The sequence below is a fragment of the Luteimonas fraxinea genome (assembly GCF_021233355.1).
GTDB classification, from domain to species: domain Bacteria; phylum Pseudomonadota; class Gammaproteobacteria; order Xanthomonadales; family Xanthomonadaceae; genus Luteimonas; species Luteimonas fraxinea.
The window spans coordinates 3,715,449-3,771,050 of sequence record NZ_CP089507.1 but is presented as its reverse complement, the minus strand read 5'-3'; the positions used below and the strand labels follow the sequence as shown (position 1 = coordinate 3,771,050).

55 protein-coding genes, 2 tRNA genes, 1 other RNA gene and 1 riboswitch (1 of these 59 cut by a window edge) are annotated in these 55,602 nt (G+C 67.5%); of the genes, 26 read left to right on the top strand and 32 right to left on the bottom strand.

Going from position 1 to position 55,602, the window contains the following annotated elements; genetic code table 11:
* Positions 1-910: the end of a tetratricopeptide repeat-containing diguanylate cyclase gene (locus LU699_RS17200; protein WP_232580307.1), read on the top strand. Its footprint begins 1,049 nt before the window's first position; only the last 910 of its 1,959 coding nucleotides appear in the window; its start codon lies off the left edge, out of view; its stop codon occupies positions 908-910.
* A gap of 20 nt (positions 911-930) precedes the next feature.
* Here the strand turns inward: LU699_RS17200 and LU699_RS17195 are convergent, their stop codons facing one another.
* The 7 genes from LU699_RS17195 to dapB form a co-directional block, all read right to left on the bottom strand.
* Positions 931-2,271: a hypothetical protein gene (locus tag LU699_RS17195; RefSeq protein ID WP_232580306.1), complete on the bottom strand. Its 1,341-nt coding sequence runs from the start codon at positions 2,269-2,271 to the stop codon at positions 931-933.
* 120 nt (positions 2,272-2,391) lie between these two features.
* Positions 2,392-4,122, bottom strand: a complete 1,731-nt coding sequence (gene recJ / locus LU699_RS17190; protein ID WP_232135425.1) for a single-stranded-DNA-specific exonuclease RecJ — start codon at positions 4,120-4,122, stop codon at positions 2,392-2,394.
* Positions 4,119-5,072, bottom strand: coding sequence for a phosphoglycerate mutase (locus LU699_RS17185; RefSeq protein ID WP_232135427.1), 954 nt, complete (start codon positions 5,070-5,072; stop codon positions 4,119-4,121). Before LU699_RS17185 ends, recJ begins: the two co-directional genes overlap by 4 nt.
* Positions 5,073-5,076: 4 nt before the next feature.
* Positions 5,077-5,541 (bottom strand): transcription elongation factor GreA, encoded by a 465-nt coding sequence (greA, locus tag LU699_RS17180; protein WP_465074692.1) that lies wholly within the window; start codon positions 5,539-5,541, stop codon positions 5,077-5,079.
* A 25-nt stretch (positions 5,542-5,566) separates the two neighbouring features.
* The gene (gene carB, locus LU699_RS17175) at positions 5,567-8,836 is read right to left on the bottom strand and encodes a carbamoyl-phosphate synthase large subunit (RefSeq protein ID WP_232149578.1); all 3,270 of its coding nucleotides are present in this window, start codon (positions 8,834-8,836) and stop codon (positions 5,567-5,569) included.
* Position 8,837: 1 nt separating this feature from the next.
* Positions 8,838-9,974 (bottom strand): glutamine-hydrolyzing carbamoyl-phosphate synthase small subunit, encoded by a 1,137-nt coding sequence (carA, locus tag LU699_RS17170; protein ID WP_232135432.1) that lies wholly within the window; start codon positions 9,972-9,974, stop codon positions 8,838-8,840.
* Between the two features lie 151 nt (positions 9,975-10,125).
* Entirely contained in the window at positions 10,126-10,851 is a 726-nt protein-coding gene (gene dapB / locus LU699_RS17165) for a 4-hydroxy-tetrahydrodipicolinate reductase (protein WP_232135434.1), read from the bottom strand.
* 179 nt (positions 10,852-11,030) lie between these two features.
* On the opposite strand from dapB, the gene LU699_RS17160 reads away from it, so the two are divergent.
* On the top strand, positions 11,031-11,792 hold the full coding sequence (locus LU699_RS17160; RefSeq protein ID WP_232135436.1) for a 3-oxoacyl-ACP reductase: 762 nt from the start codon (positions 11,031-11,033) through the stop codon (positions 11,790-11,792).
* A gap of 1,125 nt (positions 11,793-12,917) precedes the next feature.
* Here the strand turns inward: LU699_RS17160 and dnaJ are convergent.
* The 5 genes from dnaJ to hrcA all read right to left on the bottom strand — a co-directional run bounded on the left by dnaJ (position 12,918) and on the right by hrcA (position 18,239).
* Positions 12,918-14,054 (bottom strand): molecular chaperone DnaJ, encoded by a 1,137-nt coding sequence (gene dnaJ / locus LU699_RS17155; protein ID WP_232135438.1) that lies wholly within the window; start codon positions 14,052-14,054, stop codon positions 12,918-12,920.
* A 12-nt stretch (positions 14,055-14,066) separates the two neighbouring features.
* The gene (locus LU699_RS17150) at positions 14,067-14,471 is read right to left on the bottom strand and encodes a four helix bundle protein (RefSeq protein WP_232135440.1); all 405 of its coding nucleotides are present in this window, start codon (positions 14,469-14,471) and stop codon (positions 14,067-14,069) included.
* A gap of 80 nt (positions 14,472-14,551) precedes the next feature.
* Complete coding sequence (gene dnaK / locus LU699_RS17145; protein WP_232135442.1) at positions 14,552-16,468, bottom strand: molecular chaperone DnaK; 1,917 nt, start codon at positions 16,466-16,468, stop codon at positions 14,552-14,554.
* A gap of 135 nt (positions 16,469-16,603) precedes the next feature.
* Positions 16,604-17,134: a nucleotide exchange factor GrpE gene (grpE, locus tag LU699_RS17140; protein WP_232135444.1), complete on the bottom strand. Its 531-nt coding sequence runs from the start codon at positions 17,132-17,134 to the stop codon at positions 16,604-16,606.
* Between the two features lie 64 nt (positions 17,135-17,198).
* Positions 17,199-18,239 (bottom strand): heat-inducible transcriptional repressor HrcA, encoded by a 1,041-nt coding sequence (gene hrcA, locus LU699_RS17135; protein WP_232135445.1) that lies wholly within the window; start codon positions 18,237-18,239, stop codon positions 17,199-17,201.
* Between the two features lie 146 nt (positions 18,240-18,385).
* Here hrcA and recN point away from each other — a divergent pair, with 146 nt between their 5' ends.
* A complete protein-coding gene (recN, locus tag LU699_RS17130; RefSeq protein WP_232135447.1) occupies positions 18,386-20,053 on the top strand; it encodes a DNA repair protein RecN in 1,668 nt (555 codons plus the stop codon).
* A 127-nt stretch (positions 20,054-20,180) separates the two neighbouring features.
* On the opposite strand, the gene fur is transcribed toward recN, so the two are convergent.
* Positions 20,181-20,585, bottom strand: a complete 405-nt coding sequence (gene fur / locus LU699_RS17125; protein ID WP_232115395.1) for a ferric iron uptake transcriptional regulator — start codon at positions 20,583-20,585, stop codon at positions 20,181-20,183.
* A gap of 133 nt (positions 20,586-20,718) precedes the next feature.
* Between fur and LU699_RS17120 the strand changes: the two genes are divergently transcribed.
* Positions 20,719-21,105: an outer membrane protein assembly factor BamE gene (locus LU699_RS17120; protein ID WP_232135449.1), complete on the top strand. Its 387-nt coding sequence runs from the start codon at positions 20,719-20,721 to the stop codon at positions 21,103-21,105.
* A gap of 20 nt (positions 21,106-21,125) precedes the next feature.
* Here the strand turns inward: LU699_RS17120 and LU699_RS17115 are convergent, their stop codons facing one another.
* Entirely contained in the window at positions 21,126-21,404 is a 279-nt protein-coding gene (locus LU699_RS17115; RefSeq protein WP_232135451.1) for an RnfH family protein, read from the bottom strand.
* Positions 21,401-21,835, bottom strand: a complete 435-nt coding sequence (locus LU699_RS17110) for a type II toxin-antitoxin system RatA family toxin (RefSeq protein ID WP_232135453.1) — start codon at positions 21,833-21,835, stop codon at positions 21,401-21,403. Before LU699_RS17110 ends, LU699_RS17115 begins: the two co-directional genes overlap by 4 nt.
* A 38-nt stretch (positions 21,836-21,873) precedes the next feature.
* Between LU699_RS17110 and smpB the strand changes: the two genes are divergently transcribed.
* Positions 21,874-22,374 (top strand): SsrA-binding protein SmpB, encoded by a 501-nt coding sequence (gene smpB / locus LU699_RS17105; RefSeq protein WP_232135454.1) that lies wholly within the window; start codon positions 21,874-21,876, stop codon positions 22,372-22,374.
* Positions 22,375-22,414: 40 nt separating this feature from the next.
* On the opposite strand, the gene LU699_RS17100 is transcribed toward smpB, so the two are convergent.
* Together LU699_RS17100 and ssrA are read right to left on the bottom strand one after the other, a co-directional pair.
* Positions 22,415-24,544, bottom strand: a complete 2,130-nt coding sequence (locus tag LU699_RS17100) for a CHASE domain-containing protein (protein WP_232580305.1) — start codon at positions 24,542-24,544, stop codon at positions 22,415-22,417.
* A gap of 146 nt (positions 24,545-24,690) precedes the next feature.
* Positions 24,691-25,044, bottom strand: a transfer-messenger RNA (tmRNA) gene (gene ssrA / locus LU699_RS17095).
* 212 nt (positions 25,045-25,256) lie between these two features.
* A riboswitch (yybP-ykoY riboswitch) is annotated at positions 25,257-25,421 on the top strand.
* 16 nt (positions 25,422-25,437) lie between these two features.
* On the opposite strand from ssrA, the gene mntP reads away from it, so the two are divergent.
* Together mntP and LU699_RS17085 are read left to right on the top strand one after the other, a co-directional pair.
* A complete protein-coding gene (mntP, locus tag LU699_RS17090) occupies positions 25,438-26,031 on the top strand; it encodes a manganese efflux pump MntP (RefSeq protein ID WP_232135458.1) in 594 nt (197 codons plus the stop codon).
* Positions 26,032-26,104: 73 nt separating this feature from the next.
* The gene (locus tag LU699_RS17085) at positions 26,105-26,602 is read left to right on the top strand and encodes an ABC-2 transporter permease (protein ID WP_232135460.1); all 498 of its coding nucleotides are present in this window, start codon (positions 26,105-26,107) and stop codon (positions 26,600-26,602) included.
* A 57-nt stretch (positions 26,603-26,659) separates the two neighbouring features.
* Here LU699_RS17085 and LU699_RS17080 read toward each other — a convergent pair whose 3' ends face one another.
* The 4 genes from LU699_RS17080 to serS form a co-directional block, all read right to left on the bottom strand.
* Positions 26,660-27,169 (bottom strand): hypothetical protein, encoded by a 510-nt coding sequence (locus tag LU699_RS17080; RefSeq protein WP_232135462.1) that lies wholly within the window; start codon positions 27,167-27,169, stop codon positions 26,660-26,662.
* Positions 27,170-27,351: 182 nt separating this feature from the next.
* Positions 27,352-27,441, bottom strand: a tRNA-Ser gene (locus tag LU699_RS17075).
* 75 nt (positions 27,442-27,516) lie between these two features.
* Positions 27,517-28,518: a LysR family transcriptional regulator gene (locus tag LU699_RS17070; RefSeq protein ID WP_232135567.1), complete on the bottom strand. Its 1,002-nt coding sequence runs from the start codon at positions 28,516-28,518 to the stop codon at positions 27,517-27,519.
* A gap of 119 nt (positions 28,519-28,637) precedes the next feature.
* Positions 28,638-29,918, bottom strand: coding sequence for a serine--tRNA ligase (gene serS / locus LU699_RS17065; RefSeq protein WP_232135569.1), 1,281 nt, complete (start codon positions 29,916-29,918; stop codon positions 28,638-28,640).
* A 137-nt stretch (positions 29,919-30,055) separates the two neighbouring features.
* Between serS and LU699_RS17060 the strand changes: the two genes are divergently transcribed.
* Complete coding sequence (locus tag LU699_RS17060) at positions 30,056-30,730, top strand: energy transducer TonB (RefSeq protein ID WP_232135571.1); 675 nt, start codon at positions 30,056-30,058, stop codon at positions 30,728-30,730.
* Between the two features lie 82 nt (positions 30,731-30,812).
* Positions 30,813-31,349 carry an energy transducer TonB gene (locus LU699_RS17055; RefSeq protein ID WP_232135573.1) on the top strand — a complete coding sequence of 179 codons (537 nt, stop codon included), beginning with the start codon at positions 30,813-30,815 and terminating at the stop codon, positions 31,347-31,349.
* Positions 31,350-31,445: 96 nt separating this feature from the next.
* Here LU699_RS17055 and aroA read toward each other — a convergent pair whose 3' ends face one another.
* From aroA to serC, 3 genes are read right to left on the bottom strand one after another with little or no spacing between them, the layout of a single operon-like run.
* The gene (gene aroA, locus LU699_RS17050; protein ID WP_232135575.1) at positions 31,446-32,759 is read right to left on the bottom strand and encodes a 3-phosphoshikimate 1-carboxyvinyltransferase; all 1,314 of its coding nucleotides are present in this window, start codon (positions 32,757-32,759) and stop codon (positions 31,446-31,448) included.
* Positions 32,756-33,934, bottom strand: a complete 1,179-nt coding sequence (gene pheA / locus LU699_RS17045) for a prephenate dehydratase (protein ID WP_232135577.1) — start codon at positions 33,932-33,934, stop codon at positions 32,756-32,758. The genes aroA and pheA overlap by 4 nt, the downstream gene beginning before the upstream one ends.
* The gene (gene serC, locus LU699_RS17040; protein WP_232135579.1) at positions 33,927-35,027 is read right to left on the bottom strand and encodes a phosphoserine transaminase; all 1,101 of its coding nucleotides are present in this window, start codon (positions 35,025-35,027) and stop codon (positions 33,927-33,929) included. The genes pheA and serC overlap by 8 nt, the downstream gene beginning before the upstream one ends.
* A 132-nt stretch (positions 35,028-35,159) precedes the next feature.
* On the opposite strand from serC, the gene msrP reads away from it, so the two are divergent.
* Together msrP and LU699_RS17030 are read left to right on the top strand one after the other, a co-directional pair.
* A complete protein-coding gene (msrP, locus tag LU699_RS17035; protein ID WP_232149691.1) occupies positions 35,160-36,128 on the top strand; it encodes a protein-methionine-sulfoxide reductase catalytic subunit MsrP in 969 nt (322 codons plus the stop codon).
* Entirely contained in the window at positions 36,125-36,814 is a 690-nt protein-coding gene (locus LU699_RS17030; protein ID WP_232136164.1) for a protein-methionine-sulfoxide reductase heme-binding subunit MsrQ, read from the top strand. Before msrP ends, LU699_RS17030 begins: the two co-directional genes overlap by 4 nt.
* 96 nt (positions 36,815-36,910) lie before the next feature.
* On the opposite strand, the gene LU699_RS17025 is transcribed toward LU699_RS17030, so the two are convergent.
* A complete protein-coding gene (locus LU699_RS17025; RefSeq protein ID WP_232135583.1) occupies positions 36,911-37,714 on the bottom strand; it encodes an FHA domain-containing protein in 804 nt (267 codons plus the stop codon).
* A gap of 105 nt (positions 37,715-37,819) precedes the next feature.
* Here LU699_RS17025 and LU699_RS17020 point away from each other — a divergent pair, with 105 nt between their 5' ends.
* The gene (locus LU699_RS17020; RefSeq protein WP_232135586.1) at positions 37,820-38,092 is read left to right on the top strand and encodes a polyhydroxyalkanoic acid system family protein; all 273 of its coding nucleotides are present in this window, start codon (positions 37,820-37,822) and stop codon (positions 38,090-38,092) included.
* Position 38,093: 1 nt separating this feature from the next.
* Here LU699_RS17020 and LU699_RS17015 read toward each other — a convergent pair whose 3' ends face one another.
* Positions 38,094-38,813: a DUF8198 family protein gene (locus LU699_RS17015; RefSeq protein WP_232135588.1), complete on the bottom strand. Its 720-nt coding sequence runs from the start codon at positions 38,811-38,813 to the stop codon at positions 38,094-38,096.
* Positions 38,814-38,900: 87 nt separating this feature from the next.
* Here LU699_RS17015 and LU699_RS17010 point away from each other — a divergent pair, with 87 nt between their 5' ends.
* The 3 genes from LU699_RS17010 (at position 38,901) to LU699_RS17000 (ending at position 41,925) form a co-directional block, all read left to right on the top strand.
* Positions 38,901-40,130, top strand: a complete 1,230-nt coding sequence (locus LU699_RS17010; RefSeq protein WP_232135589.1) for a patatin-like phospholipase family protein — start codon at positions 38,901-38,903, stop codon at positions 40,128-40,130.
* A 71-nt stretch (positions 40,131-40,201) separates the two neighbouring features.
* Positions 40,202-40,804, top strand: coding sequence for a phasin family protein (locus LU699_RS17005; protein WP_232135591.1), 603 nt, complete (start codon positions 40,202-40,204; stop codon positions 40,802-40,804).
* A 203-nt stretch (positions 40,805-41,007) separates the two neighbouring features.
* Positions 41,008-41,925, top strand: coding sequence for a restriction endonuclease (locus LU699_RS17000; protein WP_232135593.1), 918 nt, complete (start codon positions 41,008-41,010; stop codon positions 41,923-41,925).
* A gap of 22 nt (positions 41,926-41,947) precedes the next feature.
* Here the strand turns inward: LU699_RS17000 and LU699_RS16995 are convergent, their stop codons facing one another.
* Entirely contained in the window at positions 41,948-43,936 is a 1,989-nt protein-coding gene (locus tag LU699_RS16995; RefSeq protein ID WP_232135595.1) for an SDR family oxidoreductase, read from the bottom strand.
* Positions 43,937-44,077: 141 nt separating this feature from the next.
* Here LU699_RS16995 and LU699_RS16990 point away from each other — a divergent pair, with 141 nt between their 5' ends.
* The 8 genes from LU699_RS16990 to LU699_RS16955 all read left to right on the top strand — a co-directional run bounded on the left by LU699_RS16990 (position 44,078) and on the right by LU699_RS16955 (position 49,880).
* Entirely contained in the window at positions 44,078-44,335 is a 258-nt protein-coding gene (locus tag LU699_RS16990; protein ID WP_232135597.1) for an acyl-CoA-binding protein, read from the top strand.
* An 11-nt stretch (positions 44,336-44,346) separates the two neighbouring features.
* A complete protein-coding gene (locus tag LU699_RS16985) occupies positions 44,347-44,973 on the top strand; it encodes a TetR/AcrR family transcriptional regulator (protein ID WP_232580304.1) in 627 nt (208 codons plus the stop codon).
* 31 nt (positions 44,974-45,004) lie between these two features.
* Positions 45,005-45,856 (top strand): hypothetical protein, encoded by an 852-nt coding sequence (locus tag LU699_RS16980; RefSeq protein WP_232135601.1) that lies wholly within the window; start codon positions 45,005-45,007, stop codon positions 45,854-45,856.
* Between the two features lie 349 nt (positions 45,857-46,205).
* Positions 46,206-46,280 (top strand) — tRNA-Val (locus LU699_RS16975).
* Between the two features lie 211 nt (positions 46,281-46,491).
* Positions 46,492-47,322 (top strand): transglutaminase family protein, encoded by an 831-nt coding sequence (locus LU699_RS16970; protein ID WP_232135604.1) that lies wholly within the window; start codon positions 46,492-46,494, stop codon positions 47,320-47,322.
* An 18-nt stretch (positions 47,323-47,340) separates the two neighbouring features.
* Positions 47,341-48,438: a zinc-binding metallopeptidase family protein gene (locus LU699_RS16965; RefSeq protein ID WP_232135605.1), complete on the top strand. Its 1,098-nt coding sequence runs from the start codon at positions 47,341-47,343 to the stop codon at positions 48,436-48,438.
* A 123-nt stretch (positions 48,439-48,561) separates the two neighbouring features.
* Complete coding sequence (locus tag LU699_RS16960) at positions 48,562-49,212, top strand: TenA family protein (RefSeq protein ID WP_232135607.1); 651 nt, start codon at positions 48,562-48,564, stop codon at positions 49,210-49,212.
* Positions 49,212-49,880 carry a TenA family protein gene (locus LU699_RS16955; protein ID WP_232135609.1) on the top strand — a complete coding sequence of 223 codons (669 nt, stop codon included), beginning with the start codon at positions 49,212-49,214 and terminating at the stop codon, positions 49,878-49,880. The genes LU699_RS16960 and LU699_RS16955 overlap by 1 nt, the downstream gene beginning before the upstream one ends.
* 29 nt (positions 49,881-49,909) lie before the next feature.
* Here the strand turns inward: LU699_RS16955 and LU699_RS16950 are convergent, their stop codons facing one another.
* From LU699_RS16950 to LU699_RS16940, 3 genes are all read right to left on the bottom strand, one after another.
* Positions 49,910-50,599, bottom strand: a complete 690-nt coding sequence (locus tag LU699_RS16950; RefSeq protein WP_232135611.1) for a glutathione S-transferase family protein — start codon at positions 50,597-50,599, stop codon at positions 49,910-49,912.
* Positions 50,600-50,652: 53 nt separating this feature from the next.
* Entirely contained in the window at positions 50,653-52,023 is a 1,371-nt protein-coding gene (locus LU699_RS16945) for a putative bifunctional diguanylate cyclase/phosphodiesterase (protein WP_232135613.1), read from the bottom strand.
* Between the two features lie 208 nt (positions 52,024-52,231).
* On the bottom strand, positions 52,232-52,705 hold the full coding sequence (locus LU699_RS16940; protein WP_232135615.1) for an FKBP-type peptidyl-prolyl cis-trans isomerase: 474 nt from the start codon (positions 52,703-52,705) through the stop codon (positions 52,232-52,234).
* Between the two features lie 216 nt (positions 52,706-52,921).
* Here LU699_RS16940 and LU699_RS16935 point away from each other — a divergent pair, with 216 nt between their 5' ends.
* The 3 genes from LU699_RS16935 to LU699_RS16925 all read left to right on the top strand — a co-directional run bounded on the left by LU699_RS16935 (position 52,922) and on the right by LU699_RS16925 (position 54,920).
* Positions 52,922-53,410, top strand: a complete 489-nt coding sequence (locus LU699_RS16935; RefSeq protein WP_232136165.1) for a YaiI/YqxD family protein — start codon at positions 52,922-52,924, stop codon at positions 53,408-53,410.
* Positions 53,411-53,468: 58 nt separating this feature from the next.
* The gene (gene rlmF, locus LU699_RS16930; protein WP_232135617.1) at positions 53,469-54,467 is read left to right on the top strand and encodes a 23S rRNA (adenine(1618)-N(6))-methyltransferase RlmF; all 999 of its coding nucleotides are present in this window, start codon (positions 53,469-53,471) and stop codon (positions 54,465-54,467) included.
* 81 nt (positions 54,468-54,548) lie between these two features.
* Entirely contained in the window at positions 54,549-54,920 is a 372-nt protein-coding gene (locus LU699_RS16925) for a hypothetical protein (protein WP_232135620.1), read from the top strand.
* A gap of 38 nt (positions 54,921-54,958) precedes the next feature.
* Here the strand turns inward: LU699_RS16925 and LU699_RS16920 are convergent, their stop codons facing one another.
* On the bottom strand, positions 54,959-55,288 hold the full coding sequence (locus LU699_RS16920; protein ID WP_232580303.1) for a DUF3140 domain-containing protein: 330 nt from the start codon (positions 55,286-55,288) through the stop codon (positions 54,959-54,961).
* Positions 55,285-55,503, bottom strand: a complete 219-nt coding sequence (locus tag LU699_RS16915; RefSeq protein ID WP_232135624.1) for a hypervirulence associated TUDOR domain-containing protein — start codon at positions 55,501-55,503, stop codon at positions 55,285-55,287. Before LU699_RS16915 ends, LU699_RS16920 begins: the two co-directional genes overlap by 4 nt.
* Positions 55,504-55,602: the final 99 nt, after the last annotated feature.

The following is a 55,602-nucleotide window of genomic DNA, read 5'->3' as shown; positions in this document are numbered from 1 at the left end:
GCTGGCCGGGCTTCAGGCGCGGCTCGAAGACCGCCACAGTGCGAGCGAGCTGGCGCGGTTGCACGAACAGCGCCGCGTCGATGCGCTGACCCAGCAGCACGCACGCAAGCTGCGCAGCGCGGCGATCGCCGGGCTCGGGATCCTCGTCGTGCTGATGCTCGCCTTCGCCTGGTACCAGCGCCGCGTGAACCGTCGCCTGTATCGCCTGAGCTCGGTCGACAGCCTCACCCGGCTGCTCAATCGCGGCGCTGCCACCCATGCCCTGCGCAACATGTCGAATGCCGCGGGCGGCACTGCGCGGCAGGTCGTGTTCCTGCTCGATGTCGACTACTTCAAGCACAGCAACGACCAGCACGGCCACAGCACCGGCGATGCGATCCTCGCCGAGATCGCGGCGCGGCTCGGCACCTGCTGTCGACCGGGCGATCTGGTCGCGCGTTGGGGTGGTGAGGAATTTCTGGTCGCCTGCCCGGCCCTCGATCTGCGCGGCGCCAGCGATGTCGCCGAGCGCCTGCGCACGGTCGTCGCGAACACGCCTTTCGCCTTCGACGGCGGCCAGGCCGTGCTGTCGGTGTCGATCGGATTCGCGTGCTGGCCGACGGCGGCCGCGGCCGGCCTTGCCAGAAAGGAACGTTGGCGCGAGGCGGTGGATCTGGCCGACCGCGCGCTCTATGCATCCAAGCGCGGCGGGCGCGACGCGTGGACGGGACTGTGGTGCGATGGCGACGTGCTGGACGTCAAAGCGGTACTGCGCGATCCGGAAGGCGCGATCGCCGCCGGTGACATCACCGCGGTCAGCAGTCGCACACCGGTCCAGTGGCGCAGCAGCGAGCCGGACAGCGCCGCGCCCGGCTGGCAGCCTCGCGGCACTGCCGCGGACGGCGGACGCGAACCACCGGCGCCGCGCTGAGCGGCACCGGTGGCGAGAGATCAGCGACGCTCGAGCGAGATGCGGTAGTTGCCGCCGGTGTCGCCGTCGATCGACGAGGCTTCGACAACATAGGTACCCGACTCGAGCCGCTGCGCGATGCGCGCGTTGAGCGCACCGCCGCCGTCGTCGTCGGTCGCCACTTCCTGACCGTCGCGGCTCAGACGCAGATAGCTGTCGACATCGTCGGAGTTCATCGCAATTGCGTACTCGCCGGCGCTGCGGATGTTGATCGTCCAGCGATCGGTCATGCCGGGCAGCAACGTGGCGTCGGTCGGACGACCCGCCGCCAGCGTTCCGCCGCCGACATTGTCCGGCGCCTCGCTGGCGGCGAACGCCAGCGTATACAGACCGGCACCGGCCGACGCGGCATCGGCGCGCAGCGTGTACGTGCCCGGCTCCAGCAGCATCGAGATGCGCGAGTTGAGCGCGTCGCCGCCATCGTCGTCGGTCTTCTCCACGCCGTTGCCGGCCAGGTGCATCAATGGATCGATCTCGTCGCTGCGCATGTCGATGCGCACGACGCGGCGCGCAGGCAGCGAGAACGTGTAGGCGTGCGCGGTGCCTTCGTACAGACCGGTCACGGTACTGCCGACGGCCAGTTCGCCACCTTCGCGCAGACCGCCTTCCGGCAGCGGACGCGCGGCGACGCGGATCTGGTACATGCCGTTGATGCGCTCGCTGCCGTAGCCCTCGGCCGTCAGCGTGTAGGTACCCGGCGCGAGGCGTGCGCTGATCCGCGCGTTGCTGCCTTCGCCGCCGTCGTCATTGCTCAGCGCCACGCCCGGACCATCGAGCTTGAGCACCGAATCGAAATCGTCGGACATCATGTCGATCGTGTAGAAGCCGGCCTCGTCGATCCGCAGCGGCAGCTGGCGCTTGGCATCGGTCCAGTCGCTGATCGCCGCGCCCACGCGCAGGGTTTCGCCGTTGTAGGCCTCGATCGCCGACGCCTGCAGCGTGAACGGACCATACGCGCTCGCGTCGGCGCCGCTGACGGCGATCGTGTAACTGCCGGCGCGCTTGGCGCGCACGACCAGCGAGGCGGATTCGTTGTTCGGGTTCGAGCTCGCGACCAGATCGCCGCCATGGAACGCGGTGAGCTTGCCGCGCAATGCGCCTTCGAGCTTGAACGACGCCACCTGGCCTTCGCGCAGGTCGACGCGGTAGAGCTGGCTGCGCGAGCCGTCCTGGTGGTTGAGGCTGGACTGGCTGGTGATCTCGCCCCGGCGCTCGGCGCCCAGGGTCACGGATTCGGCGGCATCACCCGGTGCGGCATGCACGACGAGAGTGGGTGCCAGGGCCAGCGCAACGGCGAGGGCCAGCGTATGGACAGTCTTCAAGAACGTCTCCCTGTACAGAAGTGGGCGGCGTTGCGGGGGCAACGGCCGCGGGCATGCCGCGTGCGCGGCAGCCCATTCTGCACCCGCATTCACGATTCCGCACGCGACGCACCGATGGCGTCAGATGGCGCCGAGCGGCTCGCGATGTTCGACGACCAGTTGCACCGCGTCGCCGCCGCGGTAATCGTCGGGTGCGAGACGGTAGACGATGCGCTCGCGCGCGGACGGCGCGATCTCGCGCCAACCGCCGAAGTGGATCGCCGACAGCGGCTTCGGATGTCCGTCGAGGCGCAGCGTCAGCTTCAAATGGCGGGTGCCGACCACGCGCCAGTCGACGACCGCGAACTCGCCGTCGAACTGCGGTTCGGGAAATCCCTGCCCCCACGGCCCGGCATCACGCAGATGCGCGGCATGGACGATGTCGAATTCCTCACCGCGCAAGGCGCCGTCGGTGAGGATCTCGGCGCGCAGCAAGGCGGGATCGAGCATCTGTTCGACCGTCGCGCGGAAGGCTTCGGTGAACGCGTCCAGGTGATCGCGCTGCAGCGTGAGTCCTGCCGCCATCGCGTGACCGCCGAAGCGTTCGATCAAGCCGGGATACGCCACGTCGACCGCCGCGAGCACGTCGCGGATGTGCAGGCCCGGGATCGAACGTGCCGAACCGCGCAGCTGGTCGCTGTCGGGCTCGGCAGGCGCGAACGCGATCACCGGACGGTGCAGCGCATCCTTCATCTTCGATGCGACCAGACCGACGACGCCCGGATGCCACTCGGCATCGAACAGGCACACACCGGCGCTGGCCGGATCGACCGGCGGCTGTCCGGCGACCGCGGCCTCGGCGTCGTCGAGCATCGACTGCTGCACCGCGCGGCGTTCGGCATTGATCTGGTGCAGCGTGTCGGCGAGATCGCGCGCATGCACGCCGTCGTCGCTGAGCAGACATTCGATGCCGATGGCCATGTCTTCGAGCCGGCCGGCGGCATTGATTCTCGGGCCGACCGCAAAGCCGATGTCGGCCGCGGTCAGGCGCGCGGCATCGCGGCCGGCGATCTCGATCAGCGCATTGAGCCCGGCGCAGCCACGACGCGCGCGCAGGCGGCGCAGGCCCGCGGACACGAGCGCGCGGTTGTTCGCGTCCAGCGGCACCAGATCGGCAACAGTGCCGACCGCGACGAGATCGAGCAGGCTGCCCAGATCCGCATCCGCGGCGCGCGCATCGCCCTGCCCGCGCAGCCGCGCGCGCAGCGCCATCAGCACGTAGAAGATCACGCCGACGCCGGCCAGCACCTTGCTCGGGAAGGTATCGCCCGGCAGGTTCGGATTGACGATCGCATCGGCCGGCGGCAGCCCGGCGCCGGGCAGATGGTGGTCGGTCACCAGCACGCGCCAGCCCAAGGCTTTCGCGGCGCGGATGCCGGCATGGCAGGCGATGCCGTGATCGACGGTGACCAGCAGCGACGGCGCCAGTGGCGCCAGCGATTCGACCAGCGCCGGTGACAGGCCGTAGCCGTGGGTGATGCGGTTGGGCACCGCATGCACGATGTCCTGCGCGCCGAGCATGCGCAGCCCACGCACCGCGACCGCGCACGCCGTGGCGCCGTCGCAGTCGAAGTCGCCGACGACGAGAATGCGTTCGCCTTTGCTGATGGCATCGGCGAGTAATTCTGTCGCAGCGTCGATGTTCGACAGCGCATCGGGCGGCAGCAGACCGGCGAGTTTCGGCTGCGCGGCGTCGAGGTCATGCGCGCCGCGCGCCGCATAGATGCGCCGCAGCAGCGACGGCACGGTCGACGGCCAGCCGTCGCCCACTGCGGCCTCGCGTCGGCGGATCGTCGGCGCCTGCGCGCTCAAGACGCCGCCGCCGACACCGCGATGCGCGGACGACGCCAGACGCGCAGACGATGCCAGCGGCGCAGGGTTAGCACATGGCCGTCTTCGTCATCGATCGTCAGCGTGCGCAACTGGCCGCGCGCCAGTGCGGCGATTGCAGGCTGCAGCCAATCCGTCTGCAGGCGGCGCAGATCACGTTCGCCGACCAGATCGAACAGCGCCGCGTCACGCGGCTCCGGAAACGCCCGCGGCAGGGACGCGACCGTGGTCGCGCTCGCGGCGAGTGCGTGCAGCGTGGGATCGTCGGTGTGAACCGGCGCATGCGCGCTGCGCGTGTGCACGCGCGCATCGGGCAACGGCCCGCCTCCCCAGAACCACAAGGCATTGACCGGCGTCCTGCCGGCCGCGACGCGGCGCGCGTTCCAGGGATGGTTGTGCAGGATGATCTGCGCCTCGGTCGCGAGCGCGCGCCAGCGACGCGCCGCGGCGCTGTCGTCGTCGTGATCGGCGAGATCGGTGCCCAGCGCTTCGGACGGATCCAGGAACTCCGGCAAGGGACTCGCGCGCGGCACACGCAGATACCACCGGGCCGGATCGGGTGCGTCGAGCGCGAAGCCAGCATCGCCGAATACCGGCTGCAGCGCCGGCAACAATGCATTGCAGTCTTCGCGGGTCAGGCCCAGCGTGTCGCCATGCGCCATCAGGCGCACGCCGTTGATGTCGGGTCGCAGCCACGCGGGATCGGCGCGCAGCCAGGCGCTGTCGGATGTGTCGGCATCGCCGACATCGACCTGTCGCGACAGGGCCGCGAGCGGCCAGGTGCCGCCCGGCAGTTCGATGTGCCGGGCCAGCTGCGCACGTCGGCCGGACGCCAGCGACGCGACGTCCGCACGTCCGAGCGCGCGCGACACGTCGTGCTGCCAGCGCTGCGCACCGAAGCGTGCGGCCGCGGGCAACAGGAACGTCGTCATCGGCTCAGCCGAGATACTCGACGCTGATGATGTCGTACTCGCGCGAGCCGCCGGGCGCATCGATGCTGACGCTGTCGCCCTCGTGCTTGCCGATCATCGCGCGGGCGACCGGCGAGGAAATCGCGATCAGACCCTTCTTGATGTCCGCTTCGAGGTCGCCGACGATCTGATAACGCTTCTCTTCATCGGTCTCGGTGTCGGCGATGACCACCGTCGCGCCGAACACCACCTTGTCGCCGGCATTGAGCTTGGCGACGTCGATCAGGTCGGCATGCGACAGCTCGCCTTCGAGCTGCTTGATGCGACCTTCGATGAAGCTCTGCTGCTCGCGCGCGGCGTGGTACTCGGCGTTCTCCTTGAGATCGCCGTGGGCACGCGCTTCGGAGATCGCCTCGATCACCGCCGGACGCTTGACCGACTTCAGTTCTTCCAGCTCTTCGCGCAGGCGCTGGGCGCCGCGCAGGGTCATGGGTGCGCGCATGGGCGTGCCTCCGTCAGTTCGTTGAAGTGGCTGCCGCGCTGCCCTTGAGCCGCGCGTGCAGTTCCTGCAGCGCCCAGACCGGGCCGCTGCCGCGGAATTCCAGAGAATGCAGCAGGGCCTTGGCGCCGGCAACGGTGGTCGAATACGTCACCCGGTGCTGCAGGGCCTCGCGACGGATCGAGAACGAGTCGGAGATCGCCTGCTTGCCCTCCGTCGTATTGACGATGTACGCGATCTCGCCGTTCTTGATCAGGTCGACGATGTGCGGACGGCCTTCGACGACCTTGTTGATCTGCTCGCATTCGATGTCGTGCTCGCGCAGCCACTTGGCGGTGCCAGCGGTGGAGACGATCGTGTAGCCACGCGCGATGATGTCGCGGGCGACCGGCAGCACGCGCTTCTTGTCGGGATCGCGCACGGACACGAACACCTTGCCGCTGGTCGGCGGGGTCTTGATGCTCGCCGCTTCCTGCGCGCGTGCGAACGCCGCGCCGAAGCTCTCGCCCACGCCCATGACCTCACCGGTGGAGCGCATCTCCGGGCCGAGAATCGGATCCACGCCCTGGAACTTCGCGAACGGGAAGATCGCTTCCTTGACCGAGAAGTACTCCGGCACGATCTCGGTCGTCGCGCCCTGCTCGGCCAGCGTCTTGCCGGCCATGCAACGCGCAGCGATCTTGGCGAGCGGAATGCCGATCGCCTTGGACACGAACGGCACCGTGCGCGAGGCGCGCGGATTCACTTCCAGCAGGAAGATCGTATCGACGCCGTCGTCGTCGGTCTGCACCGCGAACTGGGTGTTCATCAGGCCGATGACCTTGAGCTTGCGCGCCAGCGCGACGACCTGCTCGCGCAGGCGCGCCTGCACGTCCGCCGACAGCGAGTACGGCGGCAGCGAGCACGAGGAATCGCCCGAATGCACGCCGGCTTCCTCGATGTGTTCCATGACGCCGCCGATCAGCACGTTGCCATCCTTGTCGGCGATGACGTCGATGTCGACCTCGACCGCGTTGTCGAGGAAGCGGTCGAGCAGCACCGGTGAATCGTTCGACACCTTGACCGCGTCGCGCATGTAGCGCGCGAGATCGCTGTCGGCATGCACCACTTCCATCGCGCGACCACCGAGCACGTAGCTCGGGCGCACGACCAGCGGATAGCCGATCTCGCGCGCCAGCACCAGCGCTTCCTCGGGGTTGCGCGCGGTGCGGTTCGGCGGCTGCTTGAGGCCCAGTTCGTCGACCAGCTTCTGGAAACGCTCGCGGTCTTCGGCCAGATCGATCGAGTCAGGCGACGTGCCGATGATCGGCACGCCGTTGGCTTCGAGCGCACGCGCGAGCTTGAGCGGGGTCTGGCCGCCGTACTGCACGATCACGCCCTTGGGCTTCTCGACCTCGACGATCTCCAGCACGTCTTCGAGCGTCAGCGGTTCGAAGTACAGGCGGTCGGAGGTGTCGTAGTCGGTCGACACGGTTTCCGGGTTGCAGTTGACCATGATGGTCTCGTACCCGTCGTCGCGCAGCGCCAGCGCGGCATGCACGCAGCAGTAGTCGAACTCGATGCCCTGGCCGATGCGGTTGGGACCGCCGCCGAGAATCATGATCTTGTCTCGGCTGGTCGGCTGCGCCTCGCACTCGTCCTCGTAGGTCGAGTACAAGTACGCGGTATCGGTGGCGAACTCTGCCGCGCTGGAGTCGACGCGCTTGTAGACCGGGCGCACGCCGAACGCGCGGCGCAACGCACGGATCGCCTGCTCATCGGTGCCCAGCAGCTGCGACAGACGCGCATCGGAGAAGCCCATGCGCTTGAGCGCACGCACGCGCGCTTTGTCGAGCGCATCGATGCCGGCAGCGGCGACTTCGGCTTCGGTCGTGATCAGCTCTTCGATCTGGTCGAGGAACCAGTGATCGACGTAGGACAGCGCGTAGACGTCTTCTACCGACAGGCCGGCACGGAACGCATCGGCCAGATAGAACAGACGCTCGGGGCCCGGCTCGCGCACTTCGCGGCGCAGCGTCGCCATGTCGTCTTCGTCGGTCAGATCCAGACCGGTGGGGTCGAAGCCGACCTTGCCCGTTTCCAGGCCGCGCAGCGCCTTCTGCATCGATTCCTGGAAGGTGCGGCCCATCGCCATGACTTCGCCGACCGACTTCATCTGCGTGGTCAGGCGCGCATCGGCCTGCGGGAACTTTTCGAACGCGAAGCGCGGAATCTTGGTGACCACGTAATCGATCGACGGCTCGAACGAGGCCGGGGTCTTGCCACCAGTGATCTCGTTCTTGAGTTCGTCGAGCGTGTAGCCGACAGCGAGCTTGGCCGCGACCTTGGCGATCGGGAAGCCGGTCGCCTTCGACGCCAGCGCGGACGAACGCGATACGCGCGGATTCATCTCGATGACGACCACGCGGCCGTCCTTCGGGTTGATGCCGAACTGCACGTTCGAGCCGCCGGTGTCGACGCCGATCTTGCGCAGCACCGCGACCGACGCATTGCGCAGGCGCTGGTATTCCTTGTCGGTCAACGTCTGCGCCGGCGCGACGGTGATCGAGTCACCGGTGTGCACGCCCATCGGATCGAGGTTCTCGATCGAGCAGACGATGATGCAGTTGTCCGCGGTATCGCGGACCACCTCCATCTCGAATTCCTTCCAGCCCAGCACCGATTCCTCGACCAGCACTTCGGTCGTCGGCGACAGCTCGAGGCCGCGGGTCACGATGTCGACCAGTTCCTCGCGGTTGTAGGCGATGCCGCCGCCCGAACCGCCGAGGGTGAAGCTCGGACGGATGATCGTCGGGTAGCCGACGCGCGTCTGGATGTCGATCGCTTCCTCGAGCGTGTGCGCCACTTCGGCGCGCGGGCATTCGAGATCGATCTCCCCCATCGCCACGCGGAACAGCTCGCGGTCTTCGGCCATGCGGATCGCTTCGCGCTTGGCGCCGATCAGCTCGACGCCGTACTTCTCGAGCACGCCGTGGTCGGCGAGATCGAGTGCGCAGTTGAGCGCGGTCTGGCCGCCCATCGTGGGCAGCAGCGCGTCGGGCTTTTCCTTGGCGATGATCTTCTCGACCGTCTGCCAGTTGATCGGCTCGATGTAGACCGCGTCGGCCATTTCCGGGTCGGTCATGATCGTCGCGGGATTGCTGTTGACCAGCACCACGCGATAACCCTCGTCGCGCAACGCCTTGCACGCCTGCGCGCCGGAGTAATCGAACTCGCAGGCCTGGCCGATGACGATCGGGCCGGCGCCGATGATGAGGATGGTCTGGATATCAGTGCGCTTTGGCATGTCAGCGGCTCTCGGCGTTCTTGTTGTGCATCGACGCGACGAACCGATCGAACAGCGGCGCGACATCGTGGGGACCGGGCGAAGCTTCCGGGTGACCCTGGAAGCTGAAAGCAGGCGCATCGGTGAGCTCGATGCCCTGGTTGGTGCCGTCGAACAGCGAACGATGCGTCACGCGCACATTGGCCGGCAGCGAGGCCTCGTCGACGGCGAAGCCGTGGTTCTGCGAGGTGATCATCACCTTGCCGGACTCCAGATCCTGCACCGGGTGGTTCGCACCGTGATGCCCGTGCGGCATCTTCAGCGTCTTCGCGCCGGCAGCGAGCGCCAGCAGCTGGTGGCCGAGGCAGATGCCGAAGGTCGGCACTTTGGCGTCGATGAAACTGCGGATCGCGTCGATCGCGTAATCGCAGGGTTCCGGGTCGCCGGGGCCGTTCGACAGGAACACGCCGTCGGGCTTTAGCGCCAGCACATCGGCGGCGGGCGTCTGCGCCGGCACCACCGTCAGCTCGCAGCCGCGCTCGGCCAGCATGCGCAGGATGTTCGTCTTCACGCCGTAGTCGTAGGCCACGACCTTGAACTTCGCAGGCGCGGTGACGAAGGCGTTGCTGTCGAGATCGAGCTGGCCATCGGTCCAGCCGTAGCGCTCGGTGGTGCTGACGACCTTCGCCAGATCCATGCCCTTGAGGCCGGGAAACTTGCGCGCGGCTTCGAGCGCCTGCTCGACATTCACGTCGCCGGCCATCACCGCACCGTTCATCGAACCGCGGTCGCGCAGCAGGCGCGTCAGCTTGCGGGTGTCGATTTCGGAGATGGCGACGATGCCGCGCGCGCGCAGCCACTCGGGCAACGACACCTGGCTGCGCCAGCTGCTCGGACGGCGCGGCACGTTGCGCACGATGAGGCCCGACGCCCAGACCTGCGACGCTTCGTCGTCCTGGTCGGTGCAGCCGGTGTTGCCGATATGCGGATAGGTCAGCGTCACCAGCTGGCGCGCGTACGAGGGATCGCTCAGCACTTCCTGATAGCCGGTCATCGCGGTGTTGAACACCACTTCGCCGACGGAAAGCCCGGGGGCGCCCACGGAAACGCCCTCGAATACGGTGCCGTCTTCAAGGACGAGAATTGCGGAATCTGTCACGAGGTCTTCGCCTACGTCAGGTTGCAGGAAACCGCCAGAGCGGTGGAAACCGGTCCGGAGGTTTGGGGTTCAGGCGAGCGAGAATTGTACCGATGCGCCCCGCCTCGCGCCAGCGATGTGACGGATGCGTTCAGCGATACAGGCGCGCGAATCAGCCGGCGGCGTCGCCCAGCAGGTCCGCGATGGCGTAACGGCGCGGCGGACGGCCGGCCAGACGCGCCGCCACGTGCAACGCGCCACTGGCGAAAATGTCGCGGTTCGTTGCCCGGTGCACCAGCTCGATGCGCTCGCCCTGGCTGGTGAACTGCACCAGATGCTCGCCGACGATGTCACCCGCGCGGATCGACGCGTAATGCGGCGTCGCGCCCTGCCCGGCCGCGGCTTCGCCCAGCGTCAGCGCGGTACCGGACGGCGCATCGAGCTTGCGCGTGTGGTGCGATTCGACGATGTCGCAGTCCCAGCCCGGCAGTACCGCCGCGGCGCGCGCGACCAGATCCTGCAGCACGGCGACGCCAAGACTGAAATTCGATGCCCAGAGCACCGGAATCGTCGCGGCCGCGCCATCCAGCGCCGCACGCTGCGCGTCGTCGAGGCCGGTCGTGCCCGACACCAGCGCCGCGCCGCGCTTGAGGCATAGCGCGAGCAGCGGATCGAAACCGCCAGGCAGGCTGAAATCGATGGCGACGTCGAAGGTCGGCGCGCCGCCGAGCTCGGACGCACCGAAATACGGCACACCATCGATGACCCGCTGCTTCGGTGCGCGGCCCGACACCGCCGCGACGATGTCGAGATCCTCGCGCCCCGCCGCGAGTCGCAACAGCGCCTGGCCCATGCGGCCCGACGCGCCGTGCACGAGAATCCGCGGTCGCGTGCTCATGCCTGCGGCTCCATGGAACGAACGCGTTGCGGGACGATGGACGAGGCGGACTGCGGGCGAAGGATGCTCATGCCCGCATTCTAGCGGCGCGTCCGTCGACAGGAAGCGGTCCCGCGCAAGACTTCTGCCGTCCGCGCAGGCCGGCGTTACGCTGGCAGGCCCCTTGCCGCGAGCCCGTCATGCAGCTGTCCGAACAGATCGTCCTCGTCACCGGCGCCGGTCGCGGCCTCGGGCGCGAGATCGCCCTCGCCTTCGCCCGCGAAGGTGCCCGCGTCGTCGTCAACTACCGACGCAGCCGCGAGGCTGCGGAAGCGCTCACTGCGCAGATCGGGACGCACGCGGTCGCGCTGCAGGCCGACGTCACCGACCGCGCCCAGGTCGATGCGCTGTATGCACAGACGCGCGCGCATTTCGGCACCGACATCACCACCGTCGTCAACAATGCGCTGGTCGATTTCGCATTCGATGGCGATGCGCGCGCGAAAGCCGACACGATCGACTGGCCTGCATTCGCCACGCAGTTCGAAGGCAGCGTGCGCGGCGCTTTGCACACCGTGCAGGCCGCACTGCCAGGCATGCGCGCCCAAGGGTTCGGCCGCGTCATCAACATCGGCACCAACCTGTTCCAGAACCCGGTGGTGGCGTATCACGACTACACGGCCGCGAAGGCTGCGCTGCTCTCGTTGACCCGCACGCTCGCCGGCGATCTCGGCCCGGACGGCATCACCGTCAACATGCTGTCCGGTGGCCTGCTGCGCACCACCGACGCCAGCGCCGCGACACCCGAGCAGGTTTTCGACTACATCGCTGCGAACACGCCGCTGCGCAGCGTGACCACACCGACCGAGTTCGCCGATGCGGTGCTGTTCTTCGCCTCGCCCTGGTCGCGCGCGGTGACCGGACAGAACCTCGTCGTTGACGGCGGGCTCGTACGCGACTGAGTGTTCCATCCGCGCCGAGCTCGAACCCGATCCCGGCGCGCGCCTGATGCGCATGCGGATCGCGCTGCGCGGGTCAAGCGGCATCTCGAAGTAACTTCGCAGCGCTGGTCAATAAACGACCAGCGCTGCGCGCACCGCGTCGCAGGCGGCATCGCATCGCTTACCCACAGACTTGTCATCGAATCATCCACAACCACTGTGGATGACCGGCGGGCTAGCCGGTCGTCGCGGACCGGTCAAGCGCGACCAAGCATCGCGTGCGCCCGGACCATGCAGGTGATCCGATCCCGCGCTCCGCGATGACGAAGCGCGTGCGCAGGTCAAGCGCTGTGTTTGCGCACATGCCGGCAAGTGGCGAACAAATCACCACCCGTTTCGAGGGCCGTCGCAGCGCGGCGCGTAGTGCTTATCCACAACTTCGTCGTCAGGCGATCCACATGCGCTGTGGAAAACAACGTCGCTACGCGACGGATGCACGCGGGTCAATCACTTCAACGGGCCTGCACGCAGCGGCGATTCGCGACCGCCATCGATGTCGCCCGACCCGATTCCAGCGAGCCGTTCCGCCCATGCGCAATGCGCTGGAATCGGTCAGCCAACCGGCAGCGTGCCGACCACACGCGACTGCACCACCGCGTGCGCAGGTCAAGCACGCAAACAGGCCCTCATTGCGCGCTTGACCAGAAAATCACCACCATTTCCGCGCCCGGATACGGCGCCGTTCCACACGCTTATCCACACCTTGACCCACAGTCCATCCACACCGCATGTGGACAGCGCGCCGGCTAGGCGCATACGGGGCCGGCGTCAAGCGTTTTCGGGCGGTACTGCGCCGCGAAGCCCGCCACGGCGGGGATCGTGCAGATCGGCCACCGCGCCCGGCCCGTGTGCGCGGCGTCACAGTGGCGACGCAATGACCAGCGTGCCGACGCCCAATGCAAACGCGCACTTGGACTGCTTATCCACAGCTTTGTCGACAGTTGATCCACACCTTCTGTGGATCACCGCAACCAGTCACGAGTCGTGGCCGACAGCGGCTTGCGCCCGCAAAAAACCACGCTTGGACCCCGCAAACGACGACGCCCGGCACTGGGACGGGCGTGTCGGTGGAACGGTCCCAAAAACTCAGGACGTCATGCGGTCCCAGAAGCCCTTCACCCCGTCGATGAACGTGCTGGACTTCGGCGAATGCCGGTGTGCGTTCTCACCGGTGAAGGTGGTCTCGAACTGTGCGAGCAGCTCACGCTGCTCCTTGGTCAGATTGACCGGCGTCTCGACGACGACCTTGCAGTACAGATCGCCGGGGCTGCGGCTGCGCACCGACTTGACGCCCTTGTCGCGCAGGCGGAACACCTTGCCGGTCTGCGTTTCGGCCGGCACGCGGATTTCCGCTTCGCCGCCGAGCGTGGGCACGCGCACGATGTCGCCCAGCGCAGCCTGCGAGATCCGCACCGGCACTTCGCAATGCAGATCGTCGCCATCGCGCTGGAATATCGAGTGCGGACGTACGCGGACTTCGACATACAGATCGCCCGGGGGTGAACCCGACGGACCGGCTTCGCCTTCGCCAGCAAGACGGATGCGATCGCCGGTGTCGACGCCCGCAGGCACCTTCACCGACAGCACCTTCTCTTCCTCGACGCGACCGGCGCCGTGGCAGGTCTTGCACGGGTTGGCGATGATCTGGCCCTGGCCGCCACAATGCGGACACGCCTGCTGCATCGTGAAGATGCCGCGCTGCATGCGCACCTGGCCGCGGCCGGCGCAGGTCGAACAGGTCTCGCGCTTGCCGTCTTCCGAACCGCTGCCGTCGCAGTCGTCGCAACCGGCGAGCGTCGGCAGTTCGACCCGCTTTTCGACGCCGCCCACCGCGTCTTCGAGGTCGAGCTCCATCACGTAGCCGATGTCGGCACCACGACGCGGCCCCCCGCGGCCACCGCCACCTCCGAAGATGTTGCCGAAGATGTCGCCGAAGATATCGCCCATGTCGGCGCCGCCGCCGAAGCCCGGGCCGGCATTGCCGCCGCCCATGCCGTGCTCGAACGCAGCGTGTCCGTGCTGGTCGTACATGCGCCGCTTGCCGCCGTCCGACAGCACTTCGTAGGCTTCCTTGCACTCCTTGAACGCAGCCTCGGCACTCGCGTCGCCGGGATTGCGGTCAGGGTGGTGCTTCATCGCGCATCGGCGATAGGCCTTCTTCAGTTCGTCTTCGGTCGCGCTGCGGGTGACGCCCAGCACTTCGTAGTAATCGCGTTTGCTCATTGTGTCTTCGGGTCAGTCGGCCGCGTTGCGGCCTGTGAGTCGGCCGCGTTGCGGCCTGTGAGGCGTCAGTGACATACGTCGCGACCGGATGAAGCCAGCCAACAGCGCAAAGACGGTTTCGCATTGTCTCAGCGTTTCAGCCTGAGTACCGAACCCCAGGCGTTCCGAGAGCCTGAGCTGGGTGTCCAACTCCGCCAGCGATCCACGCGCGACATGCAGAAAGTGCAGCAACTCGCGATCGCTCGCACGGGCGCAGCCTTCCGCGATGTTGGACGGTACGCTCACCGCGGCACGCCGCAACTGCGATACCAGGCCAAAACGCTCGTCGTTGGGAAATGAAGCTGTCGCGGCGTAGATCTCGGTCGCGAGCACCATCGCCTCCTGCCAAACCTTCAAATCGTGATGCGGTCGTGCCATGTCAGCCTCCCTGCCGACGGCACGACGGGCGCATGGCGCCCGTCGTGCACTAACGCCTGACGCAGCTTCTGCTGACGCCCTTACTTCTTCTCGTCGTCCTTGACCTCGGTGAACTCGGCATCGACGACATCGTCGGACTTCGGCGCATCGCCCGAAGCCGCACCGGCGTCGCCCTGGCCCGCCGCGCCGGCGGCTGCGAACAGCTGCTGCGCGACTTCCTCGAGGTGCTTGGACTTGGCTTCGATCTGCGCCTTGTCGTCGCCCTTCATCGCGGTCTCGACCTCGGCGATCGCCGACTCCGCATTGCCGATCACGTCGCCCGGCACCTTGTCGCCGTTGTCCCTGATCGCGGTGCGCGTCGCGTGCACCAGCGCATCGGCCTGGTTGCGTGCGCCGACGAGTTCCTGGAACTTCTTGTCGTCTTCGCGATGCGCTTCGGCATCGGCGACCATCCGGGCGATCTCGTCGTCCGACAGACCCGAACCGGCCTTGATCTCGACCTTCTGTTCCTTGTTGGTCTTCTTGTCCTTGGCCGACACATGCAGGATGCCGTTGGCGTCGATGTCGAACGACACCTCGACCTGCGGCATGCCGCGCGGCGCGGCGTCGATGCCGGTGAGGTCGAAGCGGGCCAGCGACTTGTTGAAGCGGGCCTGCTCGCGCTCGCCCTGCAGCACGTGCACGGTCACGGCCGACTGGTTGTCGTCGGCGGTGGAGAACGTCTGCGAGGCCTTGGTCGGGATCGTGGTGTTCTTCTCGATGATCTTGGTGAACACACCGCCCAGGGTCTCGATGCCGAGGCTCAGCGGGGTCACGTCGAGCAGCAGCACGTCCTTGACGTCACCGGCCAGCACGCCGCCCTGCACCGCCGCGCCGATCGCCACGGCTTCGTCAGGGTTCACGTCCTTGCGCGGCTCCTTGCCGAAGAACTCGGCGACCGCCGCCTGCACCTTGGGCATGCGGGTCTGGCCACCGACGAGGATCACCTCGTTGATGTCGGACGCGCGCAGGCCTGCGTCGTTGAGCGCGGTGCGGCACGGCTCGATGGTCTTGCGCACAAGTTCCTCGACCAGCGACTCGAGCTTGGCGCGGGTCAGCTTGATGTTGAGGTGCTTCGGGCCCGATGCGTCGGCAGTGACGTACGGCAGGTTCACTTCGGTCTGCTGCGAGCTGGAGAGCTCGATCTTCGCGCGCTCGGCCGCATCCTTCAGACGCTGCAGCGCCAACGGATCCTTGCGCAGGTCGATGCCCTGGTCCTTGTTGAACTCGTCGACCAGGTAATCGATGACGCGGGCGTCGAAGTCTTCGCCGCCGAGGAAGGTGTCGCCGTTGGTGGCCAGCACTTCGAACTGCTTCTCGCCGTCGACTTCCGCGATCTCGATGATCGACACGTCGAAGGTGCCGCCGCCGAGGTCGTACACGGCGATCTTGCGGTCGCCGCCGGACTTGTCGAGGCCATAGGCCAGCGCGGCCGCGGTCGGCTCGTTGATGATGCGCTTGACGTCGAGACCGGCGATGCGGCCGGCGTCCTTGGTCGCCTGGCGCTGGCTGTCGTTGAAGTACGCCGGCACCGTGATCACGGCTTCGGTGACCTTCTCGCCCAGGTAATCCTCGGCAGTCTTCTTCATCTTCTCGAGGATGCGCGCGGAGACTTCCTGCGCGGACAGGCGCTTGCCGTCACTGGTCGACACCCAGGCGTCACCGTTGTCGTGCTCGAGGATCTTGTACGGCACCAGGCCGATGTCCTTCTGGACTTCGCCGTCCTTGAACTTGCGGCCGATCAGGCGCTTCACCGCGAAGAAGGTGTTGTGCGGATTGGTCACGGCCTGGCGCTTGGCCGACGCGCCCACCAGCACTTCGCCGTCCTTGGTGTAGGCGACGACCGACGGCGTCGTGCGATCGCCTTCGCTGTTCTCGATGACCTTGGCCTTGCCGCCGTCCATGATCGCCACGCACGAGTTCGTCGTGCCGAGGTCGATGCCGATGATCTTTGCCATTGCGCTGCTTCCTCTAAAAGGTATGTGTCTGGGTGACGGCCGGAACCGTCGATGACCGTGATCTGGGGACACGCAACACAGCGTTCAAGCGGTGTGACGCATCGGAATTCGCGATCGGGCCGGGGCCCGGGGCGTTCAGTCAGCCTTGGCGACGACGACCATGGCGGGCCGCAGCAGACGCTCGTTGAGCAGATAGCCCTTCTGGAACACCTGGGCGACTGCGCCCGGCGGCACGCCTGGCACATCGACAATGCTCATCGCCTGGTGCTGCTCAGGATTGAAGGGATCGCCCGGCGCTGGCGCCAGCGTGGCCAGACCGTTCGACTCGGTCGCCTTGGTCAGCTCGCGCAGGGTGAGCTCGACGCCGCTGCGCAGCGGATCGGTATCGGAGGCATTGGCGAGGCCGGCTTCCAGTGCATCGAACACCGGCACGAGCGCGGCCAATAGGCGTTCGTTGGCGAAGCGGCGCGCGCTCTCGACCTCACGGGCCAGACGCTTGCGCTGGTTCTCGAGATCGGCGCGTTCGAGCAGGACCTGCGCGCGGAGCTGCTCGAGCTCGCCGCTGAGGCGCTCGACCTGGTCGGCCAGTTGCTGCTCGACCGAGGCCGCTTCCGGGCCATCGGTCTCGTGGGAATCGGGGGACTGCGAATCGTGCTGCTGGGTCATGTCGGGTTCCGGGGCGGTCGTCTGGCCGCCAACGGCACCAGCTATGGGGCCGCCCGCCGGCGATTCAAGGTTCAGGATGCAGCGCGGCGCCGAGCACGGCGGCGGTCGCCTGCACCACCGGGATGACCCGCTCGTAGGCCATCCGCGTCGGGCCGATCACGCCGAGCACGCCCAGCGTGCGGCCGCCGGCGCCATAGGGCGCGGTCACCAGCGACATGCCTTCCAGCGGCGCCAGCCCGGTTTCCTCACCGATGAAGATGCGCACGCCCGGCGCGCGGATCGTGCGCTCGAGCAGTTGCAGGATCTCGCGCTTGCGCGCGAAGGCCTCGAACAGTTCCCGGAGGCGGTCGAGATCCGACAGATCCTGCACGCCGATCAGCCGGTTCTGCCCGGCCAGCAGCATGTCGTCGTCGCCCGGCACCAGCGCCTGTTCGGCGAGTTCCATGGTCTGCGACAGCAGCGCTTCCATCTCGTCGCGGGCATTGCGCAGTTCGTCGACCAGCGCGGCACGGATGTCGCCCAGCGGGCGTCCGGCGTACTGCTGGTTGAGATAGTTGGCGACGCGTTCCAGCTCCGCAGGCTCGAAGCTGCGCCGCGTCTGGATGATGCGGTTCTGCACTTCGTGGTCGGCGAAGATGATGATCGCCATGACCCGCTGACCATCAAGCGCCACGAAATCGATGTGCCGGAATGCCAGCTGCTCGCGCCGCGGCACCGAGACGACGCCGACGAAATGGGTCATCGCCGAGACCAGTTCCGACGCGCTGCCGAGCAGCGACTGCTGCCCGCCACCGCCCAGTTCCCCGCGCAGCCGCTCCATCTCCTGCGCGCGCAGCGGCTTGACCTGCAGCAACGAGTCGACGAACACGCGGTAGCCCTGCGCGGTCGGTACGCGTCCGGCGGATGTGTGCGGCGAGGCCAGCAGGCCGGCATCTTCCAGATCCGACAGGATGTTGCGGATCGTCGCCGCGCTGACATCAAGGCCCGCATGTCGGGCCAAAGTCTGCGATCCGACCGGCCCGCCGTCCTGGATATGCCGCGAGATCAACGTGCGCAGCAGCTGTCTGGCGCGCGGATCGAGCGGATGGCGGGGATCGGATGACATGCGGGCGGTATACGGTGCACCTGTGGGCGATGCAAGCGCTGCATTCTCCGGCTGTGAGACGGACGCACTGTATTCAGCGCACCGTCGAATGCCGATCCACTCGCCGAACTACTCGTCCGCAACGCGCCAAGGCACAATCCGCACCCATGCTGACTCATCTCGCCATCCGCAATTTCGCCGTCGCCAGCCAGTCGGATCTGGAGTTCGGCGCAGGCCTGACCGTCATCTCCGGCGAAACCGGTGCCGGCAAGTCCTTGCTGGTCGACGCGCTCGGTTTTCTGTCGGGCCAGCGCGCCGACAGCGGCATCGTGCGCCATGGCGCCGAGCGCGCCGAACTGCATGCCGAGTTCGCACTCGACGATGCGGCGCCTGCGCTGCGCTGGCTGCGCGAGCACGAACTCGATGATGGTGAAACCTGCCAGTTGCGCCGCACGCTGCGCGCCGATGGCGGCTCACGCGCCTGGATCAACGGACGGCCGGCGACGATCACCCAGCTCGGCGAACTGGCCGGGCATCTGGTCGAGATTCACGGCCAGCACGAACACCAGGCGCTGCTCGCTCGCGGCAGCCAGCTCGCGCTGCTCGATGCGCAGGCCGGCAATGGTCCGCTGCTCGCCGACGTGCGTGCGACCGCGCAAGCCTGGCGCGCATTGCACGACGAGCGCGACGCGCTGGTCGGCATCGGCGATGTCGCCGAGCGGCGCGACTGGCTGCGTCATCAGCTCGACGAACTCGAAGGCGAATCGCTCGCCGCCGACGCGGTGGCCGACCTGTTCGCGAGCCATCGCCGGCACGCGAACGCGGCTGGCCTGATCCAGACCTGCGACACGGCACTCGAGCGCATGCGCGGCGATGACGATCTCGGCCTGCCACAAGCGCTGCAGACGCTGCGCCACGATCTGGCGCGGATGCGTGCGCACGAGCCGCGGCTGGGCGACGTCGACGCGATGCTCGACGCCGCCGCAATCCAGCTCGACGAGGCGACGCTGCTGCTGGGTCAGGTCCGCGACGATCTCGATATCGATCCCGAACAACTGGAGACGCTGGAACAGCGCCTCGGCCGGCTGCACGAACTCGCGCGCAAGCATCGCGTGACGCCGGAAGAACTCATCGACGTGCAGACGCGCCTCGCAGGCGAGCTCGATCAACTCGACGGGGCTGGCGAACGCCTCAAGCAACTCGACGGCGAGATCGAAGCCGCGATGGGCCGCTGGCGCACCGCCGCCGACCGTCTCGGCGCGGCACGCCGCAAGGCGGCCAAGGCGCTGTCGGGCGCGACCACCGCGCTGATTCACGAACTCGGCATGGGCGGCGGCGTGTTCGAAGTCGTGATCGAACCCGTCGAGGCGACGCGGCCCGATCCGCAGGGCGCCGAGCGCGTGGAATTCATGGTGTCAGCCAATGCCGGCCAGCCGCCGCGCCCGCTACGCAAGGTTGCGTCGGGTGGCGAACTGTCACGCATTTCGCTGGCGATCGAAGTCGCCGCGCTCGGTCACGATGCCGTGCCGACGATGGTCTTCGACGAAGTCGATTCCGGCATCGGCGGCGCGGTCGCCGACATCGTCGGCCGCAAGCTGCGCGCGCTCGGCGAAAGCCGCCAGGTGCTGTGCGTGACCCATCTGCCGCAGGTGGCCTCGAAGGGCCACACGCATTACCGCGTGCACAAATCCAGCGCCGAAGGCGCGACCGAAAGCCGGGTCAGCCTGCTCGATACCGGCGAGCGCACCGAGGAGCTCGCACGCATGCTCGGCGGCGTCGACGTCAGCAAGGAAGCGCGCGCCGCGGCCCGCAAGCTGCTGCAGGGCATGGTGTGAGGGGATGTAAAGCCGCGCGGACGAATGCCGCTGCGGTCATTGACGCCCGGGCCTGATGAGGCGCGGCAACGGCCTGTGACCTGGACGCAGGCGGCCGCGCACATCGCGGCCGCCTGCGAAAAAAACGTCAGCGCTTCTTGCGGACGTAGAGCACCAGCGAGTGCTCTTCGAGGATGTAACCGTACTGGTCGGCGATCTGCCGCTGCAGTTCTTCGATCTCAGCGCTCTCGAACTCGATGATCTTGCCGCTGTCCACGTCCACCATGTGGTCGTGGTGGCCGCCGCGATCGAGTTCATAGACGGCGTGGCCGCCCTCGAAGTTGTGCTTGAGCACGAGGCCGGCGGCCTCGAACTGGGTCAGCACGCGGTAGACGGTGGCCAGGCCGATCTCGTCGCCCTGCTCCAGCAGCTGGCGATAGATGGCTTCGGCGGTCAGGTGCTGGCGCGGCGTGCGCTGCTCGAGCAGCTGCAGGATCCGCATGCGCGGATGGGTGACTTTGAGTCCCGCCTTGCGCAGGTCGAGCGATTCCATGGGTGTCTCCGAACGGGCCAACCAAAAACGGGCCGGCATACCACTGGCGGTTGAACGCCAGCTGCCTGGATCGCGGTTGCGGCGTGGTGCGCAGTGTATCATCGGCCGGTCATTCCAGGCCGTCACCCACGACATGCACAAGCTTCTTCTCGTTCCGGTTCTCGCCCTCGCCACCAGTGGTTGCGGCCTGCTGTACAAGCAGCCGATCTACCAGGGCAACCTGATCGACGGCGCCGCGGTCGAGCAACTGCAGGTCGGCATGGGCAAGGCGCAGGTCGAAGCGCTGCTGGGCACGCCGTCGATCGCCGACCCGTTCCATCACCAGCGTTGGGACTACACCGCCTCGCAGCGTGTGGACCGTCGCGGCCGGACCGAGGTGAAGAACTTCACCCTGTTCTTCGAGAACGACCAGCTCGCACGCTGGGAAGGCGAGTACTTCCCGAAGCGCGACGAAGAGCTGGCCGCGGAGATGCGCAAGTTCGGCAACCTGCCGCGCGAGAAGGGCAACCAGCGCCGCTGAGCGGTCGCTGATCTGCAGGCTCAGCCTTCGCCGCGGCTCGTAGCCGCTCGGCGTCGGCGCGCATCCTTGGGATCGATCTGCAGCGCTTCGAGCAGTTCCAGCCGATCGCCGTCTTGCAGCAGCGTCGCAGGCTGCACCCGCACACCGAACACCGCATAGCCGGCGACCGCATCGAGCGCGGTCGGTGCGGTCTGCCGCATGACCTCGATTGCTCCGGCGACGGTCGCCACGTCATCCAGCTGCAGCGTCCAGTCATCGTGGTACCCGGGCTTGGCCCGGACCACGCGCACCGCTTTCACGCCGCCGGCTCCCGTTCGGCGACCCGCACGAAATCGTCGACCATGCGGTCGGCGAGGCCTTTGAAGCCGAGGGTGAGCGCGGGCAGCATCAACCGGCTCTTGGGTTCGAATTCGAGCAGCAGCGTGACCTTGCAGGCGCCGTCGCCGAGCGTGCGGAAGGTCCAGCGGCCGTGCAGCGACTTGAATGGACCGTCGCGCAGCTGCATGTCGATGGTGTCGGGCGGCGACAACGTATTCTCGGTCGTGAACCAGGTCCGCAGTGCACCGAGGCCCAGATCCAGACGCGCGACCATGCGCGATTCGGTCGCCTCCTGGATCTCCGCGGCATCGCACCAGGCGAAGCGGCGGGGATAGGCGGCGACATCGTTGACCAGCGCGTACATGCGCTCGGCGGGTTGCCCGACGAGGGCACTACGTTCGATCTTGGGCATGACTCGCCTGGGGGACCTGCTTCAGGGACAATGGACGGATGAGCAAGAAGAGCGGCAAGGACAAGGATAAGGCAAACAGCACGGGCACCATCGCGCTGAACAAGCGCGCGCGCCACGAGTACTACTTCGAAGACCGCTTCGAAGCAGGCCTGGCGCTGCAGGGCTGGGAGCTGAAGGCGATCCGCGCGGGCCGCGCGATCATCGGCGAGAGCTACGCGATGGTCCTCAACAACGAGCTGTTCCTGATCGGTGCGCAGATCACGCCGCTCAGCCAGGCCTCGTCGCACGTGATCGCCGATCCGCATCGCACGCGCAAGCTGCTGCTGCACCGGCGCGAGATCGACACGCTGATCGGCCGCGTGCAGCGCGACGGCTACACCGTGGTGCCCACGTCGCTGTACTGGAAGGGCAACAAGGTCAAGGCCGAGGTCGTGCTGGCGAAGGGCAAGCAGAGCCACGACAAGCGCGATGTCGCGCGGGATCGCGACTGGGCGCGCGACAAGCAGCGCGCGATGCGGGCGCACAACAAGAACGCCTGATCGCATTTCCCGCGCGCGTGAAACGACGCGCGGGGTTCGATCAGCGTCGCTGCGCGACCGATGCCAGCGTGAAGCGGAACGTCGCCCCACCATCGGGCCGCCCGGTGGCATCGATCGTGCCGCCGTGGCGCTCGACGATGCGCCGCACCGAGGCCAGCCCCACGCCGTGGCCCTTGAACTCGTCGTCGCGATGCAGACGCTGGAACGGGCGGAACAGCTTGCCGGCGTAGTCGGCGTTGAACCCTGCCCCGTTGTCGGCGACGTAGAACACCCCGCCCGGCTCGACGCCGAACTCGATCGTCGCGCGCGCCGTGTTCGCAGTGAACTTCCAGGCATTGCCCAGCAGGTTCTCGAGCAGATTGCGCACCAGCGCGGGATCGCCCTCGGCCTGCAGACCCGGCGCGATCCGCACCGCGACATCGCGGCCCGGTTCGGTCTGCCGCAGTTCCGACAGCACATCGGTCGCCATGCGCGTGAGATCGAGTGGCGCGCGCTTAAATTCGCCGCGGCTGATCCGCGACATCTTCAGCAGCGCATCGATCAGCTCGTCCATGCGCGAAGCGGCGTTGCGCACGCGCGCCAGATAATCCTGCCCCTGCGCATCGATAACCGCGTCGTAGCGCTCGGCGAGGATACGGCCGAACCCATCGATGCTGCGCAGCGGTGCGCGCAGATCGTGCGAGACGATATAGGCGAAGGATTCGAGCTCGTGATTGGCCTGGGTGAGCTCACGCGTGCGCTGCTCGACGCGTGATTCCAAGGTGCGGTTGAGCGCATGCACCTGCGCTTCCGCGCGCAGCCGTTCGGTCACATCGTCGACCTGCACCAGCCGCGCCACATCGCTGCCGTCGTCGCCGGGCATCAGGGTCGAAGCCAGATGCACCTCGCGGATGTCACCGTCGTGGCGGCGAAGCCGGCGCGTGCTGCGATGCACGCCCTCTCGCAGGGCCTGCATCTCCTGCGTGCGCGTGACATCGTCATGCGAATCCGCGAAGTAGCCCTTGAACAGCGTGCCGCTCAACGTCGCCTGGCTGACGCCGGCGATCTCGGCCATCGCTGGATTGCTTTCGAGAATCGCACCATTGCGATCGAGCAGCACCATGCCGATCGCCGAATACTGCATCGCATTGCGGAAGCGCTGTTCGCTGCGCCGGTAGGAATCGCTGAGCCGGTGGGCGAGCGTCTCGGCGCGCGACTGCGTCTGTGCCAGCGTCATCACCATCGCGAACAGCAATAGCGATGCCACGACGCCGGTGATCAGCGTGGCCTGCAGTTCGCGCATGCCGGCCGAGGTCAGCGGACCGACGTGCTGGAAATCGTAGCGCCAGGTGCGGCCGTAAAGCTGCTGGGTCACGGTGTGCAGCACGCGGGTGTCGTTGGCCGAATCTCCATCGAGCCAGCGATCGGACGCGAGCAAAGGCGCGTCCTGCCCATCGCTGACATCGACGATGCGGAACGCGAGATTCCGGTTGACCGGAATCATCGACCGGTCGATGAACTCCGCGGTGCGGAACGGCGCATAGACCCATCCCACCAGTGCGTTCTCGCGCCCGGCCTGCGACACCGGCAGACGCGCCGTGCGATACACGGCTGCGAAGAGCAGCACACCGGCCTGCCCCTCGCGTCCGTACTGACGCAGATGCAGCGGCGCACTCAGCCGGACTTCGCCGCTGTCGCGCGCGGCATCCATCGCGGCGCGGCGCGTCGGATCGCTGTACTGGTCGTAGCCGATCGTCAGCCGGCTGGAATCGATCTCCGGCTCGAAATAAAGGATCGCGCCGTACTTGGGCCGTACGCCACGCGGCGTCATCGTGAACAGCCCTTCCCCGGCAGCGCGCTGACGCAACTGGAGGTCGGCCAACGACTTCGGATCGAGATACGCGACGTAACCGATGCCCATCATGCCGGGCAGCTGGCGGCGGATATCCAGGCCATCGACATAGCCGCGCCATTGCCGCGCCGTCGGCGTTTCGACCGCCGCGCTGTGCAGAGCCACGCCGCCGCGGATACTGAGCTCGTACTGCAGCAAGCGCTGACGCACCGTCTCGGCCAGCTGATCGGCGTCTGCGATGAAGCTCGCTTCGGCCAACCGGCGCTCGCGCTCGCCGGCGCCCCGCGCGTACAGCGCCACCATCAGCAGCGAACCCAGCAGCACGAGACCGGCGAGCACGTGGCTACGGCGCAGCCGCCAGACGGACTGGACGCGTGTGATCGGAGATCCTTGGTGTGGCGTGGACGCGGCCATCACGACAGCATAACGAGCGCGCGCGAATCGACCAAAAAAAACCGGGCCCGAAGGCCCGGTTTTTCAACAAATGGTGGAGGTGGCGGGAATCGAACCCGCGTCCGAAGGCACTCCATCCCCGGTACTACATGCTTAGCTCACCGTTGGATCTCGTCCTGTGGCAGCACAGTGTGCGAAGCGCACCCCAGGACCAGCCTGCTTTGGTTAAGCCGTGACTGACAGGCAGCCATCACAGCCGGTTCCGTGATAATGACCCTACATCTACGAGCACGGGCACAAGTAGGTTCGGGGCTTACGCCTTAAGCGGCGAGAGCGTAGTTGTCGTCGTTGGCAACTAAAAGTTTGCTACTGGATTAACGAGGAAAGTCGCCCCCTCGGCATGCACCAGGCAATTTCGCAACCCCCGTCGAAGCCTGGGCACCCCCGGGAGTCAGAAGTCGCTCTGACCCGATCAGTATAGGGCCGACGCGGCGTATCTCAAGCAACGCTTTAGTACGGCACGCTCCCGGTTCACCTGCACTCTCAGCAGATGGTCCCGGCATGCGAGAAACACGAACAGCGCGCTTCCGGAGATCGTCACGATCATGTCATCGGCTATACGTGTGCGTTGTTCGGGGCGCGCTGATAGCATGCGCGTCCCCTTGGGGAGTAGCCGGCTTCCGCGTCGCGGAAGCGCCTGTATCAACACACTCGATCCGCATGATCGTGGTGCAGGCAACCAGTCCAGGTAGGCGAGACCAGCGGTGAATCGGCGCTACAGCGGTTGGGCGCGCCGGTCTGCCGTGCATCGTCTCCGCCCGACCCGAAGCAGTCCTCGCATGTCCTTTCTCTCGATCGTCCTGATCGGCTTCGCCATGTCCACCGATGCGTTCGCCGCCGCCGTCGGCAAGGGCGCGGCGATGCAGCAGCCGCGTTTTCCGGAAGCGCTGCGCGCCGGCGCGATCTTCGGCGTCATCGAAGGCGTGACGCCGCTGATCGGCTGGGCGCTGGGCCTCGCCGCGGCGTCCTATGTCACCGCGTGGGATCACTGGATCGCATTCGTGCTGCTCGGCGCACTCGGCATCCGCATGGTGCTCGCCGGCGTCCGCAAAGATGCGCCTGACGAGGCGGAAGGCGACGCGCGCCCGCACGGATTCTGGAATCTCGCTGCGACCGGCTTCGCCACCAGCATCGATGCGATGGCGGTCGGTGTGGGCCTCGCGTTTCTCGACGTCAACATTCTGCTGGTCGCGACCGTCATCGGCGTCTGCACGCTGGTCATGGTGACGACGGGGATCATGCTCGGCCGCGCACTCGGCGCGATCGTCGGCAAACGCGCGGAAATCGTCGGCGGCCTGATCCTGATCGTCATCGGCAGCGTGATCCTCTACGAACATCTGTCCGGCAAGGCCGGCGGTATCGGCATCGGTTGAGCCGCCGACGGTTCACGGTCGCCTGACGAACACGGACGGATGCTCGCCGGGCCAGCCAGGCAAGGAGCCACCCATGAAAGTCCGTCGCGTCTACAGCACGCCGTCCCTGCAAGCGGCCGAAACGGCCGTCCGGGCCGCCCGGGAAGCCGGCATCACCGAAGCCGATATCTCGCTCATCGCTCGTGGCGATGTCGAACTCGACGCGATGCCCGAACACCAGAAGGAAGCGCCGACCGACTTCAAGCACGCCGCCGTGCGCGGTGCAGGTATCGGCGGCGCGACGGGTCTGCTTGCAGGACTGGTCGCCGTCGCAGTGCCGCCGCTGGGTTTGACGCTGGCCGGTGTCGCCTTGACGACACTCGGCGGCGCGGCGGTCGGCACTTGGGCATCGTCGCTGGTCGGCGCCTCCCTGCCCGATCCGATCCGCCAGAAATTCGAAGGCGAAATCGAAGCAGGCCGCGTGCTCGTGGTGATCGATGGCGCGGGTGAAACGCTGGCGAGCGCCGAGGCTGCCTTACGCGATGCGGGCGCAATCCATCTGCCGTATGGCGATCCTGCTGCGATGAGCTGACGCGCGAGTCCTCTGCGCGCGAACCACGCGGGTTGGCGAGTGGGCTACAAGACTCTGTCAGGCCGTTTCGCATGCCGCGCGCGCGACGTTCTGGCGCGCGTCGTCGACCCAGACGACCGGCGCGACGCCGGGCCGCGAAATCACCACGGCCTGCGTGTAGCCGACATCGCCACCGAAACCATCCTTCGAATTGACCTCCATGCACACGATCTCGCCGCCCTGAAGTGCCCGCTCATTGCGGAACTCGGCCGTGGATGGGTCGCGCAGGTGATCGAGCACCAGCGCACGCGCGAGCAGGAATTTCGCGTTCGCGGCAGAGGCGCCCTGCTCTGCTGACACAGTCCGGCTTTGATCGACGCCAGTAACGGGCGGCCGTGAATCCCGGGTGGGTGCCGATGCGATCGTCGACGCGGATGACTCGGCCGGCGGGTTGGATGGCGCCGCGACCGGCGATGCATGCGATGCGCGCGCGGCATCAAATCCAAGACGCATCTCGTTCCACGCAATACCTGCTCCGATCGCACCTATTACGGCGATCGCGATCCACACTGATTTCGTGCGCTTCATGTCGCTCCTCCTGAGCTGCAGATTGTCCTGTGCGCATTCTAGCGGCGGCAGAACACAAGCACCGATTGGCAAAGCAGCAGTCACCGTCACCGCGCGGCGGCAACAGACGGGACAAGAGAAGAGGCCAAACGGGTCACCAGATGCAGCTGCAGCAACGTCGCGTATGCAGTGCGGGACGTAGTTGGCGGAGAGAGTGGGATTCGAACCCACGGAAGGTTTGACCCTTCGGCGGTTTTCAAGACCGCTGCCTTAAACCACTCGGCCATCTCTCCGATGTGTCTCGCTTCATCACCAGCGCCGCTGACCGTCGAAGCAAACGCCACGCGTGATCGCGTGGCGTCGCGCGACTACGCCATTGTCGCACGCACCGCGGCGGTGGAGATACGCGGTGGCGGGATGGCGCCGGGCATCGGCTTCTTCTCGCAGTTGCGGCAGTCGAGGCTGGAGGCTTCGATCAGCGGCGGCAGCTTTTCGGCGAGGAAGTCGATGAAGACGCGCACCGCCGGCAGCAGACCGCGACGCGAGGCGAACACGGCATGAGCGATGCCTTGGGGCAGGTGCCAGTCGGGCAGCACGACTTCGAGTTCGCCGTTGCGCACGGCTTCGGCGCACAGGGTTTCGGGCAGCATCGTGATGCCGAGGCCCTGCTTGGCCAGCGCCATCAGCATCGGGAAATCGAAACCTGCGACGCGCGGCTTGAGTTCCACGCGACGCGTGGTGCCGTCGTTGGCCTGCAGGTCCCAGCGCTGCTTCACTTCGTCCTCGCCCATGCTCATCGTCGTGTGTTGGTCGAGCTCGTCGGGATCCTTAGGCCGGCCCATGCGGTCGAGATAACCGGGGCTGGCGACCAGCAGTTCCTGGATCTGGCCGAAGCTGCGCATCACCAGGCTGCCGTCGTCGTCGAGCTTGGAGCGCACGCGCACCGCGACATCGAAACCCTCGTTGATGACGTCGACGCGGCGGTTGCTGACGTGCAACTGCACGCGCACCTGCGGATAGCGCGCGAGGAACTCGGGCAGCATCTGCGGAATCGACTGCTGGGCAATGCTTACCGGCACGCTGACGCGCACGAGTCCGCGCGGCTCGGCGCTGAGGCGGTCGACGACCTCACGTGCGGCCGTGGCCTCGGCGAGCATCGACTGCGCGTGGCGAAACACGCTCTGGCCGACATCGGTGACCGCGAAGCGACGCGTGGAGCGCTGCAGCAGACGCACGCCCAGCTCGGTTTCGAGCTGACTGATACGGCGGCTCAGGCGCGACTTCGGAATGCCGAGTGCACGCTCAGCGGCCGCGAAGCCACCGTGCTCGACGACCATCGCGAAGTAGTACAGATCATTGAGATCCTGCATGTGGGGGAACCTCGCTATCAGAACAATCCGCGATATTCCATCACCTTTATTCCAATTTCGCAACAGACGGCGCCTATCACTGCCATTCGTTCCAAATAGGACGCAGGTCTTGTTGCCTATCAATCGATGCGCGTGAGCCCGCCCATGTAGCCGCGCAGCGCCTCGGGCACTTCGATCGAACCCTCGGCCTGCTGGTAGTTCTCCATCACCGCGATCAGCGTGCGGCCGACCGCGAGACCGGAACCGTTGAGCGTGTGCACCGGCTCCGGCTTGCCCGACTCGGGATTGCGCCAGCGCGCCTGCATGCGGCGAGCCTGGAAGTCGCCGGTGTTCGAGCACGAGGAAATCTCGCGATAGGTTTCCTGCGACGGCAGCCAGACTTCGAGGTCGTAAGTGCGGCGCGCGGCAAAGCCCATGTCGCCGGTGCACAGCAGCAGTTTGCGGTACGGCAGACCGAGCTTCTCGAGCACGGTCTCGGCGCAACGGGTCATGCGCTCGAGTTCGGCGTCGCTGTCCTCGGGCCGAACGATCGACACCATTTCAACCTTCTCAAACTGGTGCTGGCGGATCATGCCGCGCGTGTCGCGGCCGTGGCTGCCGGCCTCGGAGCGGAAGCACAGCGAGTGCGCGCTCATACGCAGCGGCAGGCGATCGGCCTCGACGATGGTGTCGCGCACGATGTTGGTCAGCGGTACTTCGGCAGTCGGAATCAAATACCGCGTCTCGTCGCCGAACGGTGTCGCGAACAGGTCGTCCTCGAACTTCGGCAGCTGGCCGGTGCCACGCATCGTGTCGGCATTGACGATCAGCGGCACGCTGGTTTCTTCGTAGCCATGCTCGTTGGTGTGCAGATCGAGCATGAACTGCGCGAGCGCGCGATGCAGGCGCGCGAGCTTGCCGCGCAGCACGGTGAAACGCGCGCCGCTGAGCTTGGCCGCGGTCTCGGCGTCGAGCCAGCCGTGGCGTTCGCCGAGCGCGACGTGGTCGCGGACTTCGAAATCGAACGCGCGCGGCGTACCCCAACGCGACTGCTCGACGTTGTCGGATTCGTCGCGGCCCACCGGCACGCCGGCATCGGGCAGGTTCGGCACACCGAGCACGATCGCCTCGATGTCGGCCTGGATCTCGACCAGACGCGATTCGCTGATCTTGAGTTCGTCACCGAAACCGGCGACTTCCGCCAACAGCGGTGCGACATCCTCGCCCTTGGCCTTGGCCTGACCGATCGCCTTGCTGCGCGTGTTGCGCAGATTCTGCAGTTCCTGCGTGCGCACCTGGATCTGCTTGCGTTCGGCTTCCAGCGATTCGATCCGCGACACCGGCAGTTCGAACCCGCGGCTCTCGCGCAGGCGCGCGGCGGTATCGGTGACGTGCTGGCGCAGGAGGCTGGGATCGAGCATGGCGGGGCTTCGGCTTATCGATAACGGAATCCGCATTATCGCCCGGATTCCCGCAGGACGCGCCCGCTGCGTCCGCGTGCCGAACAGTAGGCGCGAAGGCGTGTGCAAGAATGCGGCGCCACGTCGAGGAGCCCGCCATGTCCGCTTCGTCTCCGCCTTTGTCCGTCCGCTTGCGCCGCACCGTGCGCGACGTGATGCCGAGCGGGCGCGCGTGGTGGTTCGTGGTCGGGGGCTGCGTCGCAGGTGTGCTGCTGTTCGCGGTGCTGTGGCTGGCGCGTCCGTCGACAGATGCCGCTGGCGACGGCGAAGACACTTCTGCAGTGGCCGGCGACCGTGCGATGACGCCCCTGCCCGCGCCGTTGCCCGCCGCCGGCAGTACCGACCGGGGCTTCGATTACGCCAGCCCGCAGGACACGCGCACGCCGGTACGTATCGATGCGCACGTGCCGCAGACCGCGCCGGCGCCCGCGCCTGTCGCAGCGCCCGTGGACCAGGCGCCCGCGGCGCCGGTCACGACGGCGGCCACCGATCTGCCGACCAGCGTGCCGCGTCCGGTCTCTACCCAGCAGCCCGAATATCCACGCGCATCGATGCGACGTGGCGAGCGAGGCGATGTGTTGTTGCTGGTCAAGGTCGGCGCGGACGGTCGCGTCGATGGCGTCGATGTCGTCAGCAGCAGCCAGCATCGCCGTCTCGATCGCGCGGCCGTCTCCGCAGTGCGTCGCTGGCGCTTCGAACCGGCGATGCGCGACGGCCAGCCGGTCGCCGGCGAGTTGCGGATTCCGTTCTCGTTCGCGCCCGAAGGCGGCTGACCGCGGCGGTTTTGCACTGCACATCGCGTCCACATCCTGCGTGGGACGCTCGCCGCACCCATTCAGGTAAGGAGGTGCGGCCATGAACGACCCGGTGCAGCGTCCCATCGATCCCCCGCCGCAGGACCCGCCGCGCAAGGGCTCCAGCCCGCTCGTGTGGATCCTGTTGCTCGTCGTCCTCGTCGCACTCGGCTGGTATGCGCTGACCCAGCGCGGTACCACTGACGCGCCAGAGCTGCCGCCGACGCCGGTCATCGACGATCCGGCCGCCCCGCCCGCCGAACGCGAGCCCGCGACCCGCACCACGCCGCGTGCGGATACGACGCCCGCACGTCCCGCCGATCGCGAGGCACGCCCGGTCGCGCAGCCGGAGATTCCATATCCGCCGGCCGCAGCACGCAGCCGCGAGGAAGGGTCGCTGATCCTGCTGGTGCAGGTGGACGCGAACGGCAACGCCACCGACGTGACCGTGGAGAAGCGCAGCGGTTCGCGTGATCTCGATCGCGCCGCGCAGCAGGCGGTGCGCGACTGGAAGTTCGAGCCGGCGATCAAGAGCGGCAAGCCGACCGCGAGCGCGGTCCGCGTGCCGATCGAGTTCACGCTGCAGGATGCGGGCTGATCCAGGCAGTTCGAAATGCGCTGAACGCAGAACGCCCGCATCTTTCGGATGCGGGCGTTCTTCTCTGGACAGTCCGGTATGCGAACACGCGTGCGGTCAACCGTTGCGCAGCGCGAATCCTGCGGTCTCCGCCAGCTCCAGAAACCCCGGAAACGAAGTCGCGACATTCGCGGTGTCGCCGATGACGACCTCTCCGCGCGAGCGCTGACCGGCGATCGCGAACGACATCGCGATGCGGTGGTCGCCATGGCTGTCGACGCAACCACCGCCGACGCCATCCGCGCGTCCGGTGATCGTCGCGCCATCGGGCGCTTCTTCGATCTCGACATCGAGCGCCCGCAGGCCTGCGGCCATCGTCGCGATGCGGTCCGATTCCTTGACCCGCAGTTCGTGCGCGCCGGTCACCCGGGTCACGCCCGATGCACAGGCCGCGGCGATGAACAGCGCCGGGAACTCGTCGATCATGTCCGGCACGTGTTGCTCAGGCACATCGATGCCGTGCAGCGGTGCGGAGCGCACACGGAGGTCGGCCACCGGCTCGCCACCCTCCTCGCCCGAATCGGATTCGACGATGTCCGCGCCCATCAGGCGCAACACATGCAGCAGGCCGGTGCGACGCGGATTCATGCCGACACGGCGCAGCAGCAGATCGGAACCGGGCACGATCGACGCGGCGACGAGGAAGAATGCGGCCGACGAGAAGTCCGCCGGTACGCGCACGTCCGTCGCGCGCAGGCGATGACCGCCGCTGAGACGCGCGATGCCCGGCGCGAATTCGATCGGCCAGCCGAACGCGGCGAGCATGCGTTCGGTGTAATCGCGTGTCGGACGGGTTTCGTGCACAACGGTCTCGCCATCCGCGTACAGACCCGCGAGCAGCAGGCAGGATTTCACCTGCGCGCTGGCGAGCACGTTGTCGAATTCGATGCCGGTCAGCGGGGTGCCACCGTGGATGTGCAGCGGCGGCACGCCACCTTCGCCGGTGTCGATGCGCGCACCCATCTGCGCCAGCGGTTCGGTGACGCGACGCATCGGGCGCTTCGACAGCGACGCATCGCCGACCAGCGTGCTGTCGAACACCTGACCCGCGAGCAGGCCGGCGATCAGACGCATGCCGGTGCCGGCATTGCCGCAGTCGAGCGGGCCGTCGGCGGCGCGCAGGCCATCGATGCCTACGCCGTGCACGACGCGGATACCCGGCGCCGGCGTGTCGATCGCGACGCCGAGGCTGCGGAAGATCGCCTCGGTCGCGCGTGCGTCCTCGCCTTCGAGAAAGCCTTCAATGCGCGAGGTGCCGTCGGCGAGCGCGGCCAGCATGATCGCGCGGTGCGAGACCGACTTGTCGCCCGGCACCCGCACTTCACCGCGCAGCGGCGCACCCGGCGCCGCGATCCACGACGCCTCGCTCACGGCACGGCGACCGGGTAGGACCCGAGCACGCGCACCTCGCCGGCGAACGCGTCGATCTCACCCAGCGCGTCCTTCAGCGGCGACTCGTCGACGTGGCCGTTGACCTCGATGAAGAACGCGTACTGCCACAGCGCACCATGCGCGGGGCGCGACTCGATGCGGTTCATGCTGATGTCGCGACGTGCCAACGGTTCGAGGATGCGGTACAGCGCGCCCGGCTGGTCGCGGATGAAGACCATCAGCGAGGTGCGGTCGTTGCCCGAGGTCGGGAACGCGCCCCGACCGATCACCAGGAAGCGCGTGGTGTTGTCGCTGCGGTCTTCGATCGGACCTGCGAGCACCTGCATGCCGTAGACGTGCGCGGCGTTCTCGCCGGCGATCGCCGCCGCGTCGTCGGACTTCTTGGCACGGCGCACGGCTTCGGCATTGCTGACCACCGCGTGCTTTTCGACGCCCGGCAGGTTCTCGCGCAGCCATTGCTTGCATTGCGCGAGCGACAGGCCATGCGAATACACGCGCTCGATGTCCTCGATGCGACCGGTGCGCGACAGCAGGTACTGGTGCACGCGGAGTTCCACTTCACCGCAGATCTTCAGCGGCGAGGTCAGGAACATGTCGAGCGTCGACTGGATCGTGCCCTGCCCCGAATTCTCCACCGGCACCACGCCGAAATCGGCGTTGCCGGCAGCGACCTCGTCGAACACCTCCTCGATGCTCGCCAGCGGCAGGCCCTTGGCCGAATGGCCGAACTGCTTGTGCACGGCCTGCTGCGAGAACGTGCCTTCCGGCCCGAGGTAGCCGATCTTCAGCGGTTCCTGCTGCGCGAGACACGCCGACATGATCTCGCGGAACAGGCGCACGAGTTCGGTATCCGACAGCGGGCCGTCGTTACGGTCGACGACACGGCGCAGCACCTGCGCCTCGCGCTCGGGCCGGTAATAGTCGACGGCCGCGGCGAGCTTGCCCTTGGCCTTGCCGACCTGGCGCGCGAACTGCGCGCGCTCGGCGATCAGCGTCTGGATCTGGTGGTCGATGCCGTCGATCTGCGCGCGGACCGCGTCGAGATCGGGCCTGGCGACGCTTGCGGTAGGAGCGGCCTTCACCGCGTCGACCTTCGCAGCCGCCGGCTTCTTCGCCTGTGCGGCCACCGGGGTCTTCTTCTTCGAATCAGCCATGGGTCTTCTGGAAATCCTGCATGTAGGCAACGAGGCTGCGGACGCCGTCGACCGGCATCGCGTTGTAGATGGACGCGCGCATGCCGCCGAGCACGCGGTGGCCCTTGAGGCCGATCAGTCCGGCCTCGCGCGCGCCGTCGAGGAAGGCGGTATTGCGCGCTTCGTCGGCGAGGAAGAACGGCACGTTCATGCGCGAGCGCACGGCGGCATCGATGTCGTTGCGATAGAAGCCGCCCGAGCCGTCGATCGCGCCGTAGAGCAGCGCAGCTTTCTCGTCGCTGCGGCGGTTGAATGCCACGGTGCCGCCCTCGTCGAGCATCCAGCGGAATACGAGACCGGCCACGTACCAGTTCCAGGTCGGCGGCGTGTTGAGCATCGAGTCGTTGGCGAGCTGCGAGCTGTAATTGAAGACGTCGGCGCGCGGCATGCCGGCACGCTCGAGCAATTCGCGGCGAACGATGACCACCGAGATGCCGACCGGCCCGAGATTCTTCTGCGCGCCGGCGTAGATCACGCCGTAGCGCGAGATGTCGATCGGCTCCGACGCGATGCTGGAACTGAAATCGGCGAACAACGGCACGTCGCCGGTGTCGGGCGCGGTTTCGCCCCAGGCCGGCCGGTACTCGACGCCGTGGATGGTCTCGTTCGCGGTGATGTGCACATAGGCCGCGCCCGGCGTCAGCCGCCAGGAGTCGCGCGCGGGAATCGTCCGGTAACCGTCGGCCTCGCCGCTCGCGGCAATGTTCACCGACACCGCCGGGGTGAGCTGCTTGAGCGCGGTCTTGCCCCAGTGGCCGGTGACGACGTAATCGACCGTGTCGCCCTGGTTCGCGAAGTTCAGCGGTAGCAGCGCCTGGGCCGTCGTCGCGCCGCCCGGGAGGAACAGCACGGCGTAGTCATCGGGCACACCGAGCAGCGTGCGAAGATCGGCTTCGGCGCGTGTGGCGACCTCCATGAACTCCGGTCCGCGGTGGCTCATCTCGACGATCGACGCGCCGGCATCACCCCACTCCAGCATGTCCGCCTGCGCCTGTTTCAGCACACTTTCAGGCAGGGCCGCCGGTCCCGGGGCAAAGTTGTAAGCACGCGCCATTGAACACTCCACGGAACGGATTTCGGGGCCGGCAAGTATGCCGCAGCGCAACAGTTTGACGTGCATCCGATGGTTGCGCTGGCAACGTATGTCACTGGTCCACAACAGGCGCGCCGCGCCGAGGAGTCCCACATGTCATTGCGCGATGCGTTGCGGATCCGGGAGTCCGAAGTCACCGACGAAACCGTCTATCGGGACCGGCGACGCCTGCTGGCGCTGATGGCCACCGCGCCTGCGCTTACCCTCGCCGGCTGCGCCGAAGCCGAGCCGCCGCCGGCGTCGACCACGCGGGTCACGCCCGCGCAGGCACGCAGCGGTTTCCGCACCGACGAGCCGCTGACGCGCGTCGAGGACATCACCAGCTACAACAACTTCTACGAGTTCGGCACCGGTAAGGGCGATCCGTCGAGCGCGGCGAAGACATTGCGCACCTCGCCGTGGACGGTCGAGGTCGGCGGCGAGTGCGCCAAGCCCGGACGCGTGTCGTTCGAGGACCTGCTGCGCGGCGTCGCCAACGAGGAACGCATCTACCGGCTGCGCTGCGTCGAGGGCTGGTCGATGGTGATCCCGTGGAGCGGCGTGCCGCTGGCCTCGGTGCTGCGCAAGTTCGAGCCTAACGCCAATGCGAAGTACGTGGCGTTCACCACGCTCGCCGATCGCGAACAGATGCCCGGCCTGCGTTTCCGCTCGATCAATTGGCCCTACCGCGAAGGCCTGCGCATCGACGAGGCCATGAACCCGCTCGCCTTCCTCGCCACCGGCCTGTACGGCAAGGCGCTGCCGCAGCAGAACGGCGCGCCGCTGCGACTGGTCGTGCCGTGGAAGTACGGCTTCAAGAGCATCAAGTCGATCGTCGGCATCCGCTTCGTCGAGCGTATGCCCAGCACCGCGTGGAACGATCTGCAGCCGTCGGAATACGGCTTCTTCAGCAACGTCAATCCGGCGGTCGACCATCCGCGCTGGAGCCAGAAGACCGAGCGGCGTATCGCCGGCAGCGGCAACCGCCTGCTCGCCAACCGCATCGACACGCGACCGTTCAATGGCTATGCCGACCAGGTGGCGTCGCTCTACTCGGGCATGGATCTGCGCAAGTGGTACTGAAGGCCGCACCGGCGGCTCGACCGGCCCGGCCGGCGACACCGGCGGCGATCATTGCTGCCAAGGCGCTGGTACACCTGCTGTGTCTGGCGCCGCTGGCGTGGCTGGGCTGGCGCGTGTGGCAGGTATTGGGCGGCGCGAACGTCGATGTGCTCGGCGCCGAGCCGGTGGTCGCGATCGAACACGAGCTCGGCATCGGCGCGCTGCGCCTGCTGCTGATCACGCTGGCGATCACGCCCCTGCGCCAGATCACCGGCTGGACCGCTGCGCTGCGGTTCCGGCGCATGCTCGGCCTGTATGCGTTCGTCTACGCCAGCGTGCACTTTGGCGTGTGGCTGGCGCTGGATCTGGTCGGCGACCTGTCGCAGGTCGCGACCGAAATCGCGAAGCGTCCGTTCATTACCGTGGGCTTCCTCGCGTGGCTGCTGCTGGTGCCACTCGCGGTCACGTCGACCAAGGGCTGGATGCGGCGTCTGGGTCGCAAGTGGGGGCAGCTGCACAAGGCGATCTATCCGATCGCCGCGCTTGCGGTTCTGCATTTCTGGTGGATCGTGAAATCGGACTGGCGCGAGCCGGCGCTGTACGCGGGCATTCTCGCGGTGCTGCTGGGCTGGCGGGTGTGGAAGGCGGTGCAGAAGCGGCGGCTGGCTAGCGCTGCCGGCGCCCACGTCGCAACGCCCAGACGATGACACCAACGACGAAGACCGGCACCGCCAGTACGCCGAGGATGATCAGCCAGTGCCAGATGCTGAAACTTCCCATATCGGTCCTCCGTGTCCCTGGAATCAGGCCGCGCCGAACAGCAGCAGTGCGCTGAGCAAGCCTGCCAGTACCACCGCGGCGAGCAACAGCCACGGCAACGGCAGGCCGCCACCACGCCGCTCCGGCGACGCGTCCACCAGCGCCTGCGGTTCGGGTGCACGGTCGTAGCCGGCGCTGTGGCCGGCGCGCGCAGGCGCTTCGACGACGAAGCGGTGGTGCGCGTCGAATACGACCTGGTCGCCGGCCTGCAGCACCGCGTCGCGGGTCGGTTCGCCATTGACCACGCTGCCGTCGGCCGAGCCGAGATCGGTCAGCCGTACGAAGCCGCCGACGCGTTCCAGACGCGCGTGGCGATCGGCGAACCCGGGCTCGTCGATGCGGATGTCGGCTTCGGCATGACGGCCGACCAGACGCGGCCGGTCGAGGGTGAAGCTGCGGCCGTGATAGCGACCGCCGACGCCGCGCAGCACAGTGCGGGGATCGGCATCGCTGCCATCCGCGTCATCGAGATCCTCTGCAGGCGCGATGGCCGCGACGGGCGTCGTCGACACCAGCCGCAGCTCGTGGCCGTCGACGAAGATCGCATCACCGGTGCGCAGCATCGCCATACGCCGCACCTGGCGGCCGTTGACGTGCACCCCCTGCACGCCTTCGGTGACCGTGAGCCAGACGCCGCGGCGATCGACACAGAAGCGCACGCTCGGCTCACTGCCGTCGGACACCGGCGTCAATGCGCCCGCGCGGCCACGGCCGATGCCGTGCACGCCGATGTCGAGCGGCAGTTCGGGTTCGTCGGGCGTGGGGAATCGCAGCTTGAGCGCAGTCATGCGGCGGCAATCTAGCACGAGGCCGCGCGGCTGCACGCGCCGTCACTTGGTCACGGCGCCCGCTCGACGCACAATGCGCGTCCACGACAACCCGCGGAGCCTCGCATGGCTGGTATCGACATCACCCATCCCCACTCGCTGCCGCCGGCCAAGGCCCGCACCGCGGTCGAAGCCGTCGCCAAGAAGCTCTCCGAGCGCTTCGACATGAAGTACGGCTGGGACGGCGACACGCTGAACTTCAGCCGCTCGGGCGTCGACGGCGCGATCGCGCTGCTGCCGCAGAGCCTGCACGTGACCGCGAAGCTGGGCTTCCTGCTGTCGGCCATGCAGGGGCCGATCGAGGCCGAGATCCGCCGGGTGCTGTCCGAGAAGTTCTGATCTAGTCGTCGAGCGCGTACGGCGCGGGGTGTCCGGCGAACAGACGCCGCGACACCTCGCCCTCGTCGCGCTCGATCTCGGCGACGAACGCGTCCGGATCGCCCAGCGCTTCGAACGCGCCATAGCCGCGTTCCAGGAAGCCCTGCAGTTCGGTCAGACCCGCGAGCCGGGCCGGACCGCGAGAGAACGCCAGCAGCGCGGACACGCCGCGCATCTTCAAGGCCTTGCCGAAGCCGCGACCCACGCGGCCGATCAGCCGCACCTGACGCCGGCGCAGCCCCGCGCGGCCCACGTCGCGGTACGCCTCGGCGTACAGCGCGTCGTCGAGCTTGCGGCGCCGCGGCGCCAGGCGTTGCAGTGCTTCGACCATGTGCAGGTCCAGCGCCTGGCTCAACGCACCGAGTTCGATCGCGTCCGACACCGTCTCCAGCAACCGCGCCGGCAACAGCCGGCGCATCGTCGGCAGGATCCGGGCGATGTCGGCATCGCGCCGGGTGAAGTCGCGATCGCCGTAGACGTCGCCGAGGAAGAAGTTCGCGGCGGGCGCGCGCGTCGGGTCTTCGAGGAAGTGCGCGAAGCTCACGCGCAGGCGTGCGGCCTGCCAGCGGCGGAGTTCGGCCAGCCAGTGCGAGCGGGCGCGCGGATCGTAGTCCGGGTCGTGCAGGGCCTGATGCCACGCCAGCCGTCGCGCGAGGCGGGCGGAAATGTCGGATGCCGTCATCGGCGCATCTTCGACGCTGGCGGCGTCTGGAGCAATCCTTCAACACCGGCTGGCTAGACTCGGACGGACCCTCCTGCAGGCCTCGCCATGCTGTCGTTGCATCCCGCCCGGCACCGTCGCCCCCGCGCCTCGACGCGCGCACCGAAGATCGGCCTCGCCATCGCCGGCGGTGGGCCGATCGGCGGCATGTACGAACTCGGCGCGCTGCGTGCTCTCGACGAGGCGCTCGACGGTCTCGATCTGACCCGGCTCGACAGCTACGTGGGCATCAGCAGCGGCGCGTTTCTCGCTGCGGGTCTGGCCAACCGGCTCGATGTCGAGGAAATGTGCCGCGCCTTTATCACCGGCGACAGCGACGATCTGGAATTCCGCGCCGAAGACTTCCTGCGGCCCGCGTTCGGCGAATATGCACGCCGCATCGCCGGCCTGCCCCGTCTGGCGATGGACTGGAGCCGCGGTCTGCTGCCCGGCGCCACGCGCGCCGCGCTGTTCGGCGGCGTGGTGCCGACCGGCGTGTTCGACAACCGCGGCGTCGAGCGTTTCCTCGCCGAAGTGTTCTCGCGGCGCGGCCGCAGCAACGATTTCCGTGCGCTCGACGCGGCGTTGCATGTGGTCGCGGTCGATCTCGACAGTGGCGAAGCTGCGCTGTTCGGCAGCGGCGATCTGGCCAACGTGCCGATCTCGCGCGCCGTGCAGGCCAGCGCTGCCCTGCCCGGCCTGTACCCGCCGGTGCGCATCGGCGGCCGCGACTACGTCGATGGCGCGCTGCGCCGCACGATGCATGCGTCGGTGCTGCTGGAACGCGACATCGATCTGATGCTGGGCCTCAACCCGCTGGTGCCCTACACCGATCGCCCGGCGGGTACCGCGCGACGCAAGCGCCGCAGCCGGCCGCTGACCGACGGCGGCCTGCCGGCCGTGCTGTCGCAGACCTTCCGCACCCTGCTGCAGTCGCGCATGCAGGTCGGACTGGCGAAGTACGCGCAGCAGTACCCGGATGTCGACCAGTTGGTGTTCGAGCCCGGCGACGGCGCTTCGGAACTGTTCTTCCTCAACGCCTTCAGCTTCTCCACGCGCCATCGCGTGTGCGCGCTCGGGTACCGGCAGACGCTGGACGACCTGCGCAACCGCGCGGCCGAACTCGAACCGGTCCTCGGCGCGCACGGCATCGGACTGCGTCCGGAGATCCTTGCCGACGTCGACCGCACCCTGCTCGATGGCCTGCCGCCGCGGCGTACGCGGCGCACTGAAACCACCGCACGCCTGCACCGCGCGCTCGACGATGTCGAACGCCTGATCGACACGCCACCGCGCTGAGCGCTGGTGTGAAACCTCCAGATCGCCGCATGAGGCTGCGATCGTCCTGTCCACCACGTCCGGAGACACCGATGGCCACGTTCAAGAAGACCGCGAAGAAAGCCACCAAGAAGTCCGCACCGCGTTCCAGGCCCGCCAAGGGCGATGCCGCCAGCGGCGAAGCACTGTCGAAGTCGATCAGCGAATCCGCGCAGCAGATCTGGCTGGCCGGCGTCGGCGCGTTCGGTCGCGCGCAGGCCGAAGGTACGCGCCTGTTCGATGGCCTGATGAAGGAAGGCGCGGGTCTGGAGAAGACCGCGCGCGCCTACGCGAATACGCGTGCGGGCACGGTGCGCAACGCGGTGGAGACCGGCGTCGGCCAGACCCGCGATCGCGCGGCTGACACCTGGGATCGTCTCGAGAAGGTGTTCGAGGACCGCGTGCAGCGTGCGCTGGTCAAGCTCGGCGTGCCGGGCCGTGACGATGTGCAGTCGCTCAGCAAGCGCGTCGATGCATTGACCGCGGCGTTGCAGGCCAGGAAGTCCGCGCCGGCTCGCAAGGCGACAAAGGCACCCGCGAAGAAAGCGTCCGCCAAGAAGGCCCCTGCGAAGAAGGCAGCACCGCGCAAGGCGGCCACGAAGACGGCGAAGACGCCGGCCAAGCGCGCGGCGAAGAAGGTGGCGAACGCGGGCTGATCTCGGGTCGGCATTGGCCCGGCTACGAGATTGTTGGCGCATTCCCGCGGCAATTTTTGTTTCCAGCTCTGATGGCTTGCCCCCGCCCAACCCTCCCCCGCTTGCGGGGGAGGGCTTCTGCATCCAGTCCTGTTCGATCTCGACGCTGATCCGGTCCTGCGCTCGGGTATCCTGCCGCCCTGCAAGCGGACACGGACACCGGCATGACCACGCAGTGGATCGCCGCAATCGGAGTGGCGATCGCCATCGGATGTGCGGCCTCGTTCTATTTCCTGACCTTCCAGCGTCGCCGCGACGAAGCCGCGGCGGGCATCGTCGCGCTGTCGGCGATCTCATGGCGAGGCTTCATCGGCATGGTGCTGCAGGCGCTGCGCCGTCGCGGCTACGTGCAGGTGGTGGATCTGGAAGATGTGTCCGGCGACCGCGACTACATGCTCGAACGCGAAGGCGCGCGCTGGCTGCTGTCGTGCAAGCACGCCTCGACCTACGTGCTGGGCCGCAATGCGGTGCAGGCGCTGTCGAGCGAAGTGCTGCTCAAGAGCGCGGCCGGCGGCCTGCTGGTGACGCAGGGCAAGATCGACGCCGAGGCCCGCGGCGCGGCCGGCAAGCAACGCATCGAACTGCTCGACGGGGCCAAACTGTGGCCGGAACTGCGCGATCTGATGCCGGCCGGCGAACTCGACGCGATCCGCGCGAAGACCGGCGCCGTGGCCCGCCAGCGCGTGCTGCTCGGCTGGCTGTTCGCGCTGCTGGCCGGCGTGGCCGTGTTTCTGGCGATGCCGGATGCCGCGCCTGCTGCGAACGCAACCGCTGCGACGCCGTCGACCGGAACTGCGCCTGCGGCGCCAGTCCGCATCGAAGCGCCGCCGCATGCGCCGATCGAAACCCAGCGGAGCGATCTGTCACGTGCGCTCGGGACCCTGCCCGACGTCGACCGTGCGATCTGGGCGACCGGCTCGACATTGCAGGTCTTCGTCGCCCGGGTCGACGATCAGGCCAGCGTCGATGCGATCTGCGCGCTGGTGCTGCGCCATCCCGACCTGACCTCGTCACGTCTGCAGCTCACGCCGCCAGCTGACAGCGGGCAGCAGACCCGCTTCCTGCAGTGCCGGAGCTTCTGAAGCGCCGGCACTGCCTGCGGCGTTACCAGTGCACGCCGCGCATCATCGCGGCGAACGCGATCTGTTCCTGGCTCGGCGTCTCGTCGCGCAGCGCCGAGCGGTCACCCTTCGACGCAGCCGAATCCGGGAACAGTTCGAACGCCGTGCTCATGACGATCTCGTAAGCCTTCGGCGCGACCGCGTTGACCAGCGCCGCGAACACGCCCAGGCGCGTCGTGATGCGGCTGGGCTTTTCGATGATCGCCTTGACCAGCAGCCCGGCTGCCTCGTCAGGCGTCAATGTCGGCACGCTGTCGTACATCTTCGTCGGCGCGATCATCGGCGTGGCGACCAGCGGCATGTTGATCGTGGTGAAGCTGATGCCCTTGCCCGACAGCTCGCCCTGCGCGCAGCGGCTGAACGCATCGAGCGCCGCCTTCGACGCCACATACGCCGAGAAACGCGGTGAGTTCGCCAGCACGCCGATCGAACTGATGTTGATGACGTGGCCCTTGCGGCGCTTCGTCATCGTCGGCATGAACCCCATGATCAGGCGCAGGCTGCCGAAGTAGTTGAGCTGCATCGTGCGCTCGAAATCATGGAAGCGGTCGTAGCTCAGTTCGATCGAACGCCGGATCGAACGGCCGGCGTTGTTGATCAGCACGTCGACGTGCCCGTGCTCGGTCAGCACCTGCTGCACCAGACGATCGCAGTCGGCCAGATCGGCGAGATCGGCCGTGTAGGCGAACACCTTGCCGCCAGCCGCCTTCATCGCATCGCGCGCGGCGAACAGCTCGTCCTCACGGCGCGCGACGATCACCGTCACCGCGCCTGCTTCGGCCACGCGTTGCGCGGTCGCCAGACCGATGCCCGACGAGCCACCCGTGATCACCACGACCTTGTTGCGCACCTTGCCTTTGAGCGTGCGGTCGATAAAGAGATCCGGGTCGAGGTGGCGCTCCCAGTAATCCCAGAGGCGCCAGGCGTAATCCTCGAGCTTCGGCACTTCGATGCCGCTGCCGCGCAATGCGCGTTCCGCCTCGCGGTTGTCGAAACGCGTGGGATAGGTGATGAACTTCATCACCTGCTTCGGGATGCGGAAATCGCGCAGCAGCATGCCGACGAAGCGCCGCACCGGCGGCAACGCACCCACCGCGCCACGGATCGACGGCGGCACGAACGCGAACATCCGCGCGTCGAGACGCATCGTCATCTCCGGCGCATGGCCGGCGCGGCAGAACAGGTTCAACACCTCGCCCACGCGCAGCGGTTCCGGATCGGTGAGATGGAACGTGTGGCCGTCGAGTCGCGGCTTGTGCGCGATGTGATCCATCGCATCGGCGACGAAATCCACCGGCACGATATTGATGCGTCCGCCCTCGATACCGAGCATCGGCATCCACGGCGGAAACACGTCGCGCAGCTTCTTGATCAGGGTGAAGAAGTAGTACGGCCCGTCGATCTTGTCGATCGCGCCGGTCTTCGAATGGCCGACCACCATCGCCGGTCGGTAGATGCGCCACTTGATTCGTGTCTCGCGCCGCACCAGCCCCTCGGACTCGTGCTTGGTACGCAGGTAGGGATCGTCGAGCCCTTCGGCCTCGGCGTACATGTCCTCGCGGAAGATGCCCGGATACAGGCCCGCGGCGGCGATCGAACTCGTGTGGTGGAAACATCCTGCTTCGAGCGCAGCAGCGAGATCGAGCGCGTGCTGGGTGCCGTCGATGTTGGCGGTGCGCTGCGCCTCGAGCGACGCGGCCAGGTCGTACAGCGCGGCGAGATGGAAGAAGTGCTTCACCTTGCCCTTGAGCGCCCGCAGTTGCGCGGTGGAAACGCCGCAACGTTCGGCCGTCATGTCGCCTTCGACCACGATGAAGCGCTTGGCGTCCCAACCGAGGTCGCGCGCGAGTGCATCGAATTTCTTCCGCGAGTCCTTGCGGATCAGCACGTGGATCGTGCCCTTGCGCTTGAGCAGGTTGCCCACGAGGTGACGCCCGATGAAGCCGGTCGCACCGGTCACGAAGTAAGCCATCGCATCCCTCCACGCCGCCACGGTGCCGGGCGTCGTTCCCGTGGCTACGGTGCCAGAGCCGACGACGGCCCACAATCGACCGCGGTTGATTCCCTGCGACGACGATGCTGTGATGGCGACCGGCTCCCGGGAGGCTCCACGATGTCCGATGTGACGCAGGCGTTCGAAGCGGCCGCGCAACGCGTACAGGCACTCGACGCACGACCCGACAACGACACGCTGCTGCGGCTCTATGCGCTGTACAAGCAGGGATCGGAAGGCGACGTGCGTGGACCGAAGCCGGGCTTCTTCGACTTCGTCGGCACGGCCAAGTACGAGGCCTGGGGCAAGCTCGCCGGCACGCAGCGGGATGCTGCTATGCAGCAGTACATCGCGCTGGTCGACACACTCGCCGGCTGACCGGCGCCTCGATGGCACGCGATACCCGGCAACGCATCCTCGATTGCGCACTCGCGATGTTCAACACCCAGGGCGAGCCGCGGGTGACGACGAATCACATTGCTGACGAGCTGGACATCAGCCCAGGCAATCTCTACTACCACTTCCGCAACAAGGACGACATCATCGAGCAGCTGTTCGCGGGCTACGAAGCCCGCATGGACGATGCGCTCGTGGTGCCCGATGGACGCCTGCCGGAGCTGGAAGACATCTGGCTGCAGCTGCACCTGGTGTTCGAGTGCATCTGGGATTACCGCTTCCTTTATCGCGATCTGCTCGAAATTCTCAGCCGCAACCGCCGTCTGCGCGTGCGGTTCTCGCGCATCCTGCGCCGCGCCAGCGAACGCGCGCATGCGGTGATCGCCGGACTGGCACGCGCCGGCATCCTGCGCGCATCACCCGCCGAGATCGATGCGGCGGCGACGAACCTGATCGTCGTCGCCACGTTCTGGCTCAACTACAGCGCCACGCGCGGCGACCGCGACGAGCAGGTCGCGATCCGCGAGGGCATCGTGCAGGTGATGATGCTGCTCTCGCCCGCACTGCGCGATGCCGAGCGCGTGCACCTCAACGCGCTGGTCAAGGCCTATACCCACTGACGGCGCGACCGCGCCACTTCGAGAGACCACGATGGCCAAGTCCGCATGGGGGCCCTTTCCCCACCCGTCCGACGCATTCGAGTATCCCGGCGACGCCTTGAAGAAAGCCTGGCCGCGGCTGCACGCCGGTGATGCCGAACCCTTCCCCGATACGAAGCGCGCACAGGTGTTGATCGACGCCGCCGGCAAGGTCGCGCCCAAAGGCCTCGACGCCGCTGCGCTCGCGACCGCGTTGCAGGATGCCTGGCGCACGTTCCATGCCGGCGATTTCAAGACCGCATTCGATGCGGGCAGTGCGCTCGGGCCTGTCGGCGCTTCGGTGGCGGTCAAGGCGCTGGGCATCCATGCCACGCACCTGGTGAGCTCCGAGGTCGAACAGCTCAAGCGCTACGAACAGGCAGCCGCGATCGCCGAGACCGCGATCGCCGCGTTGCCCGACGACGCCAACAGCCACTACCGCCGCGCCTACGCGCTGGGCCGCTACAGCCAGGGCCTGAGCATCGCCAAGGCGCTCAAGCAGGGCATCGCCGGCAAGGTCCGCGACTCGCTGCACACCGCGCTCAAGCTCGCGCCCAAACACGCAGAAGCGCATACCGCGCTGGCTCTCTACCACGCCGAGATCATCGACAAGATCGGCGCGATGATCGGCGGCCTCACCTACGGCGCGAAGGCGGCCGAGGCCGAGTCGCACATCGCGACCGCACTCAAGCTCACCCCGCAGTCCCCGATCGCCCATATCGAGCACGGCAACGTGCTGATGCTCCTGCATGGCGCCAAGAAAGAAGCCGCTGCGGCTGCCGCGTACGAGAGAGCGGCCGGGCTGAAGCCGGCCGATGCGATGGAAGCGCTGGACGCGGCGTACGCGGCGGAACAGATCGAGTGATGGCCTTCGTCGCTTTAATGATTGGTCAAAGACCGCGACCGCGCACACCTGGCAGCCACATCAGAGCCCGTCGCCCCGGCGCAGGCCGGGGCCCAGCGACTCCGGCTAGGAGCGCAACTGATTCCTGACCGCGTGAAGGCGCTGGATCCCGGCGTACGCCGGGATGACGGGTTCCGGTTTTTTCGTCATACCGCCGATTGCGTAGCACCTCGTCCCGCAATCCACCCGCAACACCCGCTTGTCGCCAACCCGAATCACCCGTAGAATTCGCGTCCCGATCGCGCCACCCCTTGCGGGTCCAGCGCTGCGGAGACGGCCCAGGCAGTTTGCCCGCCCCTCCGAACGATCCGGGCGGTTAGCTCAGCGGTAGAGCATTGCCTTCACACGGCAAGGGTCACAGGTTCAATCCCTGTACCGCCCACCAGACACCACGCGTGTGCGAGAAAGCCGGCCCGAGCGCCGGCTTTTTCGTACGCGCGCGTTCCAGCACTGCACGCGCTCCCTCGCCGTCCGCGATCGACGGTCACATCCCTGTGTTCCGCTGCGTGTCGTGCGCCGGTTGAACCGGCGCTCTCCACGTCCGCTGCACGACCCCGCGCCTACTTTGGCGCACCTCCAAGGAAGATCCCCCCGCAATGCGTGTCCAGGCCGGCTGCGAACTCTCGATCGAAACCGATACCGCCAGCCCGGTCATCGCGATGCTGCGCCCGCGCGACGGCGTCGCGAAGTGGCGCATCAACGATCGTTCGGGTTTCGAGCGCAGCCACGGATTCGACGAGCACGTCGACAGCTTCGGCAACCGCTGCCAGCGCTTCGTCGTGCCGAAGGGCCTGACCCGCGTGCGGATCGACACCACCGTCGACACGACGCCCGATATCAAGGTGGCGCCCAACGCGCCTGCGATCGATCCCGGCGCGCTGCCGGCCGATACCCTGCAGTTCCTGCTGCCCAGCCGTTACTGCCCGTCCGACCGCAGCGCGATGTGGGAACAGGCGCGCAACGTCGTCGGTGGTGCCGCGCCGGGTTACGCCCAGGCCGAGGCAATCCGTCGCTGGATCGCCGCGCATCTCGAGTATCGCTACGGCGTCAGCAATGCGAGCACCGATGCGCAGGACACCCTGGCGCACGGCGCCGGTGTCTGCCGCGACTTCGCCCATGTCGGCATCACCCTGTGTCGCGCGCTCGACATCCCCGCGCGCATGGTCGTGGGCTGGTTGCACGACCTCAAGCCGATGGACATGCATGCCTGGTTCGAGGCCTACCTCGGCGGCACGTGGTACACCTTCGACGCCACCCAGTCCGCCCCGCGCGGCGGACGCGTGGTGATCGCGCATGGACGCGACGCCGCCGACGTGGCGTTCCTGACCAGCTATCGTCCGCTGCGCACCTTGTCGCTGCGCGTGTGGGCGGATCTGGAGTGTCCTGCCGCTCGCACGTTCGACGACGATCTCGGCCACGCGGCCTGATCCCGGAGCGACCCTGCCATGCAACTGTTCAAGTGCTCGCATTGCGAGCAGGTGCTGTATTTCGAGAACACCGCATGTCTGCGTTGCGGCAAGACTCTGGGCTTTCTGCCGCAGACGCTGACGCTCGAAGCGCTGGACCTCGACGCCGGCGAGTGGGTCACGCCTGCGCGGCCCGGCGCGCGCTTCAAGTTCTGCCGTAACGCCACGCATTCGGCCTGCAACTGGCTGCTGCCGACCAGCGATCCGAACGGCTACTGCCTCGCGTGCCGGCACAACCGTACGATCCCCAATCTGGGCGATGCCGAACGTCTGGCCGACTGGCAGAAGATCGAAGTCGCCAAGCGACGCCTCTTCTACACGCTGCTGCGCCTGCAACTCCCGACGCCCGCGCCGGGCAGCGGCGACCCGCAGCCGCTGTCCTTCGATTTCCTGGCCGACCCGAAGACCGGCCCCAAGGTCATGACCGGCCACGACAACGGCCACATCACGATCGCGCTCGCCGAAGCCGATGACGCCGCGCGCGAGGCCACGCGCATCGCGATGGGCGAGCTGTATCGCACGCTTCTCGGCCATTTCCGCCACGAGATCGGGCACTACTACTGGGACCGGCTGGTGCGCGACGCCGGCGAGGACGAACTCGCGCGTTGCCGTGCGCTGTTCGGGGACGACCGCCAGAGCTACGGCGACGCCCTGCAGCGCTACTACGACCACGGCGCGCCCAACGACTGGCAGGCCGCACACGTCAGCCCGTACGCGACGATGCATCCCTGGGAAGACTGGGCCGAGACCTGGGCGCACTACCTGCACATCGTCGACACGCTGGAGATGGCGTCGGCATTCGGCATCCGCATCGCACCGGACGTCGCCGACGATCCGTCGATGGAAACCGATCTGTCGTTCGATCCGCATCGCGTTGCCGACATCCAGCGCCTCGTCGATGCCTGGTTGCCACTGACCTGGGCAATCAACAGCCTCAACCGCACGATGGGTCATCCGGACATCTATCCCTTCGTGATCGCGCCGCCCGTGGTCGAGAAGATGGCCTACATCCACGGCCTGATCCGGCGCGCCCGCCGCTCGGCTGCCGCGCGACCGGCCACGCCCGTCACGCCCTGAGCGCAGCAGCGCGACTTGGACGCAAGCGCCACGCTGCACCACAATCACGCCTCGCCAGCGACACGCGGCACGCCGCAGCGCCCGCCGCCCTCCGCGCCTGTCGCGCCCTGCCCCGGAGTTGTCATGAGCCTGCGTTTCAGCGAATCCCTGCGCCAGTCCTGCGAGGCCACCTGGACCCGCGCCGTCGAACACCGCTTCGTGACGGAACTCGGTGAAGGCCGCATTGCCGACGATGTGATGGCGGCCTATCTGATCCAGGACCATCGCTTCCTCGACAGTTTCCTCGTGCTGCTGGGCGCGGCGATCGCCAGCAGCGATTCCTTCGAATCGCGACTGGTACTCGGCCGTTTCACCGGCATGGTCTGCGGCGAAGAGAACACGTATTTCCTGCGCGCCTTCGACGCGCTGGGCGTCGACGCCGACACGCGCACCCGCGCGCCGGATACCGCGCCGACTGCCGGCTTCAAGGCGATCATGCGCGAGGCTGCGGCGACGCGTTCCTACGCCGCCACGCTCGCCGTACTCAACGTCGCCGAAGGCCTGTATCTCGACTGGGCGCAGCGCGTGCCACGCCCGCTGCCGACGCACTTCGTCCACGCCGAGTGGGTCACGCTGCACGACAATCCGATGTTCGTGGAGTTCGTCGCGTTCCTGCGGGCCGAACTCGACCGCGTCGGGCCCGACGATGCCGCGCTCGCGCAGGATTTCTTCCAGCGCGCGGTCGATCTCGAGCTCGCGTTCTTCGATGCCGCCTATGCGGAACGCACCGCCTGATGTCGCTGTTCGAACGACTCAAGGCTGCGGCACCGAGCGAGTGGACAAGCTATGTCGATCACGCGTTCGTGCGCGGCATGGGCGACGGCACGCTGCCCGAAGCCGCGTTCCGCACGTATCTGGTGCAGGACTACCTGTTCCTGATCCAGTTCGCGCGCGCGAATGCGCTGGCCGCCTACAAGAGCCGCACGCTGGCTGATCTGCGCGCGGCCAAGGACGGGCTGTCGGCGATCGTCGACGTCGAACTCGATCTGCACGTGCGGCTGTGCGAACGCTGGGGCCTGTCGCCAGCCGACATCGAGGCCGCGCCGGAGCATCAGGCCACAGTCGCCTACACCCGTTTCGTGCTCGATTGCGGCATGTCCGGCGACCTGCTCGATCTGCATGTCGCACTGGCGCCTTGCGTGCTCGGCTACGCGGAGATCGGACGTGCACTGGCGCCCGCGGGTGTCGACGCGCTCAACGAACATCCGTATCGCGAATGGATCGGCGAGTACGCCGGTGACGCCTATCAGGCGGTCGCGGCGAATGCGTCGCGCCATCTCGACGATCTGGGTGCGCGTTATCTCGGTCCGGGTCGCTTCGACGAACTCGCCGCGCTGTTCGGCAAGGCCTCGCGCCTGGAAGCCGACTTCTGGCAGATGGGTCTGGACGCGGCCGGGCACTGACTGCGGCGAGAACCGGCCCGATTTTTGGATCAGGCTCGCTTCTGTTTCAGCGCCTCGTAATGCATGTCCTGCAGCTGGTGCGCATCGATCGTCGCGCATTGCTCGGCGATCGCCTCGCGATGCGCCGGCCGTTCCCAGCAGCGCGCGGTGTAGGCCTGAAGCGCCTCGAGACCATCGAGCAGTTCCAGCCGATGCGCGATCTTCAGCACCGACGACAGCATCAGATCGGCGACCGAAAAGTCGTCACCGACGATCCACGTCCGCGTGCCCAGCGCGTCCTGCAGTTCGCGCAGGCGCGTGCGCGCGGCCTCCTCGACGACCGGGCGACGCGCGGCTTTTTGCGCGGGGTCCTTGGTGAAATACGCGACCTCGGCGACGTTCATCAGATACGGCTCGATCGAGTTCAGCGCCGCGATGACCCAGCAGGTCGCGAGTGCGCGCTCGCCGGGATCGGCCGGCAACAGCTGTCCCGCGCGCGTCGCGACATCCAGCACCACCGCGCCGGATTCGAACAGCGGCGGCCGGCCGTCTTCTTCGAGTACCGGCACCTGGCCGAAAGGTTGCGCGCGGCGGTACTCGGCGGATTTCATGCCCGGCGCGTCGAGCAGGCGCACCTCGTAGGGCCAGCCCACCTCGCGCAGCACCCAGCGCACGCGGTGGTCGCGCACCTGCCCCGCCGCGAACGGCGGCGCCCATTTCATCGCGGTGATCCGGATCATGCCCGCCCTCCCGTGCGTCGGATGGGCGCAGGCTGCGACGGCCATGTGTAGGATCAGGTGAACGCCCGGGCAGGCGCCGGCACTGCGTCGCGCACCAGCGTTTCGAACGCGGCGACCGGCATCGGACGCCCGAACAGATAGCCCTGGAACAGCTGGCAGCCCTGCCCCTGCAGGAATGCGAACTGCGCGTCGTCCTCGATGCCTTCGGCGATCACGTCCAAGCCCAGATCGATGCCGAGCTGCAGCAGGTTGCGGGTGATGCTGGCCGCGTGCGCGTCGCGGACGACCTCGGCGACGAAAGCGCGGTCGATCTTGAGCTCCGAGAACGGCAGCCGGCGCAGCGACGACAGCGAGGCGTAACCGGTGCCGAAGTCATCCAGCGACAGGCGAACGCCTGCAACGCCCAGCGCGCGCATCGACGCGGCCGCTTCCGCCACGTCGTGCACCAGCACGCTTTCGGTCAGCTCCAGCGCCAGCCGCTCGGGCGCGACCTCGGTGCGCGCGAGGGTTTCGAGCACCTGCGCGGCGAAATCCGGTTGCCGCAGTTGCAGACCGCTGACGTTGACCGACAGGCGTACGTCGCGCAGTCGCGGATCGGCCTCCCACACCTGCAGCTGCCGGCAGGCCTCGGCCAGCACCCACTGCCCGAGTGGGAGGATGAAGCCGGTGTCTTCCGCCGCCTGCACGAATTCGGCCGGCGGCACCAGGCCGCGTTTGGGATCGTTCCAGCGCAGCAGCGCTTCGGCCCCGACGATGCGACCGCCGGCATCGATCTGCGGCTGGTAGAACAGCACGAAGCGGCGTGCGGCCAGCGCATCGCGCAGCGACCGGTGGAGCGCGCGATGCGCGGCGCTGTCGCTCTCCTGCAGGTGCATGACGACCAGCAGGCACGCGACGACGGTGAGCAGGTTGATCCAGATGCCGACGCGGCGCAGCTCATCGGGAATCGCATAGCGCGCCGGCACGCCTTCGGGCATCGCCGCGAAGACCACGAATGCGCCGAGGAACAGGCAGACGCACCCGTAGCGCAACCACGCGCGTTCGCTGCGGAACACATGATGCGCGGCGCCGGCCAGCACCAGCAGGAACAGATGGGTCGTGCGCGGGATGTCGCCGGTGTGGACATCGAGCCGGGCGGAGAACAGGCACACGAATGCGAACAACCCGAGGAAGGCCATCCACGACGCGACACGCACGTGGCGCAGGCGCGCGGCGAGGATCACGGCGATGCCCAGAAGCGCCAGCGCGGCCTCGGTCAGCGCGACCAGCCCGGCGCCCTGGCTGAAGAAGAAGAGGCTCCAGCCGAGGCCGAGCGCGAGAATGATCGCGCCGGTGGCGAACAACAGCCGCAGCGCGCGTTGGTTGCGTCGCGCCTCGAGTCCATCGCCCGCTCCACTGACCCCGGATGCACTGGCGGATTCCATCGCGCCCAAGCCCTCCCCCGTTCAGGTCGATGGTAGCCCGGGCGGTGGATGGCGTGCGCTGGCGCAGCAGTTTCAGAAAAATCCGCGGCATTGCGCCACGGCGCAGACACGGACGGATTGCCGCGTCTGTAAAGACGGGCGCACGCGAGTTGCATCGCGTGCCCCGTCCGCGACATCCCGGCGCGCTGCGCCGGGACGGTTGACACGATCAGGCGGCCTGCTGGAGGACCTGGCCGACTTCCTTCTCTTCGTCTGTCGCGTCGCGCACGGCGACGATTTCGATCGCGAAGTGCAGGGTCTTGCCGGCCAGCGGATGGTTGCCGTCGATCTTGACCTCGGTGTCGCCGACTTCGACCACGGTCACCAGCATCGGACCGGCGCCGCCCTGGGCCTGGAACTGCATGCCGGGTTCGATGGTGTCGATGCCTTGGAACGCCTGACGCGGCACGGCCTGGACCAGGCTGTCATTGCGCAGGCCGTAGCCTTCTTCGGGCTTCACATCGACCTTGAGCGTATCGCCGGCCTTGCGGCCTTCCAGTGCCTGTTCCAGGCCCGGCACGATGTTGCCGCCGCCATGGAAGTACGGCAGCGGATTGGCTTCGGCCGACTTGTCGATGACGGTACCGTCGTCGTCGGTGAGGGTGTAGTGGAACGTGGCGACGCGCGCAGCGGCGATCTCCATGGACGAACTCCTTGGATGGGAATGGAAAGAAGGGAAATGCTGCATCAGGCACCGGTCGAACACACGGTGCAGCAGCGATGGAACGCCGATCACGATACCGATCGGGCCGGTTGCGCGCAAACCTTCGGCCCTGCGTGTTCGACATCCGTACACTTCGACGAGGCGCGGCGAATGGCCGGAATTCCCGCGTATCCGCCGCATTTCGACTGGAGCACGATGCACACGAACGACGTCGACACCGACACGCCGCCGCAGATCTGGGTCGATGCCGACGCCTGCCCGGTGGTGATCCGCGACATCCTGTTCCGCGCTGCCGAGCGCGCGCAGGTCCACGTGACCTTCGTCGCCAACCAGTGGTTGCGCACGCCGGGTTCGCGTTACCTGCGCGCGCTGCAGGTCTCCGGTGGCTACGACGTCGCCGACGATGCGATCGCCGCGCGTGCACGCCCGGGCGATCTCGTGGTCACCCAGGACATCCCGCTGGCCGCGCGCGTGATCGAACGTGGCGCCGATGCGATCGATCCGCGCGGCCAACGCTTCACGCCCGACAACATCGCCGAGCGCCTGTCGATGCGGAACTTCATGGACGAACTGCGCGGCGCCGGCGTGCAGACAGGTGGCCCCGCGGCCCTGCACGCGCGTGACCGGCAGACGTTCGCCAGCCGACTGGACCAGTGGATCGCAGGACGCAACGCGCGACGGTGAGCACTTCGATGCGCACGCCTCTCTACTGCACCGCCGCCATGCGGTCCACAATAGCGGCATGTCACGTCCCCAGTCCCCCACCGAACCGCAGCTGATGCATCCGCGCAACCGCCACCAGGGTCGGTACGACCTCAAGCGGCTCTCCCGGGTCACACCTTCGCTGCAGCCTTTTCTCGTGCGCACGCCTGCGGGCGACACCAGCGTGGATTTCTCCAATCCGCGCGCGGTGCGCTTTCTCAACCAGGCGCCGCTGAAGGCCGACTACGGCATCGCGCACTGGGAAATTCCGGAGTCGTATCTGTGCCCGCCTGTACCGGGCCGCGCGGACTATGTCCACGGACTTGCCGACCTGCTCGCGGGCGACCGTGACGGCGATATTCCCCGTGGCGATGACGTGCGGCTGTTCGATCTCGGCACCGGTGCGAACGTGATCTACCCGCTGCTTGGACACACCGAGTACGGCTGGCACTTCGTCGGCTCGGACATCGACGAGACGGCGCTGCGTATCGCCGAATCGATCGTGCGCGGCAATCAGCTCGGCAGCGCGATCGAAGTCCGCCCACAGACGCTGCGCGGCCATCTGTTCCACGGTGTTCTGCGCCCGGGGGATCGATACGCCGCCACGCTGTGCAACCCGCCGTTCCATGCGTCGGCGGCCGAAGCCAACCGCAGCGGCCGCGACAAACGCCGCAATCTGGCGGCGCGTTCCGACGGTCCGCCGCGCGCGTCGCGCAAGCTGCCGCTGAACTTCAGTGGCCGTGACGGCGAGCTCTGGTGCCAGGGCGGTGAAGCGCGATTCGTGCGCAAGATGATCCGCGAGAGCGTGGATTTCGGATCGCAGGTGCTGTGGTTCAGCAGCCTGATCTCGAAGTCCGCGCATCTGCCGGGGTTGCGCGCCGAGCTGCGCAAGGCTGGTGCGGTGGATGTCCGCGAGGTGGCGATGGCGCAGGGCAACAAGCAGAGCCGGTTCTTGGCCTGGACGTTCCAGGGGACCGATGCCCGCCGTGACTGGTGGCGTGCGCCGGCACACCCGACGCTGGGCCACGGCAAGCCCTGACACACACGCCGGGCGCTGCCCGGCGCTGCTTCGCGCAGCCCGCTTCTACGCTGGTCCTCCCGTTTCCGGAGGTCCGGACCGATGGCCATCCGCCTGCGCTGGTGCGCGCTTCTGCTGGCAGCCGCCGCGCTGATGCCCGGTCACGGACGCGCCCAGGACCAGACCGGCGAACAGGGTCTGCTGTGGCGGGCGGGCGATCCGTTCGTATTCTGTCGGTACGGCATGCGGCACAGTCCGCGCGCCTGGTATCCCGTCGCCGACTACACGCGGTCGCTGCCCAGACCCTCGCCGGGTTACTGCCCCGTTCCGACCACCTGGTGCTACTACCAACGCGGTTGGACGATGGACGAGATCGCCGCCTACTTCACCTACCTGCGGATCTGCCCACAGGCCGAGCGTTCGGGCCGCTGGGACGGCGCCGGAGACGGCACGCAGGCGCCGTTCTCGCACTGACGCTGTCCATCGATCGACAAGAGCAACGCGCTCGCCACTCACGCCGGATCGTGACCCCAGTTCATCAGCGAGTGCCGCCACGGCGTGTCGCAGATGTCGCCTTCGGGGCGCTGCGCCAGATGCCGATGAACGTAGCCAACGACCTTGCGCATGTGTGCGAAATCGTCGGCGGTGTAATCGTCCTGGCGCTTGCGCAGCAGTCGGACGATGCGACGTCCGGACGCGTGCCCCACCGACTCGCCCCCAGTCTCGCTCTTGTCGCCGACCGCGCGTGAGGCTTCGGTGTCGAGCCAGGCGTCGAGTCGGGCCGGCGCCATGTTCACGGCGTCGCGGAAAGCATCCAGCGTCTCGCGGTCCGCGTCCTTCATGCGCGTTTGCCCGTGCGCTTCAGTGCGTCCGGCTTGTGCGCGGCCTTCGCGCCGGTCTTGTCGCTGACGACCAGATATTGCGGGTCGGCTTTCGAAGCCGAAACCTTGTGCCCCTTGATCTTCGTATCCGACGTCAGCGTCTTCTCCACCTTGCCGCGCGTCTTGCCCTGCGGGATCTGCCATTCGACCGCGGTGCCCTTCTTCAAAGTGTCCATCGTCGGCGCCTCTCCGGATGCTGGGATGGACAGCGTCCGCGCCAGCGTGCCCGGTGGAAGTGAAGTTCCGGAGTTCAGCCAGTGAACGGCACGGGCCCC

Excerpts from the sequence above, each read along its gene's own strand:
- LU699_RS17185 (WP_232135427.1), bottom strand. The coding sequence starts at position 5,072 with ATGACGACGTTCCTGTTGCCCGCGGCCGCACGCTTCGGTGCGCAGCGC.
- greA (WP_465074692.1), bottom strand. The coding sequence starts at position 5,541 with ATGACCCTGCGCGGCGCCCAGCGCCTGCGCGAAGAGCTGGAAGAACTG.
- carB (WP_232149578.1), bottom strand. The coding sequence starts at position 8,836 with ATGCCAAAGCGCACTGATATCCAGACCATCCTCATCATCGGCGCCGGC.
- dapB (WP_232135434.1), bottom strand. The coding sequence starts at position 10,851 with ATGAGCACGCGACCGCGGATTCTCGTGCACGGCGCGTCGGGCCGCATG.
- LU699_RS17160 (WP_232135436.1), top strand. The coding sequence starts at position 11,031 with ATGCAGCTGTCCGAACAGATCGTCCTCGTCACCGGCGCCGGTCGCGGC.
- dnaJ (WP_232135438.1), bottom strand. The coding sequence starts at position 14,054 with ATGAGCAAACGCGATTACTACGAAGTGCTGGGCGTCACCCGCAGCGCG.
- LU699_RS17150 (WP_232135440.1), bottom strand. The coding sequence starts at position 14,471 with ATGGCACGACCGCATCACGATTTGAAGGTTTGGCAGGAGGCGATGGTG.
- dnaK (WP_232135442.1), bottom strand. The coding sequence starts at position 16,468 with ATGGCAAAGATCATCGGCATCGACCTCGGCACGACGAACTCGTGCGTG.
- grpE (WP_232135444.1), bottom strand. The coding sequence starts at position 17,134 with ATGACCCAGCAGCACGATTCGCAGTCCCCCGATTCCCACGAGACCGAT.
- hrcA (WP_232135445.1), bottom strand. The coding sequence starts at position 18,239 with ATGTCATCCGATCCCCGCCATCCGCTCGATCCGCGCGCCAGACAGCTG.
- recN (WP_232135447.1), top strand. The coding sequence starts at position 18,386 with ATGCTGACTCATCTCGCCATCCGCAATTTCGCCGTCGCCAGCCAGTCG.
- fur (WP_232115395.1), bottom strand. The coding sequence starts at position 20,585 with ATGGAATCGCTCGACCTGCGCAAGGCGGGACTCAAAGTCACCCATCCG.
- LU699_RS17120 (WP_232135449.1), top strand. The coding sequence starts at position 20,719 with ATGCACAAGCTTCTTCTCGTTCCGGTTCTCGCCCTCGCCACCAGTGGT.
- LU699_RS17110 (WP_232135453.1), bottom strand. The coding sequence starts at position 21,835 with ATGCCCAAGATCGAACGTAGTGCCCTCGTCGGGCAACCCGCCGAGCGC.
- smpB (WP_232135454.1), top strand. The coding sequence starts at position 21,874 with ATGAGCAAGAAGAGCGGCAAGGACAAGGATAAGGCAAACAGCACGGGC.
- mntP (WP_232135458.1), top strand. The coding sequence starts at position 25,438 with ATGTCCTTTCTCTCGATCGTCCTGATCGGCTTCGCCATGTCCACCGAT.
- LU699_RS17085 (WP_232135460.1), top strand. The coding sequence starts at position 26,105 with ATGAAAGTCCGTCGCGTCTACAGCACGCCGTCCCTGCAAGCGGCCGAA.
- LU699_RS17080 (WP_232135462.1), bottom strand. The coding sequence starts at position 27,169 with ATGAAGCGCACGAAATCAGTGTGGATCGCGATCGCCGTAATAGGTGCG.
- LU699_RS17070 (WP_232135567.1), bottom strand. The coding sequence starts at position 28,518 with ATGCAGGATCTCAATGATCTGTACTACTTCGCGATGGTCGTCGAGCAC.
- serS (WP_232135569.1), bottom strand. The coding sequence starts at position 29,918 with ATGCTCGATCCCAGCCTCCTGCGCCAGCACGTCACCGATACCGCCGCG.
- LU699_RS17060 (WP_232135571.1), top strand. The coding sequence starts at position 30,056 with ATGTCCGCTTCGTCTCCGCCTTTGTCCGTCCGCTTGCGCCGCACCGTG.
- LU699_RS17055 (WP_232135573.1), top strand. The coding sequence starts at position 30,813 with ATGAACGACCCGGTGCAGCGTCCCATCGATCCCCCGCCGCAGGACCCG.
- pheA (WP_232135577.1), bottom strand. The coding sequence starts at position 33,934 with ATGGCTGATTCGAAGAAGAAGACCCCGGTGGCCGCACAGGCGAAGAAG.
- serC (WP_232135579.1), bottom strand. The coding sequence starts at position 35,027 with ATGGCGCGTGCTTACAACTTTGCCCCGGGACCGGCGGCCCTGCCTGAA.
- msrP (WP_232149691.1), top strand. The coding sequence starts at position 35,160 with ATGTCATTGCGCGATGCGTTGCGGATCCGGGAGTCCGAAGTCACCGAC.
- LU699_RS17025 (WP_232135583.1), bottom strand. The coding sequence starts at position 37,714 with ATGACTGCGCTCAAGCTGCGATTCCCCACGCCCGACGAACCCGAACTG.
- LU699_RS17020 (WP_232135586.1), top strand. The coding sequence starts at position 37,820 with ATGGCTGGTATCGACATCACCCATCCCCACTCGCTGCCGCCGGCCAAG.
- LU699_RS17015 (WP_232135588.1), bottom strand. The coding sequence starts at position 38,813 with ATGACGGCATCCGACATTTCCGCCCGCCTCGCGCGACGGCTGGCGTGG.
- LU699_RS17010 (WP_232135589.1), top strand. The coding sequence starts at position 38,901 with ATGCTGTCGTTGCATCCCGCCCGGCACCGTCGCCCCCGCGCCTCGACG.
- LU699_RS17005 (WP_232135591.1), top strand. The coding sequence starts at position 40,202 with ATGGCCACGTTCAAGAAGACCGCGAAGAAAGCCACCAAGAAGTCCGCA.
- LU699_RS17000 (WP_232135593.1), top strand. The coding sequence starts at position 41,008 with ATGACCACGCAGTGGATCGCCGCAATCGGAGTGGCGATCGCCATCGGA.
- LU699_RS16995 (WP_232135595.1), bottom strand. The coding sequence starts at position 43,936 with ATGGCTTACTTCGTGACCGGTGCGACCGGCTTCATCGGGCGTCACCTC.
- LU699_RS16990 (WP_232135597.1), top strand. The coding sequence starts at position 44,078 with ATGTCCGATGTGACGCAGGCGTTCGAAGCGGCCGCGCAACGCGTACAG.
- LU699_RS16985 (WP_232580304.1), top strand. The coding sequence starts at position 44,347 with ATGGCACGCGATACCCGGCAACGCATCCTCGATTGCGCACTCGCGATG.
- LU699_RS16980 (WP_232135601.1), top strand. The coding sequence starts at position 45,005 with ATGGCCAAGTCCGCATGGGGGCCCTTTCCCCACCCGTCCGACGCATTC.
- LU699_RS16970 (WP_232135604.1), top strand. The coding sequence starts at position 46,492 with ATGCGTGTCCAGGCCGGCTGCGAACTCTCGATCGAAACCGATACCGCC.
- LU699_RS16965 (WP_232135605.1), top strand. The coding sequence starts at position 47,341 with ATGCAACTGTTCAAGTGCTCGCATTGCGAGCAGGTGCTGTATTTCGAG.
- LU699_RS16960 (WP_232135607.1), top strand. The coding sequence starts at position 48,562 with ATGAGCCTGCGTTTCAGCGAATCCCTGCGCCAGTCCTGCGAGGCCACC.
- LU699_RS16955 (WP_232135609.1), top strand. The coding sequence starts at position 49,212 with ATGTCGCTGTTCGAACGACTCAAGGCTGCGGCACCGAGCGAGTGGACA.
- LU699_RS16950 (WP_232135611.1), bottom strand. The coding sequence starts at position 50,599 with ATGATCCGGATCACCGCGATGAAATGGGCGCCGCCGTTCGCGGCGGGG.
- LU699_RS16945 (WP_232135613.1), bottom strand. The coding sequence starts at position 52,023 with ATGGAATCCGCCAGTGCATCCGGGGTCAGTGGAGCGGGCGATGGACTC.
- LU699_RS16940 (WP_232135615.1), bottom strand. The coding sequence starts at position 52,705 with ATGGAGATCGCCGCTGCGCGCGTCGCCACGTTCCACTACACCCTCACC.
- LU699_RS16935 (WP_232136165.1), top strand. The coding sequence starts at position 52,922 with ATGCACACGAACGACGTCGACACCGACACGCCGCCGCAGATCTGGGTC.
- rlmF (WP_232135617.1), top strand. The coding sequence starts at position 53,469 with ATGTCACGTCCCCAGTCCCCCACCGAACCGCAGCTGATGCATCCGCGC.
- LU699_RS16925 (WP_232135620.1), top strand. The coding sequence starts at position 54,549 with ATGGCCATCCGCCTGCGCTGGTGCGCGCTTCTGCTGGCAGCCGCCGCG.
- LU699_RS16920 (WP_232580303.1), bottom strand. The coding sequence starts at position 55,288 with ATGAAGGACGCGGACCGCGAGACGCTGGATGCTTTCCGCGACGCCGTG.
- LU699_RS16915 (WP_232135624.1), bottom strand. The coding sequence starts at position 55,503 with ATGGACACTTTGAAGAAGGGCACCGCGGTCGAATGGCAGATCCCGCAG.